The sequence below is a fragment of the Plantibacter sp. ME-Dv--P-095 genome (genome assembly GCF_030209365.1).
Lineage (GTDB): Bacteria > Actinomycetota > Actinomycetes > Actinomycetales > Microbacteriaceae > Plantibacter.
In genome coordinates, this window is the sequence record NZ_JARVSB010000002.1 from 224,644 (window position 1) to 280,202 (window position 55,559).

Sequence of the window (55,559 nt, forward strand, 5' to 3'; positions counted from 1 at the left end):
ACGGGTCGCGGGTGGGTGTGGCGACAGCCCGTTCGTCCGCCTGGACGGCTCGAGCCGCACGCAGATCACGATGAACATGCCGGCCGTCGCCCCGCTCGCGTTCAGTCTCGAGGGCTGGTTCCGGACCAGTCAGGCGCAGGGGGAGGTGCTGGGCTTCGGGAACCAGAACGGGGCGGGGTCCGCGGTCAGTGACCGGCACGTCTACATCGGGCCGGACGGGCACCTGAACTTCGGCATCCTGAACACGGGTGTGCACGCCATCACCACCTCGGAGTCCGTCGCCGACGGCGCTTGGCACCACGTCGCAGCGACGTCGTCGCCGGAGACGGGCATGGCGCTGTACCTCGACGGCGACCTCGTGGGGACCGATCCGGCCGCGCTCACGGGGGAGATGCTGGGGTACTGGCGGATCGGCTTCGACGAGGTGCCCGCGGACTGGCCGAACGCCCCGACGTCCTCCTGGTTCGTCGGAGACCTCGACACGATCGCGATCTCCCACCAGGTCCTCTCGGCTACGGAGGCGCACGATCACGCCGCCGCCGGCCGGCAGTGAGCGACACGTCCCGCGGGCAGGGCGCTCGCCGGTTTTACAGCCGGGCAGCCGTGCCGTACACTGGATGGAGGTAGTTGAAATCTGCCATGATTTTCTGCGCCTGTTTTCCATCCTCGTGATGTCAGGCACGGTGCAGCAAGTCGGGGTAGATTCGACCCCTCCAGTGCAACAGCGCTGAAGGGCGGTGGCTCAATTGGTAGAGCAGCGGTCTCCAAAACCGCAGGTTGCAGGTTCAAGTCCTGTCCGCCCTGCGAGTCGGTGCATATGCACCGGCACACGAAAGGTGTAACGAGTGGCCCCGAAGAGTACCGACACGCCCGGTGAGGACGTCGTCGTCAAGGCGAAGGCGGACCGTGCCGAACGGCGCGGCTTCTTCTCGGGCATCGTCCTGTTCCTGAAGCAGGTCTTCGCGGAACTCAAGAAGGTCGTCACGCCGACGCGGAAGGAACTCCTCAGCTACACGGCTGTCGTGCTCATCTTCGTCTGCATCATGATGGCCCTCGTCTACGGCATCGACTTCGTCTTCGCCTGGGTCGTCACCCTGGTGTTCGGCACCGCGAGTTAGTCCCGCTCAGGTTCCGGTGCTCCGGCCCGGTACCCGGGCTCCATCATCACCGACGGCGACACCGCCGTCACGCGCCAGCCTCTGGCGCCGCGGCCGGGATCAACCGTGATCCGCACAACAGAAACGGAATGGAAATCAGTGTCTGAGCGAAACTCGAACGACGTCGACTGGGCAACCGCTGCCGAGCAGTCCTCGGAGGACGACGAGGCCCAGGAGGGCAACGTGCTCTCGGCCGACGAGCACTCCGTCGACCCCGCTGAGCACAACGCCGTCCACGTCGAAGAGACCGGCGACACCGAGGTCGACCTCGACGCCATGCTCGACGCGATGGCGGAAGCCGTCGACCCCGAGGCCGACGCCGTCGTCGACGACGCGCTCGAGCTCGACGAGGCCGCCGAGGTCGAAGCAGCCGCCGAGGCCATCGCCGAGGAAGAGGCCGAGCCGCTCGACGCCGAAGCGGACGCCGACGCCGAGCCCGCTGAAGAGACCGAGGAAGACCCCTACGACGCCTTCCGCAAGGAACTCCGCTTCCTGCCGGGCAAGTGGTACGTCATCCACTCCTACGCCGGATTCGAGCGCAAGGTGAAGGCCAACATCGAGCAGCGCAAGTCGACGCTCGAGGTCGCGGACTACATCTACCAGGTCGAGGTCCCCATGGAGGACGTCGTCGAGATCAAGAACGGTCAGCGCAAGATGGTCACGCGCGTCCGGATCCCCGGCTACGTGCTCGTGCGCATGGACCTCAACGAGGACAGCTGGTCGGTCGTCCGCCACACGCCTGGCGTCACCGGCTTCGTGGGCAACGCCCACAACCCGACGCCCCTCCGCTTCGAAGAGTCCTTCAACATGCTGAAGTCGCTCGTCGAGGTCAAGGAGACCGCGCCCGCCAAGGGCTCCGGCACGAAGGGCAGCGCCACGCAGCAGCGTGTCATCCCCGCCGAGGTCGACTTCGAGATCGGCGAGACGATCACCATCAAGGAAGGCTCGTTCGCGGGTCTCCCCGGATCGATCAGCGAGATCAAGCCCGAGAGCGGCAAGCTCACGGTGCTCGTCTCCCTCTTCGAGCGCGAGACCCCGGTCGAGCTCAGCTTCGACCAGGTCACCAAGCTCTAGCCCACCAGGCTCCCCAGTCCACCGCCGCCCGACGGGCGCGCGGGAGAGCACACATCATCCGATGGTGCTCGAACCCCAGAAGAAGGAAGAAACATGGCACCGAAGAAGAAGGTCACGGGTCTCATCAAGCTGCAGATCCAGGCCGGCGCCGCGAACCCCGCTCCCCCCATCGGCCCCGCCCTTGGTCAGCACGGCGTCAACATCATGGAATTCTGCAAGGCGTACAACGCGGCCACCGAGTCGCAGCGCGGCAACGTCATCCCCGTCGAGATCACCGTCTACGAGGACCGTTCGTTCACCTTCATCCTGAAGACCCCGCCCGCAGCGGAGCTCATCAAGAAGGCCGCCGGCGTCGCCAAGGGCTCCGGTACCCCGCACACCGTCAAGGTCGCGAAGCTCACCAAGGAGCAGGTCCGTCAGATCGCCGAGCAGAAGGCTCCCGACCTGAACTCGAACGACATCGACGCAGCCGCGAAGATCATCGCCGGCACCGCCCGCTCCATGGGCATCACGGTCGAGGGCTAGTCCTTCCGATCCGCACCGGGTGAGCCATCCAGGCCACACCCGCGCACGACTCTTTTTTCACTCGTGGCAGCGCCGGCCAGGCGCAGATGACCACATTTCTCATAGGAGAACGCACATGGCACAGAAGTCGAAGGCCTACCGGGCCGCAGTCGAGAAGATCGAGGCTGACAAGTTCTACACGCCGAACGAGGCAGTCGCTCTCGCCAAGGAGACCGGTTCCGCCAAGTTCAACAGCACCGTCGAGGTCGCCCTCAAGCTCGGTGTCGACCCGCGCAAGGCGGACCAGATGGTCCGTGGCACGGTCATCCTCCCGCACGGCACGGGCAAGACCGCCCGCGTGATCGTCTTCGCGACGGGCCCGGCAGCAGAGGCCGCCATCGCGGCCGGCGCTGACGAGGTCGGTGGCGACGAGCTCATCGCCAAGGTCGCCGAGGGCTACACCTCCTTCGACTCCGCGGTCTCGACCCCGGAGCTCATGGGTAAGGTCGGCCGTCTCGGAAAGGTCCTCGGTCCGCGTGGCCTCATGCCGAACCCGAAGACCGGCACCGTGACGCCGGACGTGGCCAAGGCCGTGTCCGACATCAAGGGCGGAAAGATCGAGTTCCGCGTCGACAAGCACTCCAACGTGCACTTCGTCGTGGGCAAGGCTTCGTTCGACGCCGCGCAGCTCGAGGAGAACATCAACACCGCGCTCGAGGAGATCCTCCGCCTCAAGCCGTCCTCCTCGAAGGGCCGCTACATCCAGAAGGGCGCCGTGTCGACCACGTTCGGCCCCGGCATCCCGCTGGACGTCAACTCCATCTAGTCACACCCGTACGAAGGCCCGGTCGCAGCAGTGCGACCGGGCCTTCGTCGTTCCCGCCGGCAGCGTCGTTCCCACCGTCAGGCGACCCCGTAGGATGCGGGGATGGTCTCCACCCGTCCCGCCACCGCCGACGACGCGGCGACGCTCTCCACGCTCGCCGCCGCGACCTTCGGGCTCGCGTGCCCACCGGGGACGACGCCGGCGGACATCGATGCGTTCATCGCGCAGCACTTCACCCTGGAACACTTCGAGGAGTACCTCGGAAGCACCAACCGGACGGTGCGCCTGCTGCTCGCCGAGGACGGCACGGCCATCGGATACACGATGCTCGTGTTCGGCGAGCCGACCGACCCGGACGTCCTCGCCGTGGTCACGCCCCGGCCGACGGTGGAGCTCAGCAAGCTGTACGTCCTCGCCGACGGGCATGGTGGCGGCGTGGCCCGCGTGCTCATGGAGGCGACGCTCGACGACGCCCTCGAGCACGGCGCCTCCTCGGTCTGGCTCGGCGTCAACCAGCAGAACGCGAGGGCGATCCGCTTCTACGAGAAGAGCGGGTTCGTCGTCGTCGGCCGCAAGACGTTCCTCGTCGGCTCCGAGCGGCACGACGACTTCGTGATGGAACGGGTCTCGGGGTGAACCACCCCGGCCCCTGAGCCTGTCGAAGGGCGGGCTCAGCCGTCGGCGACCTTCAGGACGATCTTGCCCTTGGCATGACCGCCCTCGAGGACGGTGTGGGCCTGGTGCACCTCGTCGAGCTCGAACACCTGGTCGACGAAGACCCGGACGTCGCCGGACTCGAGGAGACGCCCGATGGTGTCGAGCGTCGAGCCGTCCGGGGCGACCCGGAACGTCGTGGCCCGGACGCCGACGGCTCGGGCATCCTCGACCAGCGTCGGCCACGACCCCGTCGGCGCGTTCACGATGAGGCCGCCCGGACGCAGGACGGACAGCGATCGTGTCCCCGTGTCGTCGACCGTGTTGCCGATGAGGTCGATCACGACGTCGACCTCCGAGACCACGTCCTCGAACCGCACGGCGTCGTGGTCGACGGCCTGGTGCGCGCCCAGTTCCCGCAACCAGCCCACGTTCCGGCCGGAGCCGGTGGCGATCACCCGCGCTCCGAAGTAGGCGGCGAACTGGACGGCGAAGTGGCCGACCCCACCACTGCCCGCGTGGATCAGGATGCGCTGGCCCTCGTGCGCTTTCGCGACGTCCACGACCATGCCCCAGGCGGTGAGCGCGGCGAGGGGCACCCCGGCGGCCTCGACGTGCGAGAGCGTCGTCGGCTTCCGCGTGAGGCTCAGGGAGGAGACGGCGACGTACTCCGCGTAACTGCCGCCGGTCCGCGGGAACGCGGTCATCCCGTAGACCTCGTCGCCCGGGAGCAGGCCGGCTGCGGGGAAAGGAGACTCCACGACGATGCCGCTGAAGTCGTATCCGAGGACGGCCGGCATGGTCGCGATGGCCGAGGAGACGCCTCGCCCCGACCGGGTCTTCGCGTCGATGGGGTTCACTCCGGCGGCGACGACGCGGACGAGGAACTCCGCCATAACCGGCTTCGGCGTCGGCATCGTCTGCATGTGGAACACCTCAGGGCTGCCGACCGTGTCGATCACCGCAGCCCGCATGTGCTCCGGTGCCGGCTTGACCGCATCAGTGGTGGTCGCCAGCGACCACGAGTGTCCGGCTCCTTGACGCATCGGGTACTCCTTCGTCGTTCGTCCCCCGAACATTCCACCCGACGGAGGTCGGCTCGGCGACGAGTCTCGCTCCGGCACGTGGTCCGGCTCTGTTCTCATCAAAGCCGCCGAATGAGTCGGCGCTGTTACGGCGGTGTCAATTGGGTGGAAACGATTCCCCCACCTCGAGGGACACGACGGATGTCGGGTACTGCGGGGCCGCGCGGTCGGTCCGATACAGTGGCGCCATGCGTGCACTGTTCGGAGTCATCAGGATCCTCGCCGGCGGGGTGATCATCGCCGCGATCGTCGGACAGTTCGTCTACACGCTGTCGTTCGGCGATGCGCCGGTGGACTTCGTCGTGAACTTCTTCAGCTACTTCACGATCCTCTCGAACGCGTTGAGTGCGATCGTGCTCCTGATCGGCGCCGGCTTCTGCTTCCGGATGCGACGCGATCCCGCCTGGTACAACCTCCTCCTCGGCAGTGTCGTCACCTACATGGCGACCACCGGGGTGGTCTACAACCTGTTGCTCCGCGGCATCCAGCTCGACCAGGGACACACCCTCGGGTGGTCGAACGAGGTGTTGCACCTCATCGCGCCGATCTATCTGGTGGTGGTCTGGATCGTCACGCCCGGGAAGTCCCGACTGGAGTGGCGGCAGGTGTGGGGGATCATCGCGTTCCCGCTGGTCTGGACCGTGTACACGATGATCCGTGGCGCGATCGTCGGTTGGTACCCGTACCCGTTCCTCAACCCGGCTCAGCCCGGCGGGGTCGGCGCGGTGATCGTGTACATCATCGCCATCGCGGGATTCATCGGCCTCATGGGGTGCGCGGTGATCGCCCTCAGTCGGACCCGGTTGATCCGAGGGTGAGTCGCACGATGTCGTCCATGCCGGGCCTCGCCGCCGGCACCCGTTCGCGAGCCCGCCGCCGACCCGCCCTCGTGTTCGCCACCGTCGGTGGCGTCCTCGTCGTGGTCGCCGCGATCCTGATCTGGGCCGCGCGGCTCAGCCTGGCCAAGAACAGCTACGTGAGCGGGCTCGGCGCCACCGGCGAGGTCACGGCGCCCGTGTTCAACGCGGCGCTCCTCATGGTGGCGGTCGGTGGTCTCAGCATCGCGGTGGCCCTGCAGCGGGCGGCGCGCCCGGGCCGTGGACGTCCGCAGCGGTCCCGCATCGCAGGCGTCCTCGTCCCCTGGCTGCTCGTCGCCGGTTCGAGCGTCTGCTTCTTCGTCGCCTCGCAGGTGACCTGCACCTACGAGTGCCCCATCCCCTCGAGCCCGCTGTTCACCGTGCAGGACGCGGTGCACATCTCCTTCGCGGTCCTCGGATTCACGCTCGCCTGCCTCGCCATGATCGGCTCCGCGATCGGTGCCCGGCTCCGGGTCGTCCGGCGCGTGTCGTGGGTGGCCGGTGCAGCCGTCGCGGTCGTCGCCGGCATCGGCGGTCTGCTGTCGCTCGCAGAGATCGGGCAGCAGGTGGGCAGTTGGTTGGAGTTCGCGGCGATGACGATCGCGTTGCTCTGGTTGGTCGGGTACGGGCTGGCGGAGGCGCTCACCGTCGGGCGGTCGGACGACGGCGGGGGCGTCACCTCGATGGAGGAGGACGCACCTCAGTTCGACACGGCGTCCGGGCTCCGCGGCTGAGTCATCGCGTCGACGGCGGGCGCCGACAGGGCTTCGCGGAGCACCATGATCGCGGCTCCCAGGACACCGGCCTCCTCGCCGGCCGTGGACGTGACGATGCCGAGGTGGCCGGTGGCGAGGGGCATGGAGCGACGGTAGACGACCTCGCGGACGCCGGTGAGGAGATGACCGCCCGCCCGGGTCATGGTGCCGCCGAGGACGATCACCGAGGGGTTGAGGAGGTTGACGACGACGCTGAGGACCTCGCCGATCTCGCGGCCGGCCTGCCGCGTGGTCTCGATCGCCGCGCGGTCACCTGCACGGATGAGGGCGGCGACGTCGCGGCTGCTCGAGGCCTCGACGCCCTGGGCGCGCAGCGCGGTCGCGATCGCGGGTCCGCTCGCGATGGCTTCGAGGTCGCGTTCGTCGTCGACCGGCCGGGGTGAGTCGCGCCCGACGGGAACCTGGACGTGACCGATGTCACCCGCGGCACCGAGGGCGCCCCGCTGCAGCTCGCCACCGGCGATGATGCCGGCACCGATGCCCGTCGAGACCTTCACGTACACGAGGTCGTCCGTGTCCGGCCAGGAGATCGCGTGCTCGCCGAGGGCGAGGACGTTGACGTCGTTGTCGACGAGGACCGGGACGTCGATCGTCCGGCGGATGTAGGCGGGCACGTCGAAGCGGTCCCATCCGGGCATGATGGGCGGATTCGTCGGGCGGCCGGTGGAGTGCTCGACGGGACCGGGCAGCCCGACGCCGACGCCGATGACGAGCGGGGCGGTGGGTTGCGGCGTCGTCCAGGCGAGCGGGTCGGCGAGGAGCGCGGTCGCCGCCTCGACGACCCAGTCCAGGACGGGTTCCGGGCCGGCGGAGATCTCGAGTTCGGCTCGACTCGTCGCGAGGATGGAGCCGGCGAGGTCGGTGACGGCGACCGTCCCGTGCGTCGCGCCGAGGTCGACGGCGACCACGACGCGCGCCAGCGGGTTGAACGCGATCCGGGCCGGCGGGCGGCCCCCTGAGGACGCGGCCTCCCCGGCCGGGCGGAGGAGGTCGGCGTCGACGAGGGCGTCGATGCGCAGGGACACGGTGGAGCGCGCGAGTCCCGTGAGCGTGCAGAGTTCGGACTTCGTCCGCGCCTCACCGCTCCGGAAGAGCTGGAAGAGGTCGCCGGCGCCCGGTGCTCCGGGGGAGGGGCGTTGCGGCTCGTTCATGGGGCACAGTCAACCATCTCGACCGACTTCTGTCGACTTGTCGTCAGAAGTCGAGGCTGAGCAGCGGCTCTCGGAGGGCCGGGGCGGCGGGAGTGGGCTCCGGCAGGACCGGGCGCCGGGCGGCCGGATTGGTGCGGTGGTACAGCTCGTCGATGAGGGCGTTCGCCAGGCCGACGAGCTTCGCGATCTCGGTGTCGTCGCGCTCCACCCAGCGGCAGAGCGGCTCGTCGTCGATGGGGACGAAGTTCTTGTGCTCCTCCCAGACGACGAGCGTGCGTTCCGCGCCGATCACGTACTGCTGCCACCACACCTGGCGCAGGTAGTTGCGCGGGATCGAGCGCCAGGACTTCGTCGTGGTCTTGATCTCCGCGAGGACGACGGCACCACGTTCGGTGACGGCGATGCCGTCGGGCGTGGCGAGGTGGCGGTGCTCGACCTCCGCCCGGAAGAGCGCCGAGGAGGGGTTGATCCCGTGGGTCGCCGCGACCCAGCGGGCGATCTCGGGTTCGCGGGCACGCCCGTGGTCGGTGAAGGCGTTCCCGGAGAATCCGGTGCCGCCGAGCTTCGCGTCGGCCGCGCGCTGGATGGAGGCCGGGGTGGAGAGGGTCGCGACGTCGGTCGCGGTGATCCCCCGCGACCGTGCCCGCAGCCACGAGATGCGGTCGCTGGAGTCAGCGACGATCCGGGAGAGCAGGGCTGAGTTCACGACTCCATTGTTCCGCACACTTCGGCCTCCGGCGGTATTCGTCGCCGAGCGAGCGACGATGGGCGATGGACTTTTGTTTGACCACCGACAGAAGTGTGGCTAGCCTGGATCACGCAGCAGCGGCTGCCTGACACCATCATCATTGAGGAGCATCGTGTCGACTTCCCACCTCTCCGTCCAGCTCTACTCGGTACGGGAGCCGCTGAGCGCGGACCGTGCCGCTGCGCTGCAGCGCCTCACCGAGATCGGATTCCGTCAGGCGGAGCCGTTCGGCTTCGGTCCCGGCGTGAGTCTGCAGGACATCCACGATGCGGGCCTCGTCACCCCGAGCGCGCACGGCAAGGTCATCGACGAGGGCATCGACCTCTCGGCCGTCTTCGGCGCGGCCGCCGAGCAGCAGGTCGGCGTCCTCATCGACCCCGCGATCGCCGTCGAGCGGTTCGCCACGGCGGACTCGGTCGCCTCGATCGCCGACGACCTCAACGCAGCGGCCCAGGTCGCCGCCGGCCACGGGGTGCAGGTCGGGTACCACAACCACTGGTGGGAGCTCGAGGGCGACGTCGCCGGCACGAGCCCGCTCGAACACCTCGCCACCATCACCGACCCCGCGGTCGTGTTCGAGGTCGACACCTACTGGGTCGAGGTCGGCGGCCGCCGCGCCGTCGACGTCCTCGCCACCATCGGCGACCGGGTGCGGTTCATCCACGTCAAGGACGGCGACGCCTCGCGCGACACCATGAAGCAGCTGCCGGCGGGCGCCGGTGTCGTCCCCGTGCTCGACATCATCAATGCAGCACCGCAGGCGTTGCGCGTCGTCGAGTTCGACGCCTTCGACGGCGACATCTTCCAGGGGCTCGAACAGAGCTTCACCTACCTCACCACGAACGGAGTCCAGGCATGAGCGACAACACCGGAACGGTCGGTGTCGGCCTCATCGGCGCCGGCGTCATCAGCGACCAGTACCTCAGCAACCTCGTCACCTTCCCCGACCTCGACGTCCGCTTCGTCGCCGACCTCGACCTCGAGCGGGCGAAGACGCAGGCCGAGAAGTACGGCGTCCCCGGCCACGGATCGGTCGCCGAACTCCTCGCCGACCCCGAGATCGAGATCGTCGTCAACCTGACGATCCCGAAGGTGCACGTCGAGGTCGCCATGCAGATCCTCGACGCCGGCAAGCACGTGTGGAGCGAGAAGCCCTTCGCGCTCGACCGCGAGAGCGGCCAGGCGTTGCTCGAGGCTGCGAACGCCAAGGGACTCCGCGTCGCGACCGCGCCCGACACCTTCCTCGGTGCCGGCATTCAGTCCGCCCGCCGTCTGGTCGAGGCCGGCGGGATCGGCCAGCCGCTCACGGCCCTGACGCTCATGCAGAGCCCCGGCCCGGAGTCCTGGCACCCGAACCCCGACTTCCTGTTTCAGGACGGTGCCGGCCCGCTCTTCGACATCGGCCCGTACTACATCACCGCCCTCGTGCAGCTGTTCGGCCCGATCGCCCGCGTCACGGCGTTGGCCTCGCAGGCGTTCCCGCAGCGGACCATCGGCTCCGGTCCGCGCGCCGGACAGTCGTTCGACGTGACCGTGCCGACGCACGTGAGCGCCCTGTTCGAGTTCGAGAGCGGCCAGCTCGCGCAGAGCGTGTTCAGCTTCGACTCGAAGCTCGGACGGACGCAGTTCGAGGTCGCCGGCTCCACCGGGACGCTCGTCGTCCCCGACCCCAACACCTTCGAGGGCGAGCTGCTCGTCTACGGCGGTGGCGAGGAGCCGGAGTCCATCCCGTCGACCGGCCCCACGCAGGGTCGCGGGACCGGTGTCGTCGAACTCGCGCAGGCGATCCGCGCCGGACGCCCGGAGCGCGCTTCGGGTGAGCTCGCCTACCACGTGCTCGACGTCATGGTCTCGACCGCCGAGTCCGGCCTCAGCCGCACCTCGGTAGACGTCGTGAGCACCGTCGAACTCGCTCCGGCGCTGCCCGAGGCGTGGACTCCGGCGGACCGTTCCCTCGGAGCATGACCGTGACGGCTCCCGGCATCGCGGTGGTGGGCGGTGGCTTCATGGCCACCGTCCACAGCCGGGCGGCTCGCGCAGCGGGTGCCCGGCTGGTGGGCGTCGTCGCCTCGACGCCCGAGCGGTCGCGTCAGGTCGCCGGCGAGCTGGGGTTCGAGCGCGGGTACGAGTCGCTCGACGCCGTGCTCGCCGATCCGGCGGTCGACGTGGTCCACGTCTGCACGCCCAACGCCCTCCACGCGGAGCAGGCCCTGGCGGCGATCGCCGCCGGCAAGCACGTCGTCTGCGAGAAGCCGCTCGCGACCGACGCCGAGACCGCGCAGCGGCTCGTGACCGCCGCCGCGGAGGCCGGCGTCGTCGGCACCGTGCCGTTCGTGTACCGGTTCCACCCGCTCGTCCGCGAGGCCAGGGCGCGCGTCGCGGCCGGTGACCTCGGGACGCTGCTCACCATCAGCGGGTCCTACCTGCAGGACTGGCTGCTCGCGCAGACGGACGACAACTGGCGCGTCGACTCGGCTGCCGGCGGGCGCTCGCGCGCGTTCGCGGACATCGGGTCGCATCTCGTCGACCTCATCGAGTTCATCACTGGGGCGCGCATCACGGAGCTGAGCTCCACGGTCCGCACCTTCTTCGCCGAGCGCGCGAACACCCCCGAGGTCACCACCGAGGACGCCGCCGCGGTCGTCATCCGCCTCGACGGCGGGGCCATCGGGACGCTGCTCGTCTCACAGCTCGCGCCCGGCCGGAAGAACCGTCTCCACCTGGAGGTCGCCGGCACCGAGCTGAGCATCGGCTTCGACCAGGAGGCCCCCGAGACACTGTGGTTGGGACGCCGCTCCGGCACGCAGCTGCTCCCGCGCGACGCCGACCAGCTGCACCCGGACGCCGCACGGCTGTCGATCATCCCGGCGGGCCACCCGATGGGCTACCAGGACGCGTTCAACGCCTTCATCGCGGACAGCTACGCCGCGATGGCCGGGCAAGCCCCCGACGGGTTGCCCGTCTTCGCGGACGGCCTGCGTGCCGCCCGCATCACCGAGGCGGTCCTGGACGCCGCCGACACCGGCGCCTGGACCCCGGTCGCCACCTCCACCGATGACGAGACGAGGATCACCGCATGACCGACACCACCGACAAGCCCTACGCGAGCCGACTTCCCGTGACGCTGTTCACGGGGCAGTGGGCCGACCTCCCGTTCGAGGAGGTCGCGCGACTGGCTGCGTCCTGGGGCTACGACGGGCTCGAGATCGCGGCGTCCGGCGACCACCTCGACCTGAAGCGGGCCGACGAGGACGACGCCTACCTGCAGTCGCGCCTCGACATCCTCGACCGGCACGGGCTCGAGGTTTTCGCGATCTCCAACCACCTCACCGGGCAGGCGGTGTGCGACGACCCGATCGACTTCCGCCACCAGGCGATCGTCCGCGACTACACCTGGGGCGACGGCGACGCGGAGGGCGTCCGGCAGCGCGCGGCCGAGGACATGAAGCGCTCGGCCCGGGTCGCCCGCAAGCTGGGCGTCGACACGGTCGTCGGCTTCACCGGCTCGAAGATCTGGCAGTACTCGGCGATGTTCCCGCCCGTCCCGGCCTCGGTCATCGACGCCGGCTACGAGGACTTCGCGACCCGGTGGAACCCGATCCTCGACGTGTTCGACGCGGAGGGCGTCCGCTTCGCCCACGAGGTGCACCCCTCGGAGATCGCCTACGACTACTGGACGAGCGTCCGCACCCTCGAGGCGATCGACCACCGCCCCGCGTTCGGCTTCAACTGGGACCCGTCGCACATGATGTGGCAGGGCGTCGACCCCGTCGGCTTCATCGTCGAGTTCGCGAACCGCATCTACCACGTCGACTGCAAGGACACGCGGATCCGGCCGGCGACCGGGCACGCCGGCATCGTCGGCTCGCACCTGCCCTGGGGTGACCCGCGTCGTGGCTGGGACTTCGTGTCGACCGGTCACGGCGACGTGCCGTGGGAGGACGCGTTCCGCGCCCTGTCGAGCATCGGCTACGCCGGACCGATCTCCATCGAGTGGGAGGATGCCGGCATGGACCGCCTGCACGGAGCCGAGGAGGCGGTCGGGTACATCCGGAAGCTGCTCTGGAAGCTCCCCGAGCAGTCCTTCGACGCCGCGTTCAGCACGCAGTAGGGCGCGGTCCCTGGAGCTTCCACCCGGTCCCTGAGCCTGTCGAAGGGCGGTCGGCGGGCTACAGCGCCTTCGCCGCGGCGACGAGCACCTGGTTGAGCGTGGGTGCGCCGGTGGCGCGGAACACCTCGGTGCCGTCGTCGCTCGTGATGATGACGGTCGGCGTGGATCGGATGCCGTCGGCTTCGGCCTCCGCGGACCGGAACGCGACGTCGCGCTCCTCGACGACGGCGCCGGCCACGAGCGCCGGGACCTCGGCCAGGACGGCGCGAGCCTGCATGCAGGGGGCGCAGAAGGCGGAGGTGTACAGGGTGAGCTTCACGCTTCGTCCAACGCCGACCGGCCGTCCGTCATTCCGCCGGTCGCCGGTTCCTGGGTGATCGGTCAACCCGTCGCCGCTTTCCGGGCCGATGCACCAGGATGGGCGCATGAGAATCGCAGTGACGGGAGGCTCGGGCAAGCTCGGGCGAACAGTGGTCGGCCATCTTCGGGAACACGGCCACCTGGTGATCAACTTCGACCAGGCGGGGGAGCGCGGTGACGGCTTCGTCCGCATCGACCTGCGGGACGCCGGGCAGGTGTTCGACGCCCTCACCGGGGTCGACGAGCAGGCGCCGGACGGGTTCGACGCGGTCGTCCACCTGAGCGCCATCCCCGCGCCAGGGCTCTCGACGAACACGGCGACCTTCCAGAACAACATCATCGGCACCTACAACGTGTTCAACGCCGCCATCAAGGCGGGCATCACGAACATCGTCACGGCGTCGAGCGAGACCGTCCTGGGTCTGCCGTTCGACACCCCGCCGCCGTACATCCCCGTCGACGAGGCCTACGCCGCCCGACCCGAGTCGACGTACTCGCTGTCGAAGCACCTCGAGGAGCAGCTGGCGATCGAACTCACCCGGTGGCACCCCGAGCTCAAGATCATCGCCCTCCGCTTCTCGAACGTGATGGACGAGGCCGACTACGCGGCGTTCCCGTCGTTCGACGCCGACGCCACGCTCCGCAAGTGGAACCTGTGGGGCTACATCGACGGCCGTGACGGCGCGCAGGCCGTGCGCCTCGCCCTCGAGCACCAGGCCACCGGCTTCGACCGCTTCATCATCGCGGCGGCCGACACGGTCATGTCGCGCGACAACACCGAGCTCGTCGCCGAGGTCTTCCCCGGGGTCCCCGTGAACGGCGACATCGCCGGCAACGGGACGCTGCTGTCGATCGACCATGCCCGCGAGGTCCTCGGCTACGAACCGAAGCACAGCTGGCGCTGACCCGTTCTCAGGAGTTCCTCGGCGCGTCGCCCGCTCGCGAGCCCGGCGCGCCGGAGGACTCCTGAGAACGGGACTTCAGAGGGTGTCGTTGAGCTTGGCGAGCAGCTCGGCCAGGCGGCGGACCTCCGCCTCGTCCCAGGACGAGAGCTGCTGGTAGAGCATCGCCTGGTCGTTGGCCCGTGTCGACTCCATCCGGCGCTCGCCCTCGGCGGTCGCGACGACGAGACTCGCACGGCCGTCCTCCGGGTCCGGCGTCTTCGTCACGAGGCCGAGGGTCTCGAGCTGGTGGACGAGCCGACTCACGGCGCTCTTGTCGATCGCCAGCATCTCGGCCAGGGCACCGGCACGCACCGCTCCGGAACGCGACACCATGCTGAGCAGCTTGTAGCCGGCCGGCTGGAGTCCGGGGGAGATCCGTTCGGCCCGATCACGGATGCCGTTGCGGATGCGATTGATGAGCAGGGCGAACTGCTCCTCCACCGCCCCGATCGCGAGATCGTGCGCGGTGCCGGCCGCTGCGTCGTCGGCAGCGGCCGGCCCGGCCTGGGCGTCGTGATCGATGGACATCGTTCGCATTGTACGGACTAGCGACCGTGGCGGGGGCTGTGCGCCCCGGTGCCTGCGTCGGCACGCGAGTCGACGTCCTCGTCGCGTCCGCGCTCCAGCCGCGTGTCGGCCTCGCCACCGATCATGGCCTCGGCCACGTCGAGCGCACCGGTCGCGAACGACTGGGTCGAGGTCGATGCGTTCGCGGTCGAGACGGAACCGGTGGCGGCGCCGACGAGTGCCGGTTCCCCGCCACCCTGCTCGGCCATGCGCTGCACCGCGTTCTTCGAACCGAGCTTCTTGTTCGGCAGGAAGATCACGGCGAGGATCGTGAGGATCGCGAGCGGCGCGGCGACGAGGAAGATGTCGGCGACCGCGTCCCCGTAGACCGACTCGATGATCGTCCGCACCGACTCCGGCAGGGTGCTCACCTTGGGGATCGTGCCGCTCGACAGCGTCTCGGCGATCTTGGCACCGGGAGCACCGAGGGCGACGATGGCCGCCTGCAGGTCGTCCTGGCGGTCGGACAGCATGTCGGTCACCTTCGTGGCGAGCACCGAGCCCATGACCGACACGCCGATCGTGCCGCCGAGGCTGCGGAAGAACGCGACACCGGCGCTCGCCGTACCCAGCTGCTGCGGCAGGACGTCGTTCTGGACCACGAGCACGAGGTTCTGCATCACCATGCCGACGCCCGCGCCGAGCACGAACATGTAGACGGAGACGAGCAGGTAGTTCGAGTCGTAGTGGATCGTGCTCATGAGGAACAGGCCGACGGTGAGCAGGATGGAACCGACGATGAGGTACGGCTTCCAGTGGCCGAAGCGGGAGATGAACTGCCCGACGACGATGGAGGCGATCAGCAGACCGCCGATCATCGGGAGGGTCAGCAGACCGGACTCGGTCGGCGTGGCACCGCGGGCCAGCTGCATGTACTGGCTGAGGAAGACGGAGGTGCCGAACATCGCGACACCGACCGAGATGCTCGCGATGACCGCGAGGGTGAAGGTGCGGTTCTTGAAGAGCGACATGGGGATGATTGGCTCGTCGACCTTGATCTCGACGATGACGGCCGCGGCGAGCAGGAGGACGGAGATGCCCACCATGACGAGCGTGGTGAAGCTCGCCCACTCGAACTGCGTGCCGGCCAGCGTGACCCAGATGAGCAGCAGCGAGACGCCGCCCGCGATGAGCGCGGCACCGAGGTAGTCGATCTTGACCTTGCCGATGGTCCGCTTCGGCAGGTGGAGCGTGCGCTGCAGGAGGAAGATCGCCGCGATCGCGAAGGGGACGCCGACGAAGAAGTTCCAGCGCCAGCCGAGGGAGTCGGTGAGGAGACCGCCGAAGAGCGGGCCACCGACGGTGCCGACGGCCATCACGGCGCCGAAGAGGCCCATGTAGCGGCCGCGTTCACGCGGGCTGATGATGTCGGCCATGATGATCTGGCTGAGCGCGGTGAGTCCGCCGGCGCCGAGGCCCTGGAGCACGCGGAAGCCGATGAGCGTGCCCGTGTCCTGCGAGAAGCCGGCGAGTGCCGAACCCAGGACGAAGATCCCGAGGGCGAGCTGGATGAGCAGCTTGCGGTTGAAGAGGTCGGCGAACTTGCCCCAGATCGGGGTGGAGACGGTCGTGGCGAGCAGGGTCGCGGTGACGACCCAGGTGAACGCGGTCTGGTCGCCGTTCAGGTCGGAGATGATGCGGGGGAGCGAGGTGGAGACGACGGTTCCGGCGAGGATCGAGACGAACATGCCGAGGAGGAGGCCGGAGAGGGCCTCGAGCACCTGGCGATGCGTCATGCCGTTGTCCGCCCGCCCGGGCGTGACGGTTGCAGTGGTGTTGGTAGACATGGGCTCCGCGATCGTGATGACGTCAGGTAGTTGATATGCGTCAACTATATGACAAGTAGTTGATCAGTGTCAACCAATCGCGACGGCGGGGTATTCCCGTGGCCCTTCGACAGGCTCAGAGGCCGGGGAGGGGCGGCTCGGGGAGTGGAGGGAGTCCGCTCCCCGAGCCGGCCGATCGGTCAGCGCCGAGTCGTGACGTCTTTGAGCTTCCCGTTCGCGATGTGCAGGCGCCGCTCGGCGCGCTTCGCGACGGCCGAGTCGTGCGTGACGATGACGACGGTGAGCCCGCGGTCGCGCCACAGGCCCTCGAGGAGGTCCATGATCTCGTCGCGGGTCTCCTCGTCGAGGTTGCCGGTGGGTTCGTCGGCGAGCAGCACTCGGGGTTCCTTGACGAGCGCACGGGCGATCGCGACCCGCTGTTGCTGCCCGCCCGACAGTTCGGTGGGCAGGTGCGAACCCCGCTCCGCGAGTCCGACGGACGCGAGCGCCGCTCTGGCCCTCGTCTCACGTTCGGCCCGCGGGGTGCCGATCGGGACCAGGGCCATCTCGACGTTCTCCTGCGCCGTCAGCGTGGGGATGAGGTTGAACCCCTGGAACACGAAGCCGATCTCCGTGGCGCGGATCCTCCCGAGCTTCGTCTCGCTGAGCGTCGAGAGGTCGTCGCCGGCGAGGGAGATGCCGCCGGCGGTCGGTCGGTCCAGCGCGCCGAGCATCTGGAGGAGCGTCGACTTGCCGCCGCCGGTCGGGCCTTGGATGGCGACGAGCTGGCCGTCGGGGATCTCGAGGTCGACGCCGTCGAGCGCCGTGACGGAGCGCTTCGCCTGGCGGTACTGCTTGGTGAGGCCGGTGATCGTGTACATGGGGTCCTTCGTTCTGCTGGGTGGAGTGCTGCGTGGGACCGCCGGATGGTCGCGCGGAGCGGACCGCCGACGGCGGCCGGTGCGTCGCCTAGGCGACGGAGCGGAGCGCCTCGGCCGGACGGAGTCGTGCGGCGCGCCACCCGCCGATGGCACCGGCGAGCAGCCCGCCGAGGATGGCGATCCCGACGGCGATGACGATGATCCAGGCGGTCACGGGAGCCTGGAGGACGATGTCGGTGGTGGTCGCGGTCGCCGCGCCCGGGGCGCCGCCGAATCCACCGGCCGCTCCCGCCGTCGCGTCCGACGGCATACCCGCAGCGCCGCCGGGGCCGCCGAACCCGCCGCCGGCGGAGGTCGTCGCGGCCGCGCTGAGTGTCGGGGCGACGAGGTTCACGACGAGGATGCCGACGAGGCCGACCGCGACACCGACGGCGCCGCCGATGAGCGACTGCACGACGGACTCGCCGGCGACCTGGCCGACGATGCGCCGGTTGCTCCAGCCGATCGCCTTGAGCGTGCCGAACTCGCGGGTCCGGCGGGTGACGCCCGAGATCGTGAACAGGATCGCGATGAGGAACGCGGCGGCGAGCACGATGAGCGACAGCCAGGTGCCGAGGTTCGACACGAGCGTCGATGCCGAGGCGAGCGAGCCGGACACGGTGGACGCGAGGTCCTCCTGGGTGCTCACGGTCGCGTCGGGCAGTGCCGTCTCGATGTCCGTCTGGACCTGCGCGATGTCGGTCGACGAGGCGGCCTGCACGTACACGTCGCTGACCTGGCCGTCGAGCCCGGCGAGCGTCTGCGCGACGTCGAGGGGGATGTAGACGTTCGACGCGGTCGTGGCGTCGGCTCCGGAGGCGGTCACCGTGCCGACCACCGTGAACGTGGTGCCCGCGAGGTCGATCGTGTCGCCGGTGGCGATCCCCGTCTCGGTGGCGTAGGCGGCGTCGAGGACGGCGACGTCCGTGCCGGCGTCGTCGGCTGCGAGCGAGCGACCGTCGCTGAGCGTGACGGCCGAGAGCGGACCGACGGCGTCGCCCGAGGGGTCGAGTCCGAGGACCGTGAAGGAGTCGATACCGAAGGAACTGCCGCCCGCGCCGTCCGGACCGCCCTGTGGCGGGGTCGCGCCGGTCGCGTCACCGCCGGGCACGCCTGCCGTCCCGTCGGAGCCCTGCGCCTGGGAGACGTCGGGCAGCTCGCCCGTGAAGGTCGTGTTCGTGAGCGACAGCGTCGCTGCCGCGGCCTCGACGTTCGCGACGTCGGTGATCGTGTCGAGCGCCGTCGCATCGAAGGTCGACGTGCCACGCGCCGCCTCGAGCCGAGACTGGTCGACGGTCGTCGTCCCGTCGCTCGTCGCCCCGTCGCCCGAACCGAAGTCGAAGGTCTGGCCTGGGCCGCCGCCCTCCGTCGGCGCCTCGGCGGCCTGACTGACCGTGATGTCCGTTCCGACCCCGTAGACGGATTCCAGCACGGACGCCTGAGCCGTCTTCACGCCGGCGGCGACGGAGTTGACGATGATCACGAGGGCGATGGCGAGCGCCATCCCGATGGCGATGATGACGGTCTGTTTGCGACGACCGACGAGTTCCCGCCGGAGATACGTTCCGAACATGTCTGCGTTTCCTTCTGCTCCTGGTCCACGTGTCGGCATCCCGTTGCGCGGCGCCGACGATCCGCACGTCGCGGATGACTCGGACCGGACGCTACGGAGGCTCACTTGGCCTGCGCCTCGGCGACGCTATGAATCGGCCCAGGCCCTCGACGGGCGCTCCGTCGGCTCCCAGGAGGCTCAGCATCCGTCTGGCCGGTTCATGGACAGCTCATAGGGTCGGGGCCAATACTGAACGCGTGAACATGCAGACCCAGGCGTCCGGTGCGGCGCGAAGCGCACTCAAGCGGGCCGATGGCACCGCCGTGCGAGTGCTCGTCGTCGATGACGAGGCGACCCTCACGGACCTCCTGCAGATGGCCCTCCGGTACGAGGGCTGGGAGATCCGGACCGCCGCCGACGGTCGGGAGGCGCTGACGATCGCCCGCGACTTCCGACCGGACGCCGTCGTGCTCGACATCATGCTGCCGGACCTCGACGGGCTCCAGGTGCTCAACCGCCTGCGCACCTCGGGAAGCGACGTGCCCGTGCTGTTCCTCACCGCCAAGGACTCGCTCGACGACCGCATCGCCGGCCTCACCGCCGGGGGAGACGACTACGTCACGAAGCCCTTCAGCCTCGAGGAGGTCGTCGCCAGACTCCGCGGCCTCATCCGCCGATCGACGCTCCTCGCGGCGGACGAAACCGGCCCGGACATCATCGTCGGCGACCTCGTGTTGAACGAGGACAGCCACGAGGTGACGAGGGACGGGGAGTCCATCGAGCTCACGGCGACCGAGTTCGAGCTGCTGCGCTTCCTCATGCGCAACCCGCGTCGGGTCCTCAGCAAGGCGCAGATCCTCGACCGGGTGTGGAGCTACGACTTCGGCGGTCGGGCGAGCGTCGTCGAGATCTACATCTCCTACCTCCGGAAGAAGATCGACGCCGGACGTGAGCCCATGATCCACACCGTGCGCGGTGCCGGCTACATGTTGAAGATCCCGACGGTCGGTTCGTGACCACGGGCGCCCCAGCCGCCGACCCGGCAGCGACGACCGCCGGCTCCGTCCACCCGAAGCGCGCGCCCTGGACCCTGCGTCGACGCCTGATGGTCGTCGTCGTCGGGCTGCTCGCGCTCGGCAGCGTCGTCGTCGGCGTCGCGAGCGCCGTGGCGGTGAGTGGCCTCCTCACCGAGGGCGTCGACAACCAGCTCACGAAGGCCGCCGAGCGGATCGTCGACTACGGCCGGAACGGTCAGCTGTCCACCCCCGACGCGGTGCCGGACTCGGAGCTGCCCGGCGGGTACGGCGGCGGGGGCGGCGGAACCCGCGAACCTCCGGCCTTCATCGGCGCCCCGGGGCTCGGGCCCGGGGCGCTCGGAGCGATCGTCGTCGACGGCACGATCGTGAACGCCGGCTACCTCAACGCCGACGGCAGTACCGTCCCGTGCACGGAGAGCCAGGATGCGATGATCCTGACGGTCTCCGCCGGTGGCCGCCCGTCAACCATCGACCTCGGTACCTACCTCGGCGAATACCGGGTCGTCGCCGTCACCGACGCGAGCGGCGCGACGAGGGTCATCGGGCTGCCGCTCTCCGAGGTCACGTCGACGGTCATGCAGCTCGTGACGCTCATCGCGATCATGAGCGTCGTGGTCCTCCTCCTCGCCGGCCTCGCTGCGTTCGCGATCGTCCGGTACTCGCTCCGCCCGCTCGACCGGGTCGTCGCCACGGCCGCCGTCGTGGCGGAACTCCCGCTCGACCGTGGAGAGGTCGCGCTGGCCGTCCGGGTGCCGGATTCCGACACCGACCCGCGGACCGAGGTCGGCCGCGTGGGTTCGGCGATCAACCGCATGCTCGGCCACGTCTCCTCCGCGCTCAACGCACGGCAGGCGAGCGAGAACAAGGTCCGCCGGTTCGTCTCCGATGCGAGCCACGAACTGCGGACGCCGCTCGCGTCCATCGCCGGCTACTCGGAGCTGGCCGCCCGGAGGTCCGACACGCTCCCCGATGACGTGACGCACTCGCTCGGCCGCATCCGCTCCGAGGCCGGACGCATGACGACGATCGTCGAGGACCTGCTGCTGCTGGCGCGTCTGGACGAGGGACGGGAGCTCGCCAAGCGCCCCGTCGACCTCACCGAACTCGTCATCCACACGGTCGGCGACGCCCACGTCGCCGGTCCCGGGCACGTCTTCGAACTCGACTTCCCGGAGGAGCCCGTGCTGGTCACGGGGGACGCGTCGCGCCTGCAGCAGGTGATCGTCAACCTGCTGGCGAACGCGCGGACGCACACCCCGGCCGGGACGACCGTGCGGACGGGGCTCGCGATCGAGAGCGGCCCCGGCGGCGAGCTCGCGGTCCTGACCGTCGCGGACGACGGGCCGGGGATCGACCAGGCCCTCCAACCCAACCTGTTCGAACGCTTCGTGCGCGGCGACGACTCGCGGTCACGGGCCACCGGGAGCACCGGCCTCGGGCTGGCGATCGTGCACGCCGTCGTGACCGCACACCACGGTTCGGTCTCGGTCGAGAGTGTCCCCGGACGGACGGTGTTCCGCGTCGAACTGCCGGCTGCTGCGGCTCCGGCTGGGCCTGTCCGAGCGGGGGAGTGATGCGCGTGCGGCCGGGTAGCGTGGTCCCCATGTGGGTGAAGGTGTGCGGGCTGTCGGAACCGTCGAGCGTCGCGGCGGCGGTCGAAGCGGGGGCCGATGCGATCGGGTTCGTCTTCGCGCCCGGATCGCCCCGCACCGTCGAGCCGGAGATCGTCGCCTCGCTGGTGGCCGACGTCCCCGAGCACGTGCTCACCGTCGGGGTGTTTAGGCGGCAGTCGGTCGAGGAGGTCTCGCGCATCGCGGGTGAGGCCGGGGTGCAGGCGGTCCAGCTCCACGGCGACGAACCGCCCGAGGCGTTCCACGAGCTGCAGGCGATGGGGTGGCGGACCCTCCGGGCGACCTCGGCCGTGCGCTACGCGTCCCAGAACGCCGCAGAGCGCGCCGCCTTCGCGGAGGAACTTCTCCTCCTCGACGCACCCGACCCGGGCGCCGGCAAGACCTTCGACACGATCGCCCTCACGGCGAATCCGCCGACCCGCACCTGGATCCTCGCCGGCGGTCTGACCCCGGAGAACGTCGCCGGTCTCGTCGCGGAACTCCGCCCGTGGGGGGTCGACGTCTCGAGTGGGGTCGAGTCGTCGCGCGGGGTGAAGTCCCCCGAGCTCATCCGGTCGTTCGTGCACGCCGCCCGTACCGCCCGGGCGGTCTGAGCGCCTGAGGCGCACCCGCTGGTCCGGGATGTGACCAGCACGCTACATTCGTCGGATGAGGCGGTCGGTCGACCGCGACGACGACGAGGAGCGCCACCACCGTGATCGACACCATCCTGCTCGCCGCGGACGACAACGGTCGTGCCGCGATCGAGTTCATGAACGCCCCCGCCAACGTCTTCGGCGGCATCATCGGCTACGTGCTCTTCGTCGCATCCGTGTGGGGCATGTTCGAGAAGTCCGGTCGCGCGGGCTGGACCGCGCTCATCCCGATCTACAACTGGTACGTCGTCGTGAAGCTCGCCGGCTTCACGGGTGCCGCCACGATCCTGTACTTCATCCCGCTCGTGAACATCGTCTTCGGCTGGGTCGTCGGATGGCACATCGGCAAGCAGTTCGACAAGAGCACCGTGTTCCGCGTCTTCGGACTCATCCTCTTCCAGCTGATCGGATTCTTCATCCTCAGCTACGGCTCGGACCGCTTCCTCGGCAAGCAGGCCGACCGCTCCTAGACGCCTTCGGCGGGCACGAAGGCGTCACCGGGACGGCCAGGCCCACGGCGGCGTCGACAACAGGCCCTGGTCCGCGACCAGGGTCTCGCCGAGCTGCTTCACCAAGCGGTGCTCGTGCACGTCGCCGGCGTCGAGCATCGCGTCGATGAGCGGGCGGGCGTGGGAGACGACGATGAGCTGGGTGTCGGCGCTCGCCGCGGTGATGAGCCGGGCGAGGTGCGGCAGGAGCTCGCCGTGCAGGCTGGTCTCCGGCTCGTTCAGCACCATGAGCTCGGGTGGGCGCGGCGTGAGGAGCGCTGCGACGAGCAGCAGGTAGCGGAGGGTCCCGTCGGACAGTTCGCCGGCCGACAGGGGCCGGAGCATGCCGGGCTGCTCGAACTCCAGGCGGAACACCGCGTCGTCGGCGCGCACCCGGAGTCGACTGCCGGGGAAGGCCTCGTCGACGGCGGCGTCGAGTCGGTCGGCACCACCGGACTCGATGATCGTCTGCACGGCGGCCGCGAGGTCCGATCCGTCGTGCCCGAGCACCGGGGTGCGGGTGCCGACCTGCGGGACCCGGGCCGGGGCGTCGCGGTCGGTCCGGAACTGGTCGTAGAACCGCCAGCCGCGGACCTGGCTCCGGATGCGCAGGACCTCGGGCGTCGCATCGGCGTCGGAGAACTCCGTGAGGATGCTCTCCGACACCCCGAGCGCCCGGCCGGCCGGCCGCCAGGACCCGTCACGGACGCGGACCGATGGCCCCTGTCGGTCGACGAGCAGGCTGCTCGGCTTGGCCAGCGCGCCGGCGAAGATCTGCTCCCGTTTGATCTCGGGGTCGCGACCGAACAGCGTGCAGGAGGGCTGCGGGATGCCGAGGTCGACGAGGTAGCCGAGGGTGTCCGTCGCGAAACCGAGGAGGAGGCTGACCGGACCCGAGCGTCTCGTCCCACGGATCGGCGTCCCGCCGTCGACCGCGGCGTGCTGCACGTGCTCGGGTCCCGCCCAGAGGGTCGAGGAGAGCCCGCCGTCCCGGGCGAGGGACCCGACCACGTCGCCGTCGCCCGCACTCGCGAGGAGTCGGAGCGCGCGGTAGAGGTTGGACTTCCCGGAGCCGTTCGAGCCGGTCACCACGTCGAGACCGTGCAGGGGCAGCACCGTGTCGCGGATGGACCGGTAGCCGGCGATGGCGAGTGTCTGGAGCATGACTCCATGATGTCGGCCACCTGGGACATCGTCCGGTGGGGCGGTCTGCCGTGCTCCGACCGTCTCAGCCGTGCTTCTGCGTGTGCTACGGTGGTGGAAACCAAAGACCGCCGGTCACTGTCGCGTGCAAACGAGACAGTCGAAGGTTCTCATGACGAGACGTCCAGCGCAGGTGTATGAAGATCTGATCGAGGCTCGCCTCTCCCCAGCTCCGTGCGCTTGCGCCGGAGCTTTTTTCATGCCCGAACCCTTCGCCGGCCCGGCGGTTGATGCGTGCGGCCTCCGCTGCACGCATACAAGATTCGAAAAGGAGTGGCCATGGCGAACAAGGAAGCCTCGGTTGCCGAACTCACGGAGAAGTTCCAGAGCTCGACCGCCGTTCTGCTGACCGAGTACCGCGGCCTCACTGTTGCTCAGCTCAAGACCCTGCGCAAGAGCATCAGTGCGGACGCAACCTACGCCGTGGTGAAGAACACGCTGACCAAGATCGCGGCGAACAACGCCGGCATCTCGTCGTTTGACGACGAGCTCGCCGGTCCGTCCGCGATCGCATTCGTGCACGGTGACCCGGTCACCGTCGCGAAGGCTCTTCGTGACTTCGCCAAGGCAAACCCTCTCCTCGTGGTCAAGGGCGGTTACTTCGACGGTAACCCGCTGACCGCTGAAGAAGTCGGCAAGCTCGCCGACCTCGAGTCCCGTGAAGTGCTGCTGGCCAAGCTTGCCGGCGCCGTCAAGGCCTCGCTGTTCGGAGCTGCCTACCTCTTCAACGCACCGCTCTCGAAGGCCGTTCGCACGGTCGAGGCGCTGCGCGAGAAGCAGGAGTCCGCGGCCGAGTAATTCGGTTCCGCGAACAATCAACCCCGTACCTGTACGCCGCGTGAAGCGGTTGCAGGGCATGAAACAAGGAGAACAATCATGGCAAAGCTGTCAAACGAAGAACTGATCAACGCCTTCAAGGAGCTCACGCTCATCGAGCTCAGCGAGTTCGTCAAGCTGTTCGAGGAGACCTTCGAGGTCACCGCTGCTGCTCCCGTCGCCGTCGCCGGCCCGGCTGCTGCAGGCGCTGCTGTTGAAGAGGTCGAAGAGAAGACCGACTTCGACGTCATCCTCGAGGCTGCTGGCGACAAGAAGATCCAGGTCATCAAGACGGTCCGCGAGCTCACCTCGCTCGGCCTCGGCGAGGCCAAGGCTCTCGTCGACGGCGCTCCGGCTGCCGTCCTCGAAGGCGCCAACAAGGAAGCCGCTGACAAGGCGAAGGAAGCCCTCGAGGCTGCCGGCGCCACCGTCACGCTCAAGTAGTCGGTCCCCTACGGGGGACAACCACTGGGCTGGCGCCCGACTCCGGTCGGTCGCCGCTGACGATCGCGGATCTTCCTGACGAGTGCTGCACGCACTCAGCAGAGACATCCGTGATCGGAGGGCATCGCCCCCGATCCGTTCGGGAGCGATGCCCTCCGTCCGTTAACCGGAGGGCCCGCGATTCGTCGTACCGCTCTCCGCACGCACGCGCGGATGCTCTGCACCCGTCGACGACGTTCGTCGACGGTTCACGCAGGCATCCGCGTCGTCGTCCCCACTCCCCGTGAGTGTGGTGCTCGATGCGGTGCCCGAATCGGGAGAACCCATCACCATGAACACCCGTGCACGCTGGCGTGCCATCACCACCTGGATCCGGGTGCGGCTCGCATCCGTGCCCGACCGACCGGAGCGGGCCGCCGACGCCCGTCCTCCGGATCCCCGGGTCACCGTGTCCTTCACCACCTGGATGCGCTGACCCGACGACGAGCCGGTCCCCGACGTGAACCCGCGTCGGGGACCGACCGGTGGTAGATGCATAGCTGAGCTATGTATACTGGTCACATCATGACCGAGAACACCACGCATTCCCCCCTGCACACGATCCTCGGCGACCTCATCACGGCATCGCACCGGCTCACCCGCCTTGCCGCCCAGGCCACCGGATCCTCCGAATCTCCAGCCGTCTGGCGCACGCTCTCCGTGCTCACCACGGTCGGGCCGGTCCGGGTCGGCGAACTGGCCCGACAGAGCCGCGTCTCGCAGCCCACCATGACGAAGCTCGTCCAGAGCCTCGACGAACGCGACTGGATCAAGCGCATCGCCGACGTCGACGACCACCGGGCCTGGCTCATCGCCATCGCCCCCAATGGGACCGCGGCCCTGCTCGCCTGGCGCGACGAACTCACCGACGCCCTGGAGCCGGCCTTCACGGACCTGGGCGACGACGACCTCGCCGCCATCGCGCGAACGGTCGAGATCATCCAGGAACGCGTGGCTGTCGAGGTCGCCTCGGAGCTGACCGCATGAGCCGGGACACCGCTGCACACCCCGTGACCCCGATCGCCACCTCGAACGCCGTCGGTGGACACGGCCACGGCGGAGGGCTCGCCGGGATCCTCCACCAGCCGAAGGCCGTCTGGGCCGTCGCCTTCGCGAGCGTCATCGCGTTCATGGGCATCGGCCTCGTCGACCCGATCCTCCCCGCCATCGCCGAAGACCTGCAGGCGACCCCGACACAGGCCGAGATGCTCTTCACGAGCTACCTGCTGGTCACCGGTGTCGCGATGCTCTTCACGAGCTGGCTCTCGAGCCGGATCGGCGCCAAGCGCACCCTGCTGATCGGCCTCGCGCTCGTCGTGGTGTTCGCCCTGCTCGCCGGGCTGTCGGACTCCGTCGGCGCCGTCATCGGCTTCCGTGCCGGCTGGGGACTCGGCAACGCCCTGTTCATCTCGACCGCGCTGGCGACCATCGTCGGTGCGGCCAGCGGTGGTCGTGCGAACGCGATCATCCTCTACGAGGCGGCGCTCGGGCTCGGCATCGCCATCGGCCCGCTCCTCGGCGGCCTCCTCGGCGGGATCGGGTGGAAGTGGCCGTTCTTCGGCACCGCGACCCTCATGGCCGTCGGGTTCATCGCGATCGTGGTCCTGCTGAAGACGGAGGGGCCGAAGCCGACGCCGCTGAAACTGTCCGCGCCGTTCCGTGCCCTGGCGATCCCGTCGCTCGGCATCCTCGCCGCGGCAGCGCTCTTCTACAACATCGGCTTCTTCACCCTCCTGGCGTACTCGCCGTTCCCGCTCGGGCTCGACGCGATGGGACTCGGGTTCACCTTCTTCGGATGGGGCGTCGCGCTCGCGATCACGAGCGTCTTCGTGGCGCCGTTGCTCACCGCCCGGATGCGCCGGACCTCGGTCATCAAGCTGGTGCTGCCGCTGCTGGCACTCGACCTCGTGGTCGGCGGCCTCCTCGTCGAGTCGACGGCCGGTCTCATCGTCTGCATCGTCGTCGGCGGGCTCCTGCTCGGCGTGATGAACACCGTCCTCACCGAGGCCGTGATGGAGGCGACGGACCTGCCGAGCAACGTGGCGTCCTCCGCCTACTCGTCCGTGCGGTTCCTCGGGGGAGCGATCGCCCCGCCGGCCGCCGCGGAGATCGCGAAGCTCGTCTCGCCGGCCGCGCCGTACTACGTGGCCGCCGGGTCGATCGTGATCGCCCTGCTCATCGTCGTCATCGGCCGCAAGCACCTCGCCCGGGTCGACGGGCCCGTGGAGAGCGACATCGACGAGGCCATCGCGATCACGGCAGCCGACGCGAGCTGACCGCTCCGGCCGGCTCGAAGGGACGTCGAAGCGTCACTCCGCCCCTTCGGGCCGCGTCGTGGTCTGCCTGATCATCAGCCGCGTCGGCCACTGCACCTCGGTGACCGCGTCGCCACCGGCCTCGCCGTCGGGGTCCTGGGGACGACGGCCCTCCTCGAGGTCCTGGAGCAGGATCTCGACGGCGCGACGACCCTGCGCCCTGGGTTCCTGCTCGAAGGTCGTCAGCGCGAACATCTCCGCGTAGGAGTGCCCGTCGATGCCGATCACCGAGAGCTCCGCCGGAACGGTGATCCCGAGGCGTCTGGCGGCGATGATGATGCCGATCGCCACCTCGTCGGTCGACGCGAAGACCGCCGTCGGCCGGATCCGGGCGTCGCGGAGCAGCTGGGCCGCGGCCTCGTAGCCGCCGGGCAGCGAGTGGACCGCCGGCAGGACGTGCACGGTGGAGGCGAGGCCTGCCTCCTCCATCGCCGCCAGATAGCCCGCGAGCCGTCGGCCGTGGACGGTGTCCGTCTGCAGCTCGGCGTCGTGACCGGTGATGTGCGCGATGCGGGTGTGCCCGAGCGTGATGAGGTGCTCCGTCGCCTCCCGCCCGATCGCCTGGTCGTCGATGTTGATCGAGTGCGCTCCCCGGATGTTCCCGCCGATCGAGACCAGCGGCCTCGGGTTCGCGAGCAGGCGGGCGATCTCGTCCTGCGAGGCCTCGATGCCGATCGAGATCATGCCGTCGAAGCGCTTGTTCGTGAGGTACGAGTCGAAGATGCGGTCGCGGTCCGCGGCGTCCGGCGGCAGGTGGTGCAGGGTCAGGTCGTAGCCCCTGGCGCGCAGTGCGCTCTCGGCCCCCTCGAGCACCTCGCCGAAGTACCAGCGGTTGAGGAACGAGGTGAGGACACCGATCGCCAGGGTGCGTCCGGTGGACAGGCTCGCGGCGATCGGTGACGCGACGTAGCCGATCGTGGCCGCCGCCTGGACGACGCGTTCGCGCGTCTCGGTCGACACGTATCCGCGTCCGGTGAGCGCTCGCGAGGCCGTCGCTTTCGAAACGCCGGCGAGGGCCGCGACATCGCTGATGGCACCACTCATGCCGACTCCCTCCGTTGGGTAGCACCACCATAGCGAATCTGGAACGGACCTGGAACACGGGCATGGAACGGATCCATAACGGCTCGGCCACGATTCCGGCGCAAATCCGCGTGATTTCGGTGGGAGCGCTCTCACTGTCTATTTCGTTATGTTCTCGTGCTTGCATCCTGGTCCGCGGTGAAGTACTTTGACGCATGGAAACGGTTCCGCATCCGGAACGATTCCGCACCAGTGCATCATCGGAACGGCTCGACCCTGGAGTCGTTCGAACCTGCAGCACTCAATGAGGAGGACACAGATGAGTTTCATTCGGACCCGCCGGACGGCCCTGCCGCTGGCCGTCCTAGCCGTCGCGGGCGTCGCGCTCACCGCCTGTTCAGGCGGATCCGGCAGCAGTGGCGGTGGCGACGACGACAAGACCGTCACCATCTACGGCACGATCGCCGACACCGAGGCGGAGCTGCTCGAGCAGAGCTGGGCCGACTTCGAGAAGGAGAGCGGCATCACGATCAAGTACGAGTCCTCCAAGGAGTTCGAGTCGCAGATCGGTATCCGCGCGCAGGGCGGCAACCCGCCCGACCTCGCGATCTTCCCGCAGCCCGGCCTCCTGGCCGACCTCGCCAAGCGCGACTACCTGAAGCCCGCGCCCGAGGGCGTCACCGCCAACGTCGAGAAGTACTGGTCGAAGGACTGGGCCCGCTACGGCACCGTCAACGACACCCTGTACGGCGCTCCGCTCATGGCGAGCGTCAAGGGTCTCATCTGGTACCAGCCGTCGAAGTTCGCCGAGTGGGGCGTCGAGGTCCCGAAGACCTGGGACGAGCTGCTCGCCGTGACGAAGACCATCCAGGAGAAGACCGGTGCGGCTCCCTGGTGCGCCGGTTTCGGCTCCGGCGACGCGTCGGGCTGGCCCGGCACGGACTGGATCGAAGACCTCGTCCTGCGTCAGCAGGGCCCGGACGTCTACGACGACTGGGTGGCCAACAAGGTCAAGTTCACCGACCCGAAGATCAAGGAAGCCTTCGACTCGGCCGGCGAGATCCTCAAGAACCCGGAATACGTCAACGCCAGCTTCGGTGACGTGACCTCGATCAACTCCACGGAGTTCGGCGACGTCGCCCCGGCACTCGCGTCCGGCGCTTGCGCGCTGCACCACCAGGCGTCGTTCTTCTCCGGCTTCCTCGAGGACGCCGGCGCGACCGTCGCTCCCGACGGTGACGTGTGGGCCTTCGTGACCCCCGGCATCGAAGAGGGCGAGACCGCCGTCACCGGTGGTGGCGAGATCGTCGGCGCGTTCAGCGACGACGAGAGCACCGTCAAGGTCCAGGAGTACCTGTCGAGCGCCGAGTGGGCGAACAGCCGTGTGAAGCTCGGCGGTGTCATCTCCGCCAACAACGGCCTCGACCCGGCCAACGCCTCCACGCCGATCCTCAGCCAGGCGATCGAGATCCTGCAGGACGAGAAGACCACGTTCCGCTTCGACGCCTCCGACCTGATGCCCGGTGCCGTCGGCGCCGGAACCTTCTGGAAGGGCCTCGTGAACTGGATCAACGGCGACGAGACCGACCAGGTGCTCAAGGACATCGAAGCCGGTTGGCCGTCCGCCGAGTAGTCGACAACCGGAACTGCTGCTCATGAGCGGAAGCGTCGGAGGGTGATCACCCTCCGACGCTTCCGCCTCGGCAGTGGATCCCCCTAGGGTTCACTCAGGGTCCAACGCCGTACTCGAAAGGCTAGCTATGTCAGGTTTCCTCAACTGGTTGGGCGGACTCCCACCGCTCGCCCAGATCCCGATCGTCGTCATCGCCTTCGCCGCGGTGGTCGCCCTCCTCCTCTTCTTCGTGGACATCGCTCCGCGCAAGGGCACGCTCTACACGGTCATCCGCCTGGCGTTCTGCGTCCTGGTGCCCGTCATCGTCGTCCTGTTCTTCGGCTCCTTCCTCTGGGCCGCGGCCGTCGCCGCCGTCCTCGGTGGGGTGCTCTTCCTGCTCGACTACCGGTCGAAGAAGGGCGTCGGCTACCTCGTGCAGCTCGTCGGCTTCCTCGCACCCGCGTTCCTGCTGCTCCTCATCGGCCTCATCCTCCCGACGATCAACACCACCGTCGCCGCGTTCATGTCGGCCTCGGGCAAGAACTTCGTCGGCTTGAACAACTTCATCTGGCTGTTCACCCAGCCGAGCGCCATCCGGACCGTCGTCAACACGATCATCTGGGTGCTCCTCGTCCCCGCGCTGTCGACGGCCTTCGGCCTCGCGTACGCGGTGTTCATCGACAAGTCCCGCGGCGAGAAGTACTTCAAGATCCTCGTCTTCATGCCGATGGCGATCTCCTTCGTCGGAGCGTCCATCATCTGGCGCTTCATCTACGCCTACCGTGAGGCCGACGCCACCCAGATCGGTCTGCTCAACCAGATCGTCGTCTGGTTCGGCGGCACCCCGGTGCAGTGGTTGCAGAACGAGCCGTGGAACACGCTGTTCCTCATCGTCGTGCTCATCTGGGTGCAGACCGGATTCGCGATGGTCGTCCTGTCCGCCGCGATCAAGGGCGTCCCGACCGAGCAGATCGAAGCCGCCGAGCTCGACGGCACCAACGGTTGGCAGCGCTTCACCAACGTCATCGTCCCCGGTATCCGCTCCTCGCTGGTCGTCGTCGTGACGACGATCTCGATCGCGTCGCTGAAGGTCTTCGACATCGTCCGCACCATGACCGCCGGCAACAACGGCACCTCGGTCATCGCGAATGAGATGTACACCCAGTTCAAGAACTTCGAGAACGGCCGGAGTGCGGCGTTCGCCGTGATCCTGTTCATCCTCGTGCTGCCGATCGTCATCTACAACGCGCGGCAGATCAAGAAGCAGAGGGAGATCCGATGAGTGCTGTGCAGCCGATCGAACTACCGATCGACGACTCCACCAAGAAGCAGCTCGAGCAGGGTGAGCGCGGCATCGAGGCCGCGAGCCGCCGGACGAAGAAGCGCCTCACGAGCCGTGGCGCGACCATCGCCGCGGTCGTGATCGCGGTCCTCTGGACGATCCCGACGTTCGGACTCTTCGTCTCCTCGTTCCGGCCGGAGCAGCAGGTGAAGACCACCGGTTGGTGGACGATCTTCGCCGACTTCCAGGTCACCATCGACAACTACGTGCAGGTGCTCCAGGCGGGTAACTCGACGCTGAACCTGGCGGGGTCGTGGGTCAACTCGATCGCCATCGCCATCCCGGCGACGCTCCTCCCGCTCGTGATCGCGAGCCTCGCGGCGTACGCGTTCGCGTGGATCGACTTCCGTGGCAAGAACTTCCTGTTCATCATGGTGTTCGCCCTGCAGGTCGTGCCGATCCAGATGGCCCTCGTGCCGCTGCTGTCGACGTTCTCCCGTGGGCTGAACGTCTTCGGTCTGCAGGTCGGTGAGGGTCTGGACGCGAGCGGCACGTTCGCGCAGGTGTGGATCGCGCACACCATGTTCGCGCTGCCGCTGGCGATCTTCCTGCTGCACAACTTCGTCGCGGAGATCCCCGGCGAGGTCATCGAGGCGGCCCGGGTGGACGGTGCCGGTCACGGCCAGATCTTCTTCCGGATCGTGCTCCCGCTGACGATGCCGGCCATCGCGTCCTTCGCGATCTTCCAGTTCCTGTGGGTGTGGAACGACCTCCTGGTCGCCCTCATCTTCGCGGACGGTGAGGTCGCGCCGATCACGAAGCTGCTCGCCGAGATCACGGGTACCCGAGGGAACGAGTGGCACCTCCTCACGGCCGGTGCGTTCATCTCGATCCTCGTGCCGCTCGTGGTGTTCTTCGCCCTGCAGCGCTACTTCGTCCGCGGGCTCCTCGCCGGTTCGACGAAGGGCTGACCCGACGCCGCGGTTCGATCCTCCGATCGACAGCGTCGTCGGTGTGCCGATGCCCCGGGAGCTCACGCTCCCGGGGCGTCCGTGCGTCTGCGGGCCGCTCTGTGGTTCACAATTCAGGACGATGTCCGCGTGTCGGGTCTGTCGCCGGGTTACGACGGTCGACGCGCCGGGTCCGTCCTGAGTTGTGAACAGAGACGTGGGTGGGGGAGTTCGGCGGCAGTGTTCACGATTCAGGCAAGGTGCGGCGTGCCCCGCCCGTTTGAACGGATGGTGGTCGCAACACGCGGTGAAGCTCCTGAGTTGCGGACCGTCTGACACCTGCAGCGGCGCATCGAACGGCCGGAGAAGTTCACGACTCGGCGAGAGCCGAACGAACGGCGCCTTCGACGGCGTACCAGTCGTCCATGACCATCCGGTAGGTGAAGCGGAGGACGCGGTACCCGCGGATCGCGAGCATCGCGTCCCGCCACCGGTCCTGCTCGTGGGCATCGGGTGTGTCGTGAAACTCGCGTCCGTCCCACTCGATCACGACCCGCCCTCCCAGGACGAGGTCGACCCGCCCAACTCCTGCGATGGGTACTTGATGTACTCCGCGGATGCCCACGCGCTCGAGGCGGATCCGACCGATGGTCTCGAGGAAGCTGTGGCAGCCGCTCTCTCGTCGGGGGGAGGGCGTCGAAGAAGCGGCGGGGGAGCTCCCGCAACCAGTCCTCGAGATGTGCTGCACCGCGCGGATCGACGTTGATGAAGGAGTCGAACGCGGCCACGGCGATGTCCGGGTGCTGGCAGGCCGCGATCTGCAGGGTGGTCTCGTACGGCGAGGTCAGGAGCTTCGGGCGGTCATGTCTGGAGAGGGGCGAGTGCCAGTGCAGGACGAGACCTTGCAGGTCTCGGAACTCCTCGGCACTGGGGTACGTCGTCCGATCGTCGGGGTGGCGGAGTCGTGAGGCGTTCTCCGGAAGGCTCACATGCAGCTCGCCCCTCCTTGCGACGGCCCAGCCATGACGCTCCGCGGCGGAGACGCAGCCCAGGCGGCCACCCACCCGGACGGCGCGGACCAAGGCGGGATCTGCGTCGGGAGCCGCGTACCAGCCTCGGCGCGGACGAATGAGCAGGCCGGTCGCCACTGCGAAGGTCAGTTGTCGTCCCGTGAAACCGTGGTCGATCAGTTCACGCCGAGTCACCACCTGTCCCAGGCGCTCGACTGCGCTCGCGAGTTCGATCATCACCTCAGCGTCGTCGTCTCACCTCCGGAGGCGGCCAGCGTCCTCGTGTCGGCGTATCGATCGGGGCAGATCGACCGGCTGTGGAGCGCCCTCGTGTCGGTCCACAATTCAGGATCGTGCGCGGCGCGTCGGTCAGCGGGCACACAAACGGAGGCGAAACGCCGGGTCGCTCCTGAGTTGTGAACCGGCGGGCGAGGACCGGGGGCGGGGAGGTCGGTGGGCGGGGATAAGGTGGCGGGATGAGCATGCACGGGGGACGGGGCGGACCACGCGGTGGTGCCCCCGGGGGTGGCGGGCCCCGCGCCGGCAGCCGCGTGAGCGGCGGCGACACCGAGGCGCAGAAGGCGCTCAACGCGGAGGCTCCGAGGATCCCCGACCTCGGGAAGCGCATCGTCGCCCTGTTCATCCCGTTCCGCGCGAAGATCATCCTCACGATGGTGCTCGTCGTCGTCGGCGCCGCCCTCGCGGTGCTGCCGCCGCTCCTCGTGAAGCAGGCGTTCGACGTCGGGCTGTTCCCCACCGACGGCGGCGCGCCGAACCTCGTCGCCCTCGCGGAGATCGTCGGGGTCATGATCGCGCTGTTCATCATCGCGGCCCTCCTCGGCGTCTGGCAGACCTACCTCACCGCCACCGTCGGCAACAGCGTCATGGGCGCCCTGCGCATCAAACTGTTCTCGCAACTCCAGGCGATGGAGCTGAGCTTCTTCACCCGCACGAAGACGGGCATCATCCAGTCGCGGCTGCAGAACGACGTCGGTGGCGTCGCGAACGTCCTCACCAACACGGTGTCGAGTGTGCTCGGCAACACCGTCACCGTCATCTCCGCCCTCGTCGCCATGCTCATCCTCAACTGGCAGCTGACGATCGTGGCGCTCATCCTCATGCCGATCCTCGTGGTCGCCCAGCGTCGGGTCGGCCAGGTGCGTGCGCGCATCGCGACGAAGACGCAGGAGTCCCTGTCGGAGATGACGGCGATCACCCAGGAGGCGCTGAGCGTCTCCGGGGTCCTGCTCGCGAAGAGTTTCAACCGCCAGGACACCGAGGTCGAACGCTACAGCGCCGAGAACCGCACCCAGATCCGCCTCCAGGTGAGCCAGGCGATGAGCGGCCAGTGGTTCTTCGCGATGGTCAACATCTTCCTGTCGTCGATCCCGGCGATCGTCTACCTCGTCGCCGGCTACCTCATCACCGGGGGCGTGACCGACGTCACCGCGGGCTCCATCGTCGCGTTCACGACGATCCAGGCGCGCCTCCTGTTCCCGCTCATGGGCGTCATGCGCGTCGCCCTCGACCTGCAGACCTCCGGCGCCCTGTTCGCGCGCATCTTCGAGTACCTCGACCTCAAACCGTCGATCGCCGACCGCCCAGGGGCCGCGCCGCTTCCGGACACCGCCCCCGCGATCCGCTTCGACGACGTCACCTTCCGGTACGCGGACGCACAGGACGACTCCACCCCGACGCTCGACGGCGTCTCGTTCACGATCGAACCCGGACAGTTCGCGGCGTTCGTCGGGCCGTCGGGTGCCGGGAAGACCACCATCTCCTACCTGATCCCGCGCTTCCAGGAGGTCTCCGGCGGCCGGGTCACCGTCGCCGGGGCCGACGTCCGCGACGTCACCCAAGCGTCGCTCGTGTCACGCATCGGGATCGTCAGCCAGGAGACCTACCTCTTCCACGCGACGATCGCGGAGAACCTCCGGTACGCGAAGCCCGACGCGACCGCCGAGGAGCTCGAGGCGGCCTGCCGGGCGGCGAACATCCACGAGGCGATCATGCGCTTCGAAGACGGCTACGACACGCTCGTCGGTGAACGCGGATATCGCCTGTCGGGCGGGGAGAAGCAGCGCATCGCCATCGCGCGCGTGCTGCTGAAGGATCCCGAGGTGCTCATCCTCGACGAGGCGACGAGCGCCCTCGACACGATCTCGGAGCGGGTGGTGCAGATCGCCCTCGACGACGCGACCCGCGGACGCACGACGGTCTCGATCGCCCACCGCCTGTCGACGATCGTGCACGCCGACGTCATCTTCGTCCTCGACCGCGGGCGCATCGTCGAGCAGGGCACGCACCTGGAGCTTCTCGCGGCCGGTGGCGTGTACGCGACCCTTTACGCGCAGCAGGCCGTCACCGCCTGATCCGGGCGTCACGCGACGCACGGCACGGACACCGAGCGCCCGCCGCGCCGGACCGTTCGGACGCGCGCTGGCCGCCATCGTGCGGTTCTCGGACAACCGTGGTCCAGCCATTGTGGGCCCGGGTCGCGGGTGGCTAGAGTGAGCGCCATCGTGACCCCCGAAGGAGGGGGTCCGACCGCGCACCGCCGGATCGAGTAGGGGACTCGTCGATGACCGCAGCTGTGGACGCACCATCCGGATCCTCGCCCGACGCCACCGCGCCGACCGACCCGCCGGGGCCGCCGATCCCGCCGGTGCCGTCCTCCGCGGCCCGCAGCCGTGGACTCGGTCGTGGTCGGTTCGGTCGCCCGGGCTTCAGCATCCAGTCGAAGCTGCTCGTCATGCTGTTGCTCGTCAGCGTCGGCGCATCGGTCGTCACCGGGATCGTCGGCTACCTGTCCGGCAGCGACTCGCTCCGGCAGGCGTCGTTCGAGCGGCTCACCGAGGTACGGGAGTCCCGCGCCCGCGAGATCACCAACTACTACGAGCAGACGCGCGACTCGCTCGTCGTCTACACCCGTGGCACCACGGTGGTGGACGCCATGAACGGCTTCCACGACGCCTTCCACGAACTGGAGGAGCAGCCTGAGGACCCGGCGCGCACAGCCACGGTGACGTCGTTCTACGAGGACACCTTCGCACCGGAGCTCGCCGAGCGAACCGGGGACGAAGCCGACCCGTCGGCGTTCATCCCGACGAATCCGGCCGAGACCTACCTGCAGTCGGTCTACACGCCTGAGGACCTCGACTACGACACCGCCATCACCGTCGACGACGCGGGCGACGGCAGCGCCTGGTCGGCCGTCCACGCCCGATACCACGACTACTTCCGCGAGATCATCGACCGCTTCGGGTACGAGGACGCGCTGCTCATCGACGACGAGGGCGACGTCGTCTACAGCGCGTACAAGGGGCCGGACCTCGGCACGAACGTGCTCACCGGGCCCTACCGTGGCGGCGTCCTCGAGGACGGCTTCACCGCTGCGCTCCGGTCGAACGCGATCGACTACGTCGGCATCACTGACTTCGAGCGGTACCAGCCGTCGCTCAATGTGCCGACGCAGTGGATCTTCTCCCCGGTCGGCGAGAACGGGCGGATCGACGGGGTGATGGCGCTGCAGGTCCCGATCGGGGCGATCAACGACATCATGACCGGGTCCGGCGAGTGGGAGCAGGACGGCCTGGGGCAGACCGGCGAGACCTACCTCGCCGGCCCCGACCAGCTCATGCGCTCGACCTCACGCCTGCTGATCGAGGACCCGGAAGCCTACGAACGCACAGCGATCGCCGCCGGGACACCGCCTGAGACGGCAGCCCGTGCGGTCGCCGTCGCGGGGACCATCCAGATCCAACCGACCCGGACCGTGTCCGTCGAGCGGGCGCTCGCGGGTGAGACGGGCACGACGATCGGGCGCGGCTACCTCGGCGAGGAGAACCTCACCGCCTACACACCGGTCGACATCGACGGGCTCCAGTGGGTGCTCGTCGCCCGGATCGACTCCGCCGAGGCCTTCGCCCCGGTCACCGACTTCACCCGCAACCTCATCATCTCGGTGCTCGCGATCATCGTCGTCGTGTCGCTCCTCTCGCTCCTGCTCGCCCAGGTGTTCGCCCGCCCGGTGCGATCGCTCGTCGGTGCGGTCCGGCGCGTGGCCGGCGGTGACTACAGCGTCGAGGTGCCGAACACGAGGCGTGACGAATTCGGCGACCTGGGTGCGGCCTTCAACGACATGAGCCGGAGCCTCCGGGTGAAGCAGGAGCTCATCGACGAGCAGCGTGCGGAGAACGAGCGGCTGCTGTTGACCCTGATGCCCGCGACCGTCGCGAAGCGGTACAAGGAGGGGGAGGAGACCATCTCCGAGGTCCACCAGGACGTGTCGGTCATCTTCGCCGACCTCGTCGGGTTCGACGACCTCACGAGGGGGCTCGACTCCGAACGGGAGCTCTCCCTCCTGAACGGCCTCGTCCGCAGCTTCGACGAAGCCGCCGAACGCCTCGGTATCGAGCAGGTGCGGACCTTGCGGGAGGGGTACCTGGCGAGCTGCGGATTGATCGTCCCGCGCGTCGACAACGTCCGGCGCACCCTCGACTTCGCGCTGGAGATGCGCACGATCGTCGAGCGGTTCAACGCGCAGCACCAGGCGAACCTGACCCTGCGGGTCGGCGTCGACGCCGGCGTGGTGACGAGCGGGCTCGTCGGTCGGACGAGTCTCGCCTACGACATGTGGGGCGACGCGGTGAGTCTCGCCAACCGGGTGCAGTCCGTGGCCGGGACGGCGGGCATCTTCGTCAGTCAGCGCGTCAGGGACCGCCTGCAGGACACCGTGACGTTCGAGGCCGCCGGCACGGTCGAGACGCGCGAGGGTCCGCAGGCCGTCTGGCGGGTCGTCGCAGGGCCGACGTCGTGACCGAGGTGTGGCAGGAACCTTGGTTCCCGTGGGCCGTCGGGCTCGCGGTCGGCGTCCCCGTGCTGCTGATCGTCCTCACCGAGGTGCTCGGGGCGCTCAGCCGTCGCGGGAGTGCCGCGGCGAAACCGGTCCGCCTCCTGCGCAACTTCGTCGTCCCGGTCGGCGCGGTCTTCGCCCTGGTGGTGTTCGCGACGGCGCGGGCGGACGACATCACCTGGGTGCGTATCGTCGGGACGCTCCTCGGCTTCCTGCTGATCCTGCTCATCCTGTCAGCGTTCAACGTCGCCCTGTTCGCGAACGCCGAGGAGGGATCCTGGCGCGATCGGATCCCGTCCATCTTCGTCGACCTCGCCAGACTGGCCCTCATCCTCATCGGCCTGGCGATCCTGTTCTCCTGGGTGTGGGGAGCCGACATCGGCGGGCTCGTCACCGCGCTGGGCGTCACCTCGATCGTCATCGGCCTCGCCCTCCAGAACGCCGTCGGCGGGGTCATCTCCGGGCTGCTCCTCCTGTTCGAGCAGCCGTTCCGCCTCGGTGACTGGCTCGACACGGGCAGTGTCCGTGGCCGGGTGGTCGAGGTGAACTGGCGCGCGGTCCACCTCGACACCGGCAACGGCATCCAGATCGTGCCGAACTCCTCGCTCGCGGGGGCCTCGTTCACGAACCTCAGCCAGCCCGTCGGCGCGTTCACGGCGAGTGTCGAGGTGACCTTCGCAACCGACGACCCGCCCGACGAGGTGCTGCGGTTGCTCCGGGAGGTCGCATCGGCACTCCCGATGCTCGAACCGTCGGACGAGGTGTCCGCCGCCTACCTCGGCGCAGCACGGTTCACGGTGACCCTGCCGGTGTCCGGCCCGTCCACCGCCGACGAGGCCGTCGCCCGCTTCCGCGCCTGGCTCTGGTACGCGGCCAGACGCCGCGGCCTCGCGCTCGACGGCGACGGCACCGACCCGATCGCGACCCCGGAACGACTGGGTGCGGCGCTCGGCACCCTCGCCCCCACCCTCCACACACGCGAGGAGGACCTGGACGAGCTCGCCGGGAGCTGCACCCTCGAGCGGTACGGGCCGGGGGAGACCGTCCAGGCCGCCGGGGCCGTCCCGGACGCCATCCGCTTCCTCATCGAGGGTGGCGTGCACCTCGCTGTCCCGACGAAGGACGGGCTCATCACCTTCCAGCGTCTCGGCACGGGCGACGTCATCGGCCAGACGGCCCTGACCCGGGAGGTCGCCATGGCCGCCGCGATCGCCGACGGGACCGCGCTCGTCCTCAGGATGCCCCTGTCCACCATCGACCGGCTCGTCCGCACCCGACCCCGGCTCGCCCAGGAGATCGGCGCCTCGATCGACCACAAGCACCGGCAGGCGCAGGCGGCGCTCGCCGAAGCCGGGATCGTCCGCGGTACCATCGGCCGATAGCCAGCCGTCGTCACCACCGGAGCGTGAACCAGATGTCGAACCCCGTCCAGCCGCAGGGCACCGGTGCCGTACCCGGCGACGCGACGGACCGAATCCGCGCCGCGATCTTCGACGGCACGCTCGCCTCGGGCGAGCTGCTCATCGAGGAGGAGTTGCAGGGATGGCTCGGGGTGCCGGCGCAGGACGTGCGCGCCGCCCTGCTGGCGCTCGAACACCTCGGGCTCGTCGAGACCGCCCCGCAGCGGCACACGCGGGTCGCGCAGCCACGGGTCGAGGACCGGACCGCCGTGCTCCAGACGCTCGGAGCCCTCGTGAGCGGGGTCGTCCGGGTCACCGTGCCGACGCTCACGGCGGGGCAGCGGGCCGAGCTCATCGCCTTCGTCGAGCACACGATGGCGACGGTCGAGGCCGAGGACGCCGACGCGCACGGCCGGTGCATCTGGGGCCTCGTCGACCGGTTCCTGAAGCACTGCGCGAACCCGGTGCTCGTCGCGGCGACCGCTGACGTGATCGGCGCGCTCGCGTATCGGCTCGCGGCCACCCGCTCCGCCGAGACGGTCGAGTGGGCCGACCTTCGCGTCGGATACCCGCACCTCCGGTCCTCCATCGCCGCCGGTGACGCCGTGGGCGCGGAGCTCGCGATGGAACACGTCTTCCGGCTGCAGGTGCCGCTGCACGACCTCGAAGTCCACTGACCGACGGCCCCGCGCGACGCGCGGGACTGTGCCGCTCGGGACGGGTGGCAATAGTCTGCTGATGACGCGGTTCCCGCCAGCCGACCGTGTCCCCGTCGTCACCCCGAGCGAGAAGAGACCAGATGTCCTCACCGGAAGTCCAACCCTCTGTCGAACCGACCACCATGGCGCAGCTCGTCGCCGAGCTCGCCGGCACCTTCCTCCTCGTCTTCGGCCTCGTCGGCACCGCCACCTTCTCCGCGTTCTTCGGGGAGGAGACCTCCAACCCCCTCGGCGTCGGGTTCCTCGGGGTGGCGATCGCGCTCGGGCTCTCGGTGACGATCGCGGCCTACGCGTTCGGCCCCATCTCCGGCGGGCACTTCAACCCGGCCGTGACGCTCGGTCTCGCCGCTGCGGGCCGGTTCCCCTGGCGCGCGACCTGGACCTTCGTCCTCGCCCAGCTCGTCGGCGCGTTCCTCGGCGCGCTCGCGGTGTTCGGCCTGGCGGCCGGCGGGCCGGACGGCTTCCTCGACCGCGCGGTCTCGAGCGGCTTCGTCTCGAACGGCTTCGGTGAGCTCTCTCCGGGCGGGTTCGGACTGGTGTCGGCCATCGTGGTCGAGGTCGTCATCACCGCGGTCTTCCTGTACGTGATCCTCGGCGTGACCCACAACCGGGCGGCGCCGGGCTTCGGGCCCATCGCGATCGGCGCCACGTTGACGCTGCTGCTGCTCGTGGCGATCCCCATCGACAACGGATCGGTCAACCCGGCCCGCTCGATCGCGACGGCCGTCTTCGCCGGTGGCGACTGGCTGGCGCAGGTGTGGGTGTTCATCGTGTTCCCGGTCATCGGCGCCCTCATCGCCGGATTCAGCTACCGGATCCTGTTCGGGGGGACGCGTCCGGCGGCCGCGCGGCCCGTCGCGAACCGCGGCTGATCCCGCCGATCGCCACCCGCACCCCGTCTGCCCGAGGCAGGCGGGGTGCGTCGTTCGCGGGCGGCACCCCGCGAACGCGGGCAACCCGCATTGGGGGACGCGCTTTCCCGAGGCACCGTCCATGCTTGAGGTTCGAGCGCCAGATCCTTGGAGGGGCGATGACGATGACCGAACGCGACGCCCCCACGACCAGGTGGGCGGATCCGCCGACGACCGACAGTGGCACGGCCGATGCACCGCTCCCCGCGGACGTCGCCTGGGAGCTGCTGCAGGAGGCGCTCGTCGAGGACTTCATCGACGACCTCCCGCGTCCCGTGCGCACGGCCGAACTCGCAGCACGGCTCCACGTGAGTCGGGCGTCGCTCATGACCAACATCCGTCGCGGCAACGTGATCGCCAGCCGTCGGTCCGGCCGCTGGGAGATCGACACGGTCGCGAGCCGCACCTACCTGCGCTCGGCCATCCTCAGCCTGGGCGAACGCCGCCGCACCCTGAGCGGCGTCGACGAGGACCGTTCCACCAACGTGCAGTTGACGCTCACGGGCCGGGCCTCGGCGGTGCTGTCGGACCTCATGCAGGACACGCATCTGTCGGCACCGGAACTCGTGGCGATCGCCCTCGACCGGTTCCGGAGCACGGCCGTCGACACGGACGCCGAAGCGAGCTGACGCCGCCGGGGGTGTCGGACGTCGCGTCTGACGCCGGACACACGGATCGGCCGGCCGCACGTGGTGCGTCGGCCGACCGATCGGGTGGTGCGAGCTCGGACTACTCCGTGCCGACGGCCTTGTCGGCCGCGTCACGGGCGCCGTCGATCTGCTCGTCGAACTTGCCGCCGGTGACCTTCTTCGCCGCGTCGGCGACGCCGCCGAGCAGTTTGTCGCTGATGTCCTCGGCCTGCTGGCTCGTGAGGGCGTCCTTGACCTTGTTGTCGTTCAGGAACTCCTGAGCCTTCTTGGTGATGTCTTCGATTCCCATGCGTCGCTCCTGTTCGTCGGGCCCACTCGGGCGTACCGCTCATTCTCGGCCCTCTGGCGGATTCTGGCTAGACCTCGTCGGAGAGCTCCCAGGACCTCCATCGCTCCCGCGCAGGGTCAGTCGGCGAGGGGGACCGGGCCTCCGCGGTCGTCGAGCATGCGGGTCATGAGGTCGATCTCGGCCTGCTGACTCGCGATGACCGCACTGGCGAACGCGAGGGCGGTCGCGTTCGTGGTCCGCGGCTGCAGCGCCTCCGCCATCTCGACCGCGCCACGGTGGTGGGCGATCATCAGGGTGAGGAACAGCCGCTCGGCTTCGAGACCCGACGACGCCGTGAGCTGGTCGATCTGCGCCGGCGTGGCGAGGCCGGGCATCGGATCGCCAGGGGTGTGACTCGTGCCGGGCGTCGACGAGTCACCGCCGTGGGCGTGGCCGCTGGCGCCCGCGAGGGTGGGGAGCGTCATCCAGGTCATGTCCGGCTGGCGTGAGCCCTGCGGCAGGTTCCACTGCACGAGCCAGTCGTAGAGCTGCCCGGACTGCTGGGCCTGCGTGGTCGCGATGTCGTACGCGAGGGTGCGGACGTCCACGGCGTCCGTCCGATCGCGGATGATCATGGCGAGCTCGACACCCTGGTTGTGGTGCACCTGCATGTCGCGCGAGAAGCCGGCCTCCGCGCTCGTCGTCGTGGGGGTCGGATCGGCGAGCGTGCTCAGCCGGCCGACGGAGAACCCGATGGCCGCGGCGACCACGATCGCGACGATCGCCATCGCCGCGATGACGATGCGGGTGCGGCTCGAGCCCCCCGAGGCCTGCTCGGCTTCGAACGCGGCGAGCTCCTCGTCGCTGACGCCGCCGTCGTCCTCGATCTCGTCCGGCGGGACTGCTGCGGAGGGCTCGGTCGTCACCGGATCAGACCTTGCCGGGTCCGTCGATCGCGCCTGTGCAGGCCGCGCCGGGCTCCGGGACGTTGTTGCTCTTCCAGAACTCCTCGAAGAAGTCGGCGATGCGCGAGTCGCTCGCGTTGTTCACCTGCAGCTGCGAGTTCCAGCCGCTCAGCACGATCGGGGAGGGGAGGTCGGACTTCGGCGACAGCACGACGTACGTGGTCGGGAGCAGCTCCTTGAGTTTCGTGAGCTCGGCGTCGCTGATGGACGGGTCGTAGGTGACCCAGATCGCGCCGTGTTCGAGGGAGTGGACCGCGTTCTCGTTGGTCTGCTCCTCGGTGTAGACACCGCAGTTCAGCCAGTACTGGTTGTGCGGGCCGCCGGCCGGCGGGTTCTGCGGGTAGTCGACGGTGCCTTCGACGTGCTCGGAGGTGTTCGTGAACAGTTCGACGCCGGCGATGTCGGCTCCCGTGCCGGTGCCACCGCCCGGGTAGCTGGCGTTCTTCGGCAGGGTGAGGATGACGCTCGTGATGAGGACCGCGATCACGGCCACGCCGCCGACGACGCCGGCCCAGACACCGATGCGACGGTTGCGGTTCTTGCGCTTCTGCGCCTGCTTGAACGCGGCGACCTTCGCCTGGCGCTGGGCCTCGCGTTCCTGTTTCGCGCTCTGCTGCTTGACGGCGGGCGGGACGGGAGCGTTCTTGGGGCGGTCTGCTGCGGGGGTCACGGGGGCCTCTCGAAAAGTTGTATGCGTAACTATCGAACCAGACGGCGTTCTCGGTGCCGTCCGGGCACCCGATGATGCGCAGTCGATTCTCAGCCTCATCCAAGCAGACGCTGGAGGAATCCCAGTGTTAGGGCGGTCTAACAAATGTAGATTGGTGTTGCTAACATGGCCCGTGTGACCACCGACCTCTCCGCTCCGAAGACCCGCGCACCCCGTGGCCCGAGGCTCCTCTTCCTCCTCGGCCCCGCCTTCGTCGCCGCGATCGCCTACGTCGACCCCGGCAACGTGGCGGCCAACCTCACGGCGGGAGCGCAGTACGGCTACCTGCTCGTGTGGGTGCTCGTCGCCGCGAACGCGATGGCCGTGCTCGTGCAGTACCTCTCGGCGAAGCTCGGACTCGTCACCGGCAAGAGCCTGCCGGAGCTCCTCGGCTCACGACTGCGCACCGGGCCCCGTCGGCTCTACTGGGTGCAGGCGGAACTCGTCGCCGCCGCGACCGACCTCGCCGAGGTGATCGGTGGCGCGGTGGCGCTGTACCTGCTCTTCGGGATCCCGCTCGTGCTCGGCGGCGTCATCGTCGGGGTCTTCTCGATCGTGCTCCTCGCCGTGCAGAACTGGTACGGCCAGCGGCACTTCGAGTTCGCGATCCTGGCACTCCTGGCCGTCATCGCGGTCGGCTTCCTCGCCGGCCTGTTCGTCAGTCCCGTGGACTGGGGTGCCGCGGCCGGCGGCTTGGTGCCGCGGTTCGAGGGCACGGCGACGGTCCTGCTCGCCGCGAGCATGCTGGGCGCGACGGTCATGCCGCACGCGATCTACCTCCACTCCTCGCTCAGCCGGGACCGGCACGGCGTCCAGACGAGCGACGGCGCCATCCGTCGGCTCATCGTGGCGACCCGGTGGGACGTCGCGGCGGCGCTCGTCCTCGCCGGGGCGGTGAACATCGCGATGCTGCTGCTCGCGGCCGCATCGCTCGGCGGTGTCGAGGGGACGGACTCGATCGAGGGCGCGCATGCGGCGATCACCGCAGCGCTCGGGCCGGTGATCGGCGTGATCTTCGCCATCGGCCTGCTCGCCTCAGGTCTCGCCTCGACCTCGGTGGGCGCCTACGCGGGAGCGTCGATCATGGGCGGGCTCCTCAAGGTGCGCATCCCGTTGCTCGCTCGACGGGTGATCACGCTCATCCCGGCGCTCGCCATCCTGGCGGCGGGCATCGACCCGACCACCGCCCTCGTGCTCAGCCAGGTGTTCCTCAGCCTCGGGATCCCGTTCGCGCTCATCCCGCTCGTGCGGTACACCGGCGACCGACGGATCATGGGCGTCCACGTCGACCAGCTCGTCACGAGGGTGCTCGCCTGGGTCGTCGTCGGGCTCATCGTCGCGTTGAACGTCGCCCTCATCGTGCTGACGTTCTTCGGCTGACGGTCGCATCGACGATCGCCGTCGGGTGGCTGGGTCGGCCAGCCGCGGCGATGGGGTGCTGGACGATCAGCCGGCGACGGTGACCCAGACGGCGTCGGCGGCGAGGCGACCGAGGGTGAGACGCGTGCCGGTCGCGGTCAGGCGGAGTTCGAGTTCGCCGGCGAAGGCGCGGTGGTCGTCGACGGCGAGCTGGGTGTCGAGGACGACGCCGAGCGTGCTCAGGTGGCGGAGCGTCTCCGGGTCGGCGTCGGAGATGCGGCACACCGTCAGGGCGCTGTCCGACGGGGCCTCGTTCAACCGGACGGCGTCCGGGCGGTGCGGGGTGCCGTCGGCCGAGGGGATCGGGTCGCCGTGCGGATCGCGGATCGGGTGACCGAGTGCGGCGTCGATGCGCTCGATCATGGTGTCGCTCGCCGCGTGCTCGAGGATCTCCGCCTCGTCGTGGACCTCGTCCCACCCGTAGCCGAGCATCTCGACGAGGAAGGTCTCGATCAGCCGATGCCGACGGACCATCGCGACGGCGTGCGCCTGGCCGGCCGGCGTGAGCTCGATGCTGCCGTAGGGCTCGTGCACGACGAGCCCCTGGGCCGCCAAGCGCTTCACGGCGTCGGAGGCGGTCGCCGGGCGGACGCCCATGCGGTCCGCGAGCAGCTTGACGGTGGCGGACTCGTCCGCCCATTCCGAGGTCGTCCAGATCGTCTTGAGGTAGTCCTGGGACACGGAGGAGAGGCCGGAGACGGACATGTGTCCAGTCTACGGAGGCCGGCGGTGGTCCACCGGGTGGCCGCCAGCGGGTCACCGGCCGTTCAGGTCCGCCTGGCAGAATGATCTCCGACACCCCCGAACGGGGCACCCGGCTGCTACGGTCGAGTTCCCCAGCCACCCGCACACCGATCCACTCGACGAGAAGGGCCATGCGATGCCTCAGGCGCTCAGCAGCTCGACCGCTCGACTCGGATCCGGTGCGCGCGCGACGCTCGAACTCGTCGCTGCGGCGATGGCCGGGGACGGCCACCGGACGCCGGCCGGGCAGGACGGCACGACCACCCGTCGGCCCGTCGAGCTCACCCTCCGCCGGCTGCCCGCGATCGTCGCCGTGCTGTTGCTGGCCGTCGTCATCCTCGCGGTCATCGGCGTGCTCGTCGTGCTCTCGCTCGTCGTGCGCGTGCTCGCCGCCGGTGTCGCGGCACTCGGCCCGCGGCCACACCTCGTCGCCCTCCGCTGACGCCCTCCGCCGGCTGACGGGATCGGCCGCGTCATCAGGCTGCACTCCGCAGACGCTCCGGGTAGGCTGGGCGACATGCGTCTCCGCCTGTCGTGTTCCTGCTGTCCCCGCTGAACCGTCCCCTCCGGGATGCCGCCTCAGCCGTCCCAGCCATCCGGTGACGCACGCGAGAGTCGTGCGGTGACGCACCACAGGAACAGATTGCAGACATGAACTACGCAGACTCCGTCCTCGATCTCATCGGGAACACGCCACTCGTGAAGCTCAACCGGGTCACCGAGGGCATCGCCGCCACGGTGCTCGTCAAGGTCGAGTACCTCAACCCGGGCGGCTCCTCGAAGGACCGCATCGCGACGCGCATCATCGACGCCGCCGAGGCGTCCGGGCAGTTGCAGCCGGGCGGCACGATCGTCGAACCGACCTCCGGCAACACCGGCGTCGGCCTCGCGCTCGTCGCCCAGCAGCGCGGGTACCGGTGCGTGTTCGTCCTGCCGGACAAGGTGGGCGAGGACAAGCGCAACGTGCTGACCGCCTACGGCGCCGAGATCGTCGTCACCCCGACGTCCGTCGCACCGGACAGCCCCGACTCCTACTACAGCGTGTCCGACCGCCTGACGGCCGAGATCCCTGGCGCGTTCAAGCCCAACCAGTACGCGAACCCCAACGGGCCGCTCAGCCACTACGAGTCCACCGGTCCCGAGATCTGGCGCGACACCGAGGGCGAGATCACCCACTTCGTCGCCGGCGTGGGCACCGGCGGCACCATCTCCGGGACGGGCAAGTACCTCAAGGAGGTCTCCGAGGGCGGCGTGCGCATCATCGGCGCCGACCCGGAGGGCTCGGTCTACTCGGGTGGCACCGGACGCCCGTACCTCGTCGAGGGCGTCGGCGAGGACTTCTGGCCGTCGGCCTACGACCCGTCCATCCCCGACGAGATCATCGCCGTCACCGACGCCGAGTCGTTCGCGATGACGCGTCGCCTCGCCCGCGAGGAGGGGCTGCTCGTCGGCGGGTCCAGCGGCATGGCCGTCCAGGCGGCGCTCGTCGCCGCCCGCGAGCTCCCGGCGTCCGCCGTCGTCGTGGTGCTCCTGCCCGACGGTGGCCGCGGCTACCTCGGCAAGATCTTCAACGACTCGTGGCTGGAGTCGTACGGCTTCAGCGAGGTCGCGGACGACCGCACCGTCGGCGACATCCTCCGAGGCAAGGGCGACGCGATGCCCGGCCTCGTGCACGTGCACCCGAGCGACACCGTCCGCGACGTCATCGACATCATGACGGAGTACGGCGTCTCCCAGCTGCCCGTCCTGAGCGCCGAACCGCCCGTCGTGATGGGTGAGGTCGCCGGCGCGATCGACGAGGCCAGCCTCATGGCCGCCGTGTTCAGCGGCACCGCCTCGATGACGGACGCGGTGAGCGGCTTCGTCGGCGAGTCGTTGCCGCTCATCGGCGTCGGTGCGTCCATCCCGGCGGCCCGCACGGCCCTCGGCTCCGCGCCCGCCTTCCTCGTGACCGACGGCGGCAAGCCCGTCGGCGTCATCACGCGGCACGACCTGCTCACCTACCTGGCGGGCTGACGATGGACGGCATGCCACGCCGCCTGCCGGACGCCGGACGATGTCGGGCCCGCGCCTGACCCCGGCCCGTCCGACGGCCCCATCCGACACCCCCGCATCCTGAACCGAAAGAGTCACCCATGAGCAAGCACGACCACGGCTTCGCCACCCGCAGCATCCACGCCGGCCAGGAGTTCGACCCCACCACCGGGGCGATCATCCCGCCGATCTACCAGACGTCCACCTTCGTGCAGGACGGCGTCGGCGGGCTCCGCGGCGGCTACGAGTACAGCCGTTCCGCGAACCCGACCCGCTCCGCGCTGGAGACCCAGCTCGCCGCCCTCGAGGGCGCCAAGCACGGCTTCTCCTTCGCCTCCGGCCTGGCCGCCGAGGACGCGCTCATCCGCACCGCGCTCCGCCCCGGCGACCACATCGTCATCGGCAACGACGTCTACGGCGGCACCTACCGCCTCATCAACCGCGTGCACGGCGCGTGGGGGATCGAGCACACCGTCGTCGACCTCGGCGACCTCGCGGCCGTCGAAGCGGCGATCATCCCCGGCCGCACGAAGCTGCTGTGGGTCGAGACGCCGAGCAACCCGCTCATGAAGATCAGCGACATCGCGGCGCTCGCCGCCCTCGCCCACCGGCACGAGGTGCTCTCGGTGGTCGACAACACCTTCGCCTCCCCGGCCCTCCAGCAGCCGCTCTCCCTCGGCGCGGACATCGTCGTACACTCCACCACCAAGTACCTCGGCGGACACTCCGACGTCCTCGGCGGCGCCATCATCATGAACGACGACGAGCTCGCCGAACAGCTCGGCTTCGTGCAGTTCGCCGCCGGTGCCGTCTCGGCGCCGCTCGACGCCTGGCTCACGACGCGCGGCATCAAGACGCTCGCGGTCCGGATGCGCCAGCACAGCGAGAACGCGCAGGCGATCGCGGAGCACCTCGAGGGCCACCCGGCCGTGGAGCGCGTGTACTACCCGGGTCTCGAGAGTCACATCGGCCACGAGCTCGCCGCCAAGCAGATGTCCGGGTTCGGCGGCATGCTGTCGCTCGCGCTCGTCGGTGGCCCCGCTGCGGCGAAGCGGCTCGTCGAGAAGACGAAGCTGTTCGCGCTCGCGGAGTCGCTCGGTGGCGTCGAGTCCCTCATCGGGCTGCCGGCGCAGATGACCCACGCCTCGGTCAAGGGCACCGAGCTGGCCGTGCCGGAGAACGTCGTCCGACTGTCGGTGGGCATCGAGGACGTCTCCGACCTCATCGCCGACCTCGACCGAGCCCTCGCCAAGGTCGTCAAGGCGAGCGCCAAGCACTAGCCGTCGTCAGAGACCCCGTTCCCGTCCCGTTCGTCTCCGTTCGCAATTCAGGACCGCCTCGGCGTGTCCGGCGCTGACGAAGCCGCCTGCCCGCGGCGCGCCGGGCGCGTCCTGAATTGTGGACGGGAGCGGGGAGCGGGTACCCATCCGGATCACGGCTTGACCTCAACTCGACTTGAGGTTCTAGGCTCGGATCCGTGACCGCAGCCTCCCCGCAGACCTCCCCGACACCCGTGCCGACGGAGACCACCGACGACGGCATCTTCGGACGTCGGTTCCTCCTGATCACCATCGGCGCGTGTGCGCTCGTCTTCCTCGGCGCGTTCGAATCGCTCGCCGTCACGACGATCATGCCGCTCGTGAGTGCCGAGCTCGACGGTGAGCAGCTCTACGCCCTCGCCTTCGCCGGCCCGCTCGCCGTGAGTGTCATCGGCATGGTCGCGGCCGGCTCCGTCGCCGACCGCATCGGACCGGTCCAGCCGCTCCTCGCCTCGGTCGCCCTGTTCATCGTGGGGCTGCTGCTCGCGGGGACGGCGACGACGATGTGGACGCTCGTCGCCGGGCGACTCGTGCAGAGCCTCGGCTCCGGGGCGATGACGGTCGCGCTCTACGTCCTCGTCGCTCGCATCTACCCGCCCGCGCTCCACCCGCGGATCTTCGCCGGGTTCGCCGCCGCGTGGGTCGTCCCCTCGCTCATCGGACCGTTCCTCGCCGGCGTCGTCGCCGAGCAGTTCACCTGGCACTGGGTGTTCCTCGGTGTGGTCGGGCTCGTGGTGATCGCGACCGTCCTGCTCCTCCCGGCCCTGCGGATGCTGCGCGCAGCGGCGGTCGAGCGCGCCGACCGGCAGGCGGCGGAAGCGGCGGCGACCGGCGGCCGGACGGTGGCGCCCGGATCGACGAACGCGGCCGACGTCCGACGGCTCGGCTGGGCCGTCCTCGTCGCCGCGGCGGTGCTCGCGGTCAACGTCTCGACCGAGTTCTCCGGCTGGACCGCCTGGCTCCTCCCGATCGTCGGTGCGGTGGTCGCGATCCTCGCCCTCCGTCCGCTCGTCCCGCTCGGCACGCTGACGGCGAGGCGGGGTCTGCCGACCGTCATCCTCGTCCGCGCCCTCACGTCCGCAGCGTTCTTCGGCGCCGAGGTCTACGTGCCGTACCTGCTGACCCGCGAACACGGGCTCACCCCGGCGCTCGCCGGACTCGCGCTGACGGGTGGGGCCATCGCGTGGTCGGTGTCCTCCTGGTTGCAGGGACGACTGGGGGACCGGTTGTCGAACGCGAACGCCGTGCAGATCGGCTCGTCCCTCGTGACGGTCGCCGTCGCGGTCGCCCTGCTCGCCGCGCTCCTGGGCCTGCCGCCGGTGGTGCCGATCGCCGCCTGGGTGGTGAGCGGTGGCGGGATGGGGCTTATGTTCCCACGGCTCAGCGTCATGACGCTCGCGTACTCGGACGAGCGCTCGCAGGGGTTCAACAGCGCGGCCATGTCGATCGGCGATGCGATCGGCGGTGCGCTCGCCCTCGCCGCGACCGGGCTGGCGTTCACCGCGCTCGACGGCTCCGTCGGCCTCGCGGGTGCGGGGTGGGTCGCCTCAGGTGGGGTCGCATTCGCCGGATGCTTCGCGATCGCGCTCCTCGCCGGTGTCGCGGCCGTCGTCGTCGCGCGACGCGTGCGTCGGCCGGAGCCGTCCCGCGCGGACGGGTGAGTCGGACCGCCGTCGCCTGGGTAGTGCTGCGGTGCGTGGGGGGTAGCGTCGCCCACGCATCGCTGCAGTGCCCAGGGGACTCCGGTCGGACCCCCTCCGGTGCCGACCGCGTGCGCGAAGGGCGCCGAAGCCGCGTACCCTTGATGCGTACGTCTCGGCTCGTCCCCCCAGTGACCGCTCCTCGTGTCTCGGAGCCGGAGACTGCAGAAGGACTCTCTTGAGCGACGAATGCAAACACGGTTTCGACAACGGCCTCTGCGCGACGTGCTTCCCACCCCCGCCGCGTGAGGTGCCGGTGGCGGAAGCGCCGGCCCCCAAGGTCCGTCGGTCGTCCGTCGCACCCTCCCTGCGCGAGCCGGCCCCGACCCGCGTCCGCGCCGCCGCGACCACGAAGACGGCCACCCGTGCCGCCGCCGCGCTGCCGGTCGTGCGCGTCGGCGAACAGCGTCTGTACCACGTCACCCACATCCGCAACCTCGAGCGCATCCTCGAGACCGGGAGCATCCTCCCCGTCGCCTCCGCGGCCCTCCCCGACGGCCCCGTCGTCGACATCGCCGCCCCCAGCCACCGCGACGCACGTCGCACCATGGTCCTCGCGGGCACGGACGGCCTGACCCCGGCCGACTTCGTCCCCTTCTTCCTCACGCCGGACGCCGACCTCTGGGCCGGCATCCGCGCCGGCGAGGGCGACATCCGCCTGTCCGCCGACGCGCTCGCCTCCGCGGTGAACGACTACGTCGTGCTCGTCACCACGATCGACGGCGCCTCGGTGCACCCCGGCGAGTTCGACGCCGACACCGGCCGGCCGTCCCGCGCACGGGTCGTGGTCGCCGACGGTGACGCGTCCCACGTGCTCACGAGCATCGGCGCCAACGCGATGACCGCCGACCGCATGGTGCAGCGCTTCGCCACCGACGAGGACCCTGGCGCCCTCCGCCGGGCCGAGGTGCTCGTCGAGGACGCCGTCCCGTTCGACCGCATCACCGTGATCGGCGTCGCGACCGTGAACGTCCGCGAACACGTCAAGCGGCTCGTCGCCGCCGCCGGCCTCCGCACGAAGGTCGCCGCCTACACGCCCTGGTTCCAGGAGCACGTCGCCGAGTAGGCACGGAGCGCTACTCGTCTGTCCGCGTTCGCAACTCAGGACGCCGGCGGTGCGTCGGCCGTATCCGACGACCGTCACGCACGGCTCACCGCCGCGCTCCTGAATGGTGAACCGGACAGGGACGGACTGGCCGCTCAGGTGCGGGGCGGGGTGCTCTCGCGGAGCAGGACGGTCGCGCCGACCGGTTCGACCGTGGTGCTGTCCGTCGCCGGGTCGAGCGCGAGCCGGACCGCATGCTCGCCGACCGCCTCGAGCGGCACCGCGACCGTGGTGAGCGCGGGCGTCACGTCGCGCGAGGTCGCGATGTCGTCGTAGCCCGCGACCGCGAGGTCCGCCGGCAGTGAGAGTCCCGCCGCGCGGAACGCGGACATCGCCCCGATGGCCATGACGTCGCTGACGGCGAAGACCAGCTCGACGCCGTCGAGTCCCTGTTGGAGGAGTTGCTCGGCGCCGTGGCGCCCGCCGTCGCGGCTGAAGTCCGCCCGGACGATCCTCGACGGGTGGATCGCGATCCCGTGCTCGGCCAGGCCGTCGGCGAAGCCGCGCACCCGTTCGCGGGCGGTGAGGAGGCGGTCGTCACCCGCGATGACGGCGAACCGGCGGTACCCGGCGGCGACGAGGGCGCGCGCGAGCTCCCGGGCGCCGGTGGCGTTGCCGAGTTGCACCGTGGCGAACGGCAGCGTGCGCTGCGAGACGAGCACCACCCGGCCGCCCGTGGACTCGTACGCCGCGAGCTCCTCGGCCAGCCGATGTTCGGAGGCGACACCGTCCCACCGGCTGCCGGTGAGGATGATCGCCCGCGGTCGCTGCCCCCGGAGCACCCGCACGAGTTCCAGCTCCCGCTCCGCATCGCGATGCGTGACGGCCATCGTGGTGGCGATGCGCTGTTCGTCGGCCGCGCGGATCGCCCCCGCCGCGATCGACGAGAAGTACGGGTCGGCGATGTCGCTGACGAGGAGCGAGATCGTCGTCGACAGGCCCTTCGCGACCGCCTGGGCGGAGAGGTTCGGCGTGTAGTTCAACCGGAGTGCGGCGTCGAGCACGCGGCGGCGGAAGGTCTCGTTGACCGTGCGGGTGCTGCCGTTCAGGGCGCGCGACGCGGTGGCGAGGGACACCCCCGCCTCACGGGCGACGTCGTGCAGCGTCGGCGGGACCGGCGTCGCACGGTGGTCGTCGACCGTCATGGTGCTCCTTCGTACTGGCGGCTGCTGAGACACACTCTGCCACAGCGCGGCCGTGGGGATCAGGGGTGGAGATCCGCGGCATCAGGGGGATCGAGGTGCGGGACGACCGCCGACCGGAACGTCTCGACGGTGCGCGCGACCACCGCGTCGAACGGGGCGTCCCAGATCTCCTGGTTGAACAGCTCGACCTCGACGTCGCCGGTGTACCCGGCGACCTCGACGGCCCGGGTGAGCGAGGCGAAGTCGACGACGCCGTCGCCCGGGTAGTGCCGGGCCAGGAGGACGTCCGCGGGCAGTGGGGTCGCCCAGTCGCAGGCCTGGTAGCTGGAGATCCGGCCGGTCGCGCCCGCTCGGGCGATCTGCTCGAGGACCTGCGGGTCCCACCAGAGGTGGAAGGTGTCGACGACGACGCCGACCGCCTCCGGGGCGAACTGCTCGGCGATGTCGAGCGCCTGACCGAGCGTCGAGACCACGGCGCGATCCGACGCGTACATGGGGTGCAACGGTTCGATGGCGAGCTGGACCCCGGACTCGAGGGCGTGGTCGGCGAGTTCACCGATCGCGTCGCGGACGAGCTCACGGGCGCCGACGATGTCGCGGGACCCCTCGGGGAGGCCGCCGACGACGAGGACGAGGGCCGGGGCGCCGAGGGCTGCGGCTTCGTCGACCGCCGTGCGGTTGTCGTCGATCGAGGCGCGGCGGGCCGGCCCCTCGGGCATGGTGAAGAACCCGCCGCGGCAGAGGCTCGAGACACGCAGGCCCGCATCGGTGAGGAGTCGGGCGGACGCGGCGACGCCGTACTCCTGCACCGGCTCCCGCCAGGCGCCGAAGCTCGTGACGCCCGCGGACGCGACGGCGGCGACCGCCTCGGGCAGGGTCGCGTACTTGATGGTCGCCTGGTTGATCGAGAGTCGCGCGTGCGGGGTGGTGCTCCCGCTCACCGGTCCCTGAGCCTTTCGAAGGGTGGTGGTGCTCATCGGGCTCCTCCCGCCGTGGTCAGCGTGCCGACGACCCCGGCCGTACGCAGCAGGCCCGTCCAGCGCTCGGCGGCGAGCTCCGGGTGCTCGAGTGCGCCGGCGGCGTCGGCCAGGCGGACGATCTCGGACAGGTGCGGGATGCTCCGAGCCGCTTGCAGACCACCGACCATCGAGAACGCCGGCTGGTGCCCGTTCAACCAACTGAGGAAGGCGATGCCCGTCTTGTAGTAGTAGGTGGGCGCGGCGAAGATCTGACGGGACAGGGCCTCGGTCGGGCGGAGGATCCGCTCGTACCCGGCGGGGTCGCCCGCGTCGAGGGCCTGGATCGCCGCGGAGGCCGCCGGGGCGATCGCCGTGAACGCGCCGAGCAGGGCGTCGGAGTGGCCCTGCTCGTCGCCGGCGATGAGGTCGACGTAGTTGAAGTCGTCGCCCGTGAACATCGTGGTCCCGGACGGGAGTCGGCGGCGCACGGCGATCTCCGCGTCCGCGTCGAGCAGACTCATCTTGACCCCGGCGACGTGGTCGGCGTTGTCGGCCATGATCCGCAGGAGGGTGTCCGAGGCGGCTGCGACGTCCGTGGACCCGAGGTACCCGGCGAGGCTCGGATCGAACGCGGTGCCGAGCCAGTGGAGGACCACCGGCGACTGCGCCGCGGACAGGACGCGGTCGTAGACGCGACGGTAGTCGTCGGCACCCTGCGCTGCCCGGGCGAGGTGCCGGCTCGCCATGAGGACCGTCCCGGCCCCGGCGTCCTCCGCGAAGGCGAGCTGTTCGAGATAGGCGTCGGTGACCGCGTCGAGTGAGACCTGCTCCTCGGCGAGGTGGTCGGTGTTCACGCCGACGACGAGCGCCCCGCCCACCGATGCGGCCTCGGCGGCGCTCCGCGTGATCAGCTCACGGGTGGCGGCCGTGTCGAGCCCCATGTTGCGTTGGGCGGTGTCCATCGCGTCGGCGACGCCGAGGCCGAAGGACCAGACGTGGTGCCGGTAGGCAAGGGTCGCATCCCAGTCGAGGTCCGCCGGGGCACCGGGGACGTTGTCGGCCCAGGCCTTCGGCACGACGTGCGCGGCGGCGTATGCGGTGCGACTCGACAGCGGGGCGG

55 protein-coding genes and 1 tRNA gene (2 of these 56 only partly in view) are annotated in these 55,559 nt (G+C 69.7%); 38 read left to right on the plus strand and 18 right to left on the minus strand.

What is annotated here, in order from left to right:
* From QRN26_RS02185 to QRN26_RS02215, 7 genes are all read left to right on the plus strand, one after another.
* On the plus strand, positions 1 to 553 hold the 3' end of the coding sequence (locus tag QRN26_RS02185) for a LamG-like jellyroll fold domain-containing protein (RefSeq protein ID WP_285035091.1). The gene continues 806 nt to the left of window position 1, outside the view; only the last 553 of its 1,359 coding nucleotides appear in the window; its start codon lies beyond the left edge, outside the window; the stop codon is at positions 551 to 553.
* Positions 554 to 731: 178 nt separating this feature from the next.
* Positions 732 to 804 (plus strand) — tRNA-Trp (locus tag QRN26_RS02190).
* Between the two features lie 41 nt (positions 805 to 845).
* Positions 846 to 1,118 carry a preprotein translocase subunit SecE gene (secE, locus tag QRN26_RS02195; RefSeq protein ID WP_056014068.1) on the plus strand — a complete coding sequence of 91 codons (273 nt, stop codon included), beginning with the start codon at positions 846 to 848 and terminating at the stop codon, positions 1,116 to 1,118.
* Between the two features lie 138 nt (positions 1,119 to 1,256).
* Positions 1,257 to 2,231, plus strand: coding sequence for a transcription termination/antitermination protein NusG (nusG, locus tag QRN26_RS02200; protein WP_056014071.1), 975 nt, complete (start codon positions 1,257 to 1,259; stop codon positions 2,229 to 2,231).
* Between the two features lie 93 nt (positions 2,232 to 2,324).
* Complete coding sequence (gene rplK, locus QRN26_RS02205; RefSeq protein WP_056014074.1) at positions 2,325 to 2,756, plus strand: 50S ribosomal protein L11; 432 nt, start codon at positions 2,325 to 2,327, stop codon at positions 2,754 to 2,756.
* Between the two features lie 115 nt (positions 2,757 to 2,871).
* Positions 2,872 to 3,561 (plus strand): 50S ribosomal protein L1, encoded by a 690-nt coding sequence (rplA, locus tag QRN26_RS02210; protein ID WP_056014076.1) that lies wholly within the window; start codon positions 2,872 to 2,874, stop codon positions 3,559 to 3,561.
* Positions 3,562 to 3,663: 102 nt separating this feature from the next.
* Complete coding sequence (locus QRN26_RS02215) at positions 3,664 to 4,197, plus strand: GNAT family N-acetyltransferase (protein ID WP_285035092.1); 534 nt, start codon at positions 3,664 to 3,666, stop codon at positions 4,195 to 4,197.
* Positions 4,198 to 4,232: 35 nt separating this feature from the next.
* Here the strand turns inward: QRN26_RS02215 and QRN26_RS02220 are convergent, their stop codons facing one another.
* Positions 4,233 to 5,261: an NADP-dependent oxidoreductase gene (locus QRN26_RS02220; RefSeq protein ID WP_502927353.1), complete on the minus strand. Its 1,029-nt coding sequence runs from the start codon at positions 5,259 to 5,261 to the stop codon at positions 4,233 to 4,235.
* 227 nt (positions 5,262 to 5,488) lie between these two features.
* On the opposite strand from QRN26_RS02220, the gene QRN26_RS02225 reads away from it, so the two are divergent.
* Together QRN26_RS02225 and QRN26_RS02230 are read left to right on the plus strand one after the other, a co-directional pair.
* Positions 5,489 to 6,118 (plus strand): Pr6Pr family membrane protein, encoded by a 630-nt coding sequence (locus tag QRN26_RS02225; protein ID WP_056014082.1) that lies wholly within the window; start codon positions 5,489 to 5,491, stop codon positions 6,116 to 6,118.
* Between the two features lie 8 nt (positions 6,119 to 6,126).
* On the plus strand, positions 6,127 to 6,891 hold the full coding sequence (locus tag QRN26_RS02230; protein ID WP_157605284.1) for a DUF998 domain-containing protein: 765 nt from the start codon (positions 6,127 to 6,129) through the stop codon (positions 6,889 to 6,891).
* On the opposite strand, the gene QRN26_RS02235 is transcribed toward QRN26_RS02230, so the two are convergent.
* A complete protein-coding gene (locus tag QRN26_RS02235) occupies positions 6,858 to 8,084 on the minus strand; it encodes an ROK family transcriptional regulator (protein ID WP_056014088.1) in 1,227 nt (408 codons plus the stop codon). The genes QRN26_RS02230 and QRN26_RS02235 overlap by 34 nt on opposite strands.
* A gap of 43 nt (positions 8,085 to 8,127) precedes the next feature.
* Positions 8,128 to 8,790 (minus strand): YqaJ viral recombinase family protein, encoded by a 663-nt coding sequence (locus QRN26_RS02240; RefSeq protein WP_285035093.1) that lies wholly within the window; start codon positions 8,788 to 8,790, stop codon positions 8,128 to 8,130.
* Between the two features lie 154 nt (positions 8,791 to 8,944).
* Between QRN26_RS02240 and QRN26_RS02245 the strand changes: the two genes are divergently transcribed.
* Genes QRN26_RS02245 through QRN26_RS02260 form a run of 4 tightly spaced genes read left to right on the plus strand, consistent with a single transcriptional unit; the run spans position 8,945 to position 12,943 of the window.
* The gene (locus QRN26_RS02245) at positions 8,945 to 9,691 is read left to right on the plus strand and encodes a sugar phosphate isomerase/epimerase family protein (protein ID WP_285035094.1); all 747 of its coding nucleotides are present in this window, start codon (positions 8,945 to 8,947) and stop codon (positions 9,689 to 9,691) included.
* Positions 9,688 to 10,797, plus strand: coding sequence for a Gfo/Idh/MocA family protein (locus QRN26_RS02250; RefSeq protein ID WP_056014096.1), 1,110 nt, complete (start codon positions 9,688 to 9,690; stop codon positions 10,795 to 10,797). The genes QRN26_RS02245 and QRN26_RS02250 overlap by 4 nt, the downstream gene beginning before the upstream one ends.
* A complete protein-coding gene (locus QRN26_RS02255) occupies positions 10,794 to 11,912 on the plus strand; it encodes a Gfo/Idh/MocA family protein (RefSeq protein ID WP_056014699.1) in 1,119 nt (372 codons plus the stop codon). Before QRN26_RS02250 ends, QRN26_RS02255 begins: the two co-directional genes overlap by 4 nt.
* Positions 11,909 to 12,943: a sugar phosphate isomerase/epimerase family protein gene (locus QRN26_RS02260; protein WP_056014099.1), complete on the plus strand. Its 1,035-nt coding sequence runs from the start codon at positions 11,909 to 11,911 to the stop codon at positions 12,941 to 12,943. The genes QRN26_RS02255 and QRN26_RS02260 overlap by 4 nt, the downstream gene beginning before the upstream one ends.
* A gap of 58 nt (positions 12,944 to 13,001) precedes the next feature.
* Here the strand turns inward: QRN26_RS02260 and QRN26_RS02265 are convergent, their stop codons facing one another.
* Entirely contained in the window at positions 13,002 to 13,262 is a 261-nt protein-coding gene (locus QRN26_RS02265; RefSeq protein ID WP_056014101.1) for a thioredoxin domain-containing protein, read from the minus strand.
* A gap of 106 nt (positions 13,263 to 13,368) precedes the next feature.
* Between QRN26_RS02265 and QRN26_RS02270 the strand changes: the two genes are divergently transcribed.
* Entirely contained in the window at positions 13,369 to 14,208 is an 840-nt protein-coding gene (locus tag QRN26_RS02270) for an NAD-dependent epimerase/dehydratase family protein (RefSeq protein ID WP_285035095.1), read from the plus strand.
* A 75-nt stretch (positions 14,209 to 14,283) separates the two neighbouring features.
* On the opposite strand, the gene QRN26_RS02275 is transcribed toward QRN26_RS02270, so the two are convergent.
* From QRN26_RS02275 to QRN26_RS02290, 4 genes are all read right to left on the minus strand, one after another.
* Entirely contained in the window at positions 14,284 to 14,775 is a 492-nt protein-coding gene (locus QRN26_RS02275; protein WP_162235720.1) for a MarR family winged helix-turn-helix transcriptional regulator, read from the minus strand.
* Between the two features lie 17 nt (positions 14,776 to 14,792).
* Positions 14,793 to 16,601 carry an MDR family MFS transporter gene (locus QRN26_RS02280; RefSeq protein ID WP_502927354.1) on the minus strand — a complete coding sequence of 603 codons (1,809 nt, stop codon included), beginning with the start codon at positions 16,599 to 16,601 and terminating at the stop codon, positions 14,793 to 14,795.
* Positions 16,602 to 16,780: 179 nt separating this feature from the next.
* The gene (locus QRN26_RS02285) at positions 16,781 to 17,461 is read right to left on the minus strand and encodes an ABC transporter ATP-binding protein (RefSeq protein ID WP_285035096.1); all 681 of its coding nucleotides are present in this window, start codon (positions 17,459 to 17,461) and stop codon (positions 16,781 to 16,783) included.
* 88 nt (positions 17,462 to 17,549) lie between these two features.
* Complete coding sequence (locus QRN26_RS02290; protein WP_285035097.1) at positions 17,550 to 19,073, minus strand: ABC transporter permease; 1,524 nt, start codon at positions 19,071 to 19,073, stop codon at positions 17,550 to 17,552.
* Between the two features lie 242 nt (positions 19,074 to 19,315).
* Between QRN26_RS02290 and QRN26_RS02295 the strand changes: the two genes are divergently transcribed.
* The 4 genes from QRN26_RS02295 to QRN26_RS02310 all read left to right on the plus strand — a co-directional run bounded on the left by QRN26_RS02295 (position 19,316) and on the right by QRN26_RS02310 (position 22,825).
* On the plus strand, positions 19,316 to 20,068 hold the full coding sequence (locus QRN26_RS02295) for a response regulator transcription factor (protein ID WP_285035128.1): 753 nt from the start codon (positions 19,316 to 19,318) through the stop codon (positions 20,066 to 20,068).
* The gene (locus QRN26_RS02300) at positions 20,065 to 21,663 is read left to right on the plus strand and encodes a sensor histidine kinase (protein ID WP_285035098.1); all 1,599 of its coding nucleotides are present in this window, start codon (positions 20,065 to 20,067) and stop codon (positions 21,661 to 21,663) included. Before QRN26_RS02295 ends, QRN26_RS02300 begins: the two co-directional genes overlap by 4 nt.
* Positions 21,664 to 21,692: 29 nt before the next feature.
* Positions 21,693 to 22,313, plus strand: a complete 621-nt coding sequence (locus tag QRN26_RS02305) for a phosphoribosylanthranilate isomerase (RefSeq protein ID WP_285035099.1) — start codon at positions 21,693 to 21,695, stop codon at positions 22,311 to 22,313.
* A 101-nt stretch (positions 22,314 to 22,414) separates the two neighbouring features.
* Positions 22,415 to 22,825, plus strand: coding sequence for a DUF5684 domain-containing protein (locus QRN26_RS02310; protein WP_056776598.1), 411 nt, complete (start codon positions 22,415 to 22,417; stop codon positions 22,823 to 22,825).
* Positions 22,826 to 22,849: 24 nt separating this feature from the next.
* Here the strand turns inward: QRN26_RS02310 and QRN26_RS02315 are convergent, their stop codons facing one another.
* Positions 22,850 to 24,007, minus strand: coding sequence for an AAA family ATPase (locus QRN26_RS02315; protein ID WP_285035100.1), 1,158 nt, complete (start codon positions 24,005 to 24,007; stop codon positions 22,850 to 22,852).
* 318 nt (positions 24,008 to 24,325) lie between these two features.
* Between QRN26_RS02315 and rplJ the strand changes: the two genes are divergently transcribed.
* The 5 genes from rplJ to QRN26_RS02340 all read left to right on the plus strand — a co-directional run bounded on the left by rplJ (position 24,326) and on the right by QRN26_RS02340 (position 27,621).
* Entirely contained in the window at positions 24,326 to 24,844 is a 519-nt protein-coding gene (gene rplJ, locus QRN26_RS02320) for a 50S ribosomal protein L10 (protein WP_056014121.1), read from the plus strand.
* Positions 24,845 to 24,922: 78 nt separating this feature from the next.
* Entirely contained in the window at positions 24,923 to 25,306 is a 384-nt protein-coding gene (gene rplL, locus QRN26_RS02325; protein ID WP_056014124.1) for a 50S ribosomal protein L7/L12, read from the plus strand.
* A gap of 331 nt (positions 25,307 to 25,637) precedes the next feature.
* Positions 25,638 to 25,781: a hypothetical protein gene (locus QRN26_RS02330; protein WP_285035101.1), complete on the plus strand. Its 144-nt coding sequence runs from the start codon at positions 25,638 to 25,640 to the stop codon at positions 25,779 to 25,781.
* Positions 25,782 to 25,870: 89 nt separating this feature from the next.
* Positions 25,871 to 26,332, plus strand: a complete 462-nt coding sequence (locus tag QRN26_RS02335; protein ID WP_285035102.1) for a MarR family winged helix-turn-helix transcriptional regulator — start codon at positions 25,871 to 25,873, stop codon at positions 26,330 to 26,332.
* The gene (locus tag QRN26_RS02340) at positions 26,329 to 27,621 is read left to right on the plus strand and encodes an MFS transporter (RefSeq protein WP_285035103.1); all 1,293 of its coding nucleotides are present in this window, start codon (positions 26,329 to 26,331) and stop codon (positions 27,619 to 27,621) included. Before QRN26_RS02335 ends, QRN26_RS02340 begins: the two co-directional genes overlap by 4 nt.
* Before the next feature lie 33 nt (positions 27,622 to 27,654).
* Here the strand turns inward: QRN26_RS02340 and QRN26_RS02345 are convergent, their stop codons facing one another.
* Positions 27,655 to 28,704 (minus strand): LacI family DNA-binding transcriptional regulator, encoded by a 1,050-nt coding sequence (locus QRN26_RS02345; protein ID WP_056014132.1) that lies wholly within the window; start codon positions 28,702 to 28,704, stop codon positions 27,655 to 27,657.
* A 298-nt stretch (positions 28,705 to 29,002) separates the two neighbouring features.
* Between QRN26_RS02345 and QRN26_RS02350 the strand changes: the two genes are divergently transcribed.
* The 3 genes from QRN26_RS02350 (at position 29,003) to QRN26_RS02360 (ending at position 32,548) form a co-directional block, all read left to right on the plus strand.
* Entirely contained in the window at positions 29,003 to 30,316 is a 1,314-nt protein-coding gene (locus tag QRN26_RS02350; protein WP_056014135.1) for an ABC transporter substrate-binding protein, read from the plus strand.
* A 127-nt stretch (positions 30,317 to 30,443) separates the two neighbouring features.
* Positions 30,444 to 31,577 (plus strand): carbohydrate ABC transporter permease, encoded by a 1,134-nt coding sequence (locus QRN26_RS02355; RefSeq protein ID WP_285035104.1) that lies wholly within the window; start codon positions 30,444 to 30,446, stop codon positions 31,575 to 31,577.
* On the plus strand, positions 31,574 to 32,548 hold the full coding sequence (locus QRN26_RS02360) for a carbohydrate ABC transporter permease (RefSeq protein WP_056014140.1): 975 nt from the start codon (positions 31,574 to 31,576) through the stop codon (positions 32,546 to 32,548). Before QRN26_RS02355 ends, QRN26_RS02360 begins: the two co-directional genes overlap by 4 nt.
* A gap of 349 nt (positions 32,549 to 32,897) precedes the next feature.
* On the opposite strand, the gene QRN26_RS02365 is transcribed toward QRN26_RS02360, so the two are convergent.
* Complete coding sequence (locus QRN26_RS02365) at positions 32,898 to 33,275, minus strand: endonuclease domain-containing protein (protein ID WP_350223901.1); 378 nt, start codon at positions 33,273 to 33,275, stop codon at positions 32,898 to 32,900.
* 744 nt (positions 33,276 to 34,019) lie between these two features.
* Here QRN26_RS02365 and QRN26_RS02370 point away from each other — a divergent pair.
* The 6 genes from QRN26_RS02370 (at position 34,020) to QRN26_RS02395 (ending at position 42,051) form a co-directional block, all read left to right on the plus strand.
* The gene (locus tag QRN26_RS02370; protein ID WP_502927361.1) at positions 34,020 to 35,909 is read left to right on the plus strand and encodes an ABC transporter ATP-binding protein; all 1,890 of its coding nucleotides are present in this window, start codon (positions 34,020 to 34,022) and stop codon (positions 35,907 to 35,909) included.
* Positions 35,910 to 36,118: 209 nt separating this feature from the next.
* Positions 36,119 to 38,356 (plus strand): adenylate/guanylate cyclase domain-containing protein, encoded by a 2,238-nt coding sequence (locus QRN26_RS02375; RefSeq protein ID WP_285035107.1) that lies wholly within the window; start codon positions 36,119 to 36,121, stop codon positions 38,354 to 38,356.
* The gene (locus QRN26_RS02380; RefSeq protein WP_285035108.1) at positions 38,353 to 39,774 is read left to right on the plus strand and encodes a mechanosensitive ion channel domain-containing protein; all 1,422 of its coding nucleotides are present in this window, start codon (positions 38,353 to 38,355) and stop codon (positions 39,772 to 39,774) included. Before QRN26_RS02375 ends, QRN26_RS02380 begins: the two co-directional genes overlap by 4 nt.
* A 32-nt stretch (positions 39,775 to 39,806) precedes the next feature.
* A complete protein-coding gene (locus tag QRN26_RS02385) occupies positions 39,807 to 40,469 on the plus strand; it encodes a GntR family transcriptional regulator (protein WP_285035109.1) in 663 nt (220 codons plus the stop codon).
* Positions 40,470 to 40,591: 122 nt separating this feature from the next.
* Positions 40,592 to 41,383: an aquaporin gene (locus tag QRN26_RS02390; RefSeq protein ID WP_285035110.1), complete on the plus strand. Its 792-nt coding sequence runs from the start codon at positions 40,592 to 40,594 to the stop codon at positions 41,381 to 41,383.
* Between the two features lie 158 nt (positions 41,384 to 41,541).
* Positions 41,542 to 42,051: a hypothetical protein gene (locus QRN26_RS02395; protein ID WP_056014150.1), complete on the plus strand. Its 510-nt coding sequence runs from the start codon at positions 41,542 to 41,544 to the stop codon at positions 42,049 to 42,051.
* 100 nt (positions 42,052 to 42,151) lie between these two features.
* Here the strand turns inward: QRN26_RS02395 and QRN26_RS02400 are convergent, their stop codons facing one another.
* From QRN26_RS02400 to QRN26_RS02410, 3 genes are all read right to left on the minus strand, one after another.
* Positions 42,152 to 42,361, minus strand: coding sequence for an antitoxin (locus tag QRN26_RS02400; protein WP_056014153.1), 210 nt, complete (start codon positions 42,359 to 42,361; stop codon positions 42,152 to 42,154).
* Positions 42,362 to 42,477: 116 nt separating this feature from the next.
* Positions 42,478 to 43,266 (minus strand): DUF305 domain-containing protein, encoded by a 789-nt coding sequence (locus QRN26_RS02405; RefSeq protein ID WP_285035111.1) that lies wholly within the window; start codon positions 43,264 to 43,266, stop codon positions 42,478 to 42,480.
* Positions 43,267 to 43,270: 4 nt separating this feature from the next.
* Positions 43,271 to 43,975 carry a thioredoxin-like domain-containing protein gene (locus tag QRN26_RS02410; protein WP_056014157.1) on the minus strand — a complete coding sequence of 235 codons (705 nt, stop codon included), beginning with the start codon at positions 43,973 to 43,975 and terminating at the stop codon, positions 43,271 to 43,273.
* Positions 43,976 to 44,140: 165 nt separating this feature from the next.
* Here QRN26_RS02410 and QRN26_RS02415 point away from each other — a divergent pair, with 165 nt between their 5' ends.
* The gene (locus tag QRN26_RS02415; protein WP_056776577.1) at positions 44,141 to 45,394 is read left to right on the plus strand and encodes an Nramp family divalent metal transporter; all 1,254 of its coding nucleotides are present in this window, start codon (positions 44,141 to 44,143) and stop codon (positions 45,392 to 45,394) included.
* Positions 45,395 to 45,460: 66 nt separating this feature from the next.
* Here QRN26_RS02415 and QRN26_RS02420 read toward each other — a convergent pair whose 3' ends face one another.
* Complete coding sequence (locus QRN26_RS02420; RefSeq protein ID WP_285035112.1) at positions 45,461 to 46,138, minus strand: metal-dependent transcriptional regulator; 678 nt, start codon at positions 46,136 to 46,138, stop codon at positions 45,461 to 45,463.
* Positions 46,139 to 46,313: 175 nt separating this feature from the next.
* Here QRN26_RS02420 and QRN26_RS02425 point away from each other — a divergent pair, with 175 nt between their 5' ends.
* The 5 genes from QRN26_RS02425 (at position 46,314) to QRN26_RS02445 (ending at position 52,296) form a co-directional block, all read left to right on the plus strand.
* Positions 46,314 to 46,619, plus strand: a complete 306-nt coding sequence (locus QRN26_RS02425; protein WP_056014166.1) for a hypothetical protein — start codon at positions 46,314 to 46,316, stop codon at positions 46,617 to 46,619.
* Between the two features lie 209 nt (positions 46,620 to 46,828).
* Positions 46,829 to 48,193, plus strand: coding sequence for a cystathionine beta-synthase (locus tag QRN26_RS02430; protein ID WP_285035113.1), 1,365 nt, complete (start codon positions 46,829 to 46,831; stop codon positions 48,191 to 48,193).
* 119 nt (positions 48,194 to 48,312) lie between these two features.
* Complete coding sequence (locus QRN26_RS02435) at positions 48,313 to 49,491, plus strand: cystathionine gamma-synthase (protein WP_056014171.1); 1,179 nt, start codon at positions 48,313 to 48,315, stop codon at positions 49,489 to 49,491.
* A gap of 197 nt (positions 49,492 to 49,688) precedes the next feature.
* Positions 49,689 to 51,191, plus strand: coding sequence for an MFS transporter (locus QRN26_RS02440; RefSeq protein ID WP_502927357.1), 1,503 nt, complete (start codon positions 49,689 to 49,691; stop codon positions 51,189 to 51,191).
* A 217-nt stretch (positions 51,192 to 51,408) separates the two neighbouring features.
* Entirely contained in the window at positions 51,409 to 52,296 is an 888-nt protein-coding gene (locus tag QRN26_RS02445) for a DarT ssDNA thymidine ADP-ribosyltransferase family protein (RefSeq protein WP_285035114.1), read from the plus strand.
* Between the two features lie 134 nt (positions 52,297 to 52,430).
* On the opposite strand, the gene QRN26_RS02450 is transcribed toward QRN26_RS02445, so the two are convergent.
* The 3 genes in view from QRN26_RS02450 to QRN26_RS02460 are tightly spaced (at most 59 nt apart) and all read right to left on the minus strand, a layout consistent with a single transcriptional unit that may run on beyond the window.
* A complete protein-coding gene (locus QRN26_RS02450; protein ID WP_285035115.1) occupies positions 52,431 to 53,480 on the minus strand; it encodes a LacI family DNA-binding transcriptional regulator in 1,050 nt (349 codons plus the stop codon).
* A gap of 59 nt (positions 53,481 to 53,539) precedes the next feature.
* A complete protein-coding gene (locus QRN26_RS02455; protein WP_285035116.1) occupies positions 53,540 to 54,457 on the minus strand; it encodes a sugar phosphate isomerase/epimerase family protein in 918 nt (305 codons plus the stop codon).
* Positions 54,454 to 55,559: the 3' portion of a dihydrodipicolinate synthase family protein gene (locus QRN26_RS02460; RefSeq protein ID WP_056014184.1), read on the minus strand. 82 nt of this gene lie beyond the right edge of the window; 1,106 of the gene's 1,188 nt are visible here — the last part of the coding sequence; its start codon lies beyond the right edge, outside the window; it ends in the stop codon at positions 54,454 to 54,456. Before QRN26_RS02460 ends, QRN26_RS02455 begins: the two co-directional genes overlap by 4 nt.

Bases quoted from the DNA above. Each gene is read 5' to 3' on its own strand.
- QRN26_RS02305 (WP_285035099.1), top strand. From the start codon at position 21,693: ATGTGGGTGAAGGTGTGCGGGCTGTCGGAACCGTCGAGCGTCGCGGCG.
- QRN26_RS02355 (WP_285035104.1), top strand. From the start codon at position 30,444: ATGTCAGGTTTCCTCAACTGGTTGGGCGGACTCCCACCGCTCGCCCAG.
- QRN26_RS02395 (WP_056014150.1), top strand. From the start codon at position 41,542: ATGACGATGACCGAACGCGACGCCCCCACGACCAGGTGGGCGGATCCG.
- QRN26_RS02360 (WP_056014140.1), top strand. From the start codon at position 31,574: ATGAGTGCTGTGCAGCCGATCGAACTACCGATCGACGACTCCACCAAG.
- QRN26_RS02260 (WP_056014099.1), top strand. From the start codon at position 11,909: ATGACCGACACCACCGACAAGCCCTACGCGAGCCGACTTCCCGTGACG.
- QRN26_RS02280 (WP_502927354.1), bottom strand. From the start codon at position 16,601: ATGTCTACCAACACCACTGCAACCGTCACGCCCGGGCGGGCGGACAAC.
- QRN26_RS02340 (WP_285035103.1), top strand. From the start codon at position 26,329: ATGAGCCGGGACACCGCTGCACACCCCGTGACCCCGATCGCCACCTCG.
- QRN26_RS02415 (WP_056776577.1), top strand. From the start codon at position 44,141: ATGGCCCGTGTGACCACCGACCTCTCCGCTCCGAAGACCCGCGCACCC.
- rplK (WP_056014074.1), top strand. From the start codon at position 2,325: ATGGCACCGAAGAAGAAGGTCACGGGTCTCATCAAGCTGCAGATCCAG.
- QRN26_RS02350 (WP_056014135.1), top strand. From the start codon at position 29,003: ATGAGTTTCATTCGGACCCGCCGGACGGCCCTGCCGCTGGCCGTCCTA.
- QRN26_RS02235 (WP_056014088.1), bottom strand. From the start codon at position 8,084: ATGAACGAGCCGCAACGCCCCTCCCCCGGAGCACCGGGCGCCGGCGAC.
- QRN26_RS02385 (WP_285035109.1), top strand. From the start codon at position 39,807: ATGTCGAACCCCGTCCAGCCGCAGGGCACCGGTGCCGTACCCGGCGAC.
- QRN26_RS02450 (WP_285035115.1), bottom strand. From the start codon at position 53,480: ATGACGGTCGACGACCACCGTGCGACGCCGGTCCCGCCGACGCTGCAC.
- QRN26_RS02345 (WP_056014132.1), bottom strand. From the start codon at position 28,704: ATGAGTGGTGCCATCAGCGATGTCGCGGCCCTCGCCGGCGTTTCGAAA.
- QRN26_RS02330 (WP_285035101.1), top strand. From the start codon at position 25,638: ATGAACACCCGTGCACGCTGGCGTGCCATCACCACCTGGATCCGGGTG.
- QRN26_RS02400 (WP_056014153.1), bottom strand. From the start codon at position 42,361: ATGGGAATCGAAGACATCACCAAGAAGGCTCAGGAGTTCCTGAACGAC.
- QRN26_RS02390 (WP_285035110.1), top strand. From the start codon at position 40,592: ATGTCCTCACCGGAAGTCCAACCCTCTGTCGAACCGACCACCATGGCG.
- QRN26_RS02290 (WP_285035097.1), bottom strand. From the start codon at position 19,073: ATGTTCGGAACGTATCTCCGGCGGGAACTCGTCGGTCGTCGCAAACAG.
- QRN26_RS02215 (WP_285035092.1), top strand. From the start codon at position 3,664: ATGGTCTCCACCCGTCCCGCCACCGCCGACGACGCGGCGACGCTCTCC.
- QRN26_RS02435 (WP_056014171.1), top strand. From the start codon at position 48,313: ATGAGCAAGCACGACCACGGCTTCGCCACCCGCAGCATCCACGCCGGC.
- QRN26_RS02275 (WP_162235720.1), bottom strand. From the start codon at position 14,775: ATGTCCATCGATCACGACGCCCAGGCCGGGCCGGCCGCTGCCGACGAC.
- QRN26_RS02430 (WP_285035113.1), top strand. From the start codon at position 46,829: ATGAACTACGCAGACTCCGTCCTCGATCTCATCGGGAACACGCCACTC.
- QRN26_RS02420 (WP_285035112.1), bottom strand. From the start codon at position 46,138: ATGTCCGTCTCCGGCCTCTCCTCCGTGTCCCAGGACTACCTCAAGACG.
- QRN26_RS02250 (WP_056014096.1), top strand. From the start codon at position 9,688: ATGAGCGACAACACCGGAACGGTCGGTGTCGGCCTCATCGGCGCCGGC.
- rplL (WP_056014124.1), top strand. From the start codon at position 24,923: ATGGCAAAGCTGTCAAACGAAGAACTGATCAACGCCTTCAAGGAGCTC.
- QRN26_RS02285 (WP_285035096.1), bottom strand. From the start codon at position 17,461: ATGTACACGATCACCGGCCTCACCAAGCAGTACCGCCAGGCGAAGCGC.
- rplA (WP_056014076.1), top strand. From the start codon at position 2,872: ATGGCACAGAAGTCGAAGGCCTACCGGGCCGCAGTCGAGAAGATCGAG.
- QRN26_RS02315 (WP_285035100.1), bottom strand. From the start codon at position 24,007: ATGCTCCAGACACTCGCCATCGCCGGCTACCGGTCCATCCGCGACACG.
- QRN26_RS02455 (WP_285035116.1), bottom strand. From the start codon at position 54,457: ATGAGCACCACCACCCTTCGAAAGGCTCAGGGACCGGTGAGCGGGAGC.
- QRN26_RS02220 (WP_502927353.1), bottom strand. From the start codon at position 5,261: ATGCGTCAAGGAGCCGGACACTCGTGGTCGCTGGCGACCACCACTGAT.
- rplJ (WP_056014121.1), top strand. From the start codon at position 24,326: ATGGCGAACAAGGAAGCCTCGGTTGCCGAACTCACGGAGAAGTTCCAG.
- QRN26_RS02255 (WP_056014699.1), top strand. From the start codon at position 10,794: ATGACCGTGACGGCTCCCGGCATCGCGGTGGTGGGCGGTGGCTTCATG.
- QRN26_RS02295 (WP_285035128.1), top strand. From the start codon at position 19,316: ATGCAGACCCAGGCGTCCGGTGCGGCGCGAAGCGCACTCAAGCGGGCC.
- QRN26_RS02375 (WP_285035107.1), top strand. From the start codon at position 36,119: ATGACCGCAGCTGTGGACGCACCATCCGGATCCTCGCCCGACGCCACC.
- QRN26_RS02370 (WP_502927361.1), top strand. From the start codon at position 34,020: ATGCACGGGGGACGGGGCGGACCACGCGGTGGTGCCCCCGGGGGTGGC.
- QRN26_RS02230 (WP_157605284.1), top strand. From the start codon at position 6,127: ATGTCGTCCATGCCGGGCCTCGCCGCCGGCACCCGTTCGCGAGCCCGC.
- QRN26_RS02270 (WP_285035095.1), top strand. From the start codon at position 13,369: ATGAGAATCGCAGTGACGGGAGGCTCGGGCAAGCTCGGGCGAACAGTG.
- QRN26_RS02335 (WP_285035102.1), top strand. From the start codon at position 25,871: ATGACCGAGAACACCACGCATTCCCCCCTGCACACGATCCTCGGCGAC.
- QRN26_RS02225 (WP_056014082.1), top strand. From the start codon at position 5,489: ATGCGTGCACTGTTCGGAGTCATCAGGATCCTCGCCGGCGGGGTGATC.
- QRN26_RS02425 (WP_056014166.1), top strand. From the start codon at position 46,314: ATGCCTCAGGCGCTCAGCAGCTCGACCGCTCGACTCGGATCCGGTGCG.